The sequence below is a fragment of the Leptospirales bacterium genome (assembly GCA_019694655.1).
Taxonomy (GTDB): Bacteria; Spirochaetota; Leptospiria; order Leptospirales; family Leptonemataceae; genus SSF53.
This window is the reverse complement of the sequence record JAIBBN010000014.1, coordinates 1-57,671: the sequence shown is the minus strand read 5'-3', so window position 1 is coordinate 57,671 and position 57,671 is coordinate 1. Positions and strand designations below refer to the sequence as shown.

The 57,671-nt window shown below is 59.8% G+C and carries 50 protein-coding genes (1 of these 50 running past the window's edge); 22 read left to right on the top strand and 28 right to left on the bottom strand.

Annotated elements, in window-relative coordinates:
* On the bottom strand, positions 1–655 hold the beginning of the coding sequence (locus K1X75_15390; protein MBX7059446.1) for a long-chain fatty acid--CoA ligase. The gene continues 1,217 nt to the left of window position 1, outside the view; the window shows 655 of its 1,872 coding nt (coding positions 1–655); its start codon is at positions 653–655; the stop codon falls past the left edge of the window.
* Between the two features lie 115 nt (positions 656–770).
* On the opposite strand from K1X75_15390, the gene pyrF reads away from it, so the two are divergent.
* The 4 genes from pyrF (at position 771) to K1X75_15370 (ending at position 5,188) form a co-directional block, all read left to right on the top strand.
* Complete coding sequence (gene pyrF, locus K1X75_15385) at positions 771–1,598, top strand: orotidine-5'-phosphate decarboxylase (GenBank protein ID MBX7059445.1); 828 nt, start codon at positions 771–773, stop codon at positions 1,596–1,598.
* A gap of 125 nt (positions 1,599–1,723) precedes the next feature.
* The gene (locus K1X75_15380; GenBank protein ID MBX7059444.1) at positions 1,724–2,407 is read left to right on the top strand and encodes a succinate dehydrogenase cytochrome b subunit; all 684 of its coding nucleotides are present in this window, start codon (positions 1,724–1,726) and stop codon (positions 2,405–2,407) included.
* A 36-nt stretch (positions 2,408–2,443) separates the two neighbouring features.
* On the top strand, positions 2,444–4,360 hold the full coding sequence (locus K1X75_15375; GenBank protein ID MBX7059443.1) for a fumarate reductase/succinate dehydrogenase flavoprotein subunit: 1,917 nt from the start codon (positions 2,444–2,446) through the stop codon (positions 4,358–4,360).
* Positions 4,361–4,402: 42 nt separating this feature from the next.
* On the top strand, positions 4,403–5,188 hold the full coding sequence (locus K1X75_15370; protein ID MBX7059442.1) for a succinate dehydrogenase/fumarate reductase iron-sulfur subunit: 786 nt from the start codon (positions 4,403–4,405) through the stop codon (positions 5,186–5,188).
* Positions 5,189–5,257: 69 nt separating this feature from the next.
* Here the strand turns inward: K1X75_15370 and K1X75_15365 are convergent, their stop codons facing one another.
* From K1X75_15365 to K1X75_15350, 4 genes are all read right to left on the bottom strand, one after another.
* The gene (locus tag K1X75_15365) at positions 5,258–5,800 is read right to left on the bottom strand and encodes a GNAT family N-acetyltransferase (GenBank protein MBX7059441.1); all 543 of its coding nucleotides are present in this window, start codon (positions 5,798–5,800) and stop codon (positions 5,258–5,260) included.
* Between the two features lie 69 nt (positions 5,801–5,869).
* Positions 5,870–6,919, bottom strand: a complete 1,050-nt coding sequence (gene pyrC, locus K1X75_15360) for a dihydroorotase (GenBank protein MBX7059440.1) — start codon at positions 6,917–6,919, stop codon at positions 5,870–5,872.
* A 39-nt stretch (positions 6,920–6,958) separates the two neighbouring features.
* Positions 6,959–7,636, bottom strand: coding sequence for a hypothetical protein (locus tag K1X75_15355; GenBank protein MBX7059439.1), 678 nt, complete (start codon positions 7,634–7,636; stop codon positions 6,959–6,961).
* 13 nt (positions 7,637–7,649) lie between these two features.
* Positions 7,650–8,522 carry a class I SAM-dependent methyltransferase gene (locus K1X75_15350; GenBank protein ID MBX7059438.1) on the bottom strand — a complete coding sequence of 291 codons (873 nt, stop codon included), beginning with the start codon at positions 8,520–8,522 and terminating at the stop codon, positions 7,650–7,652.
* 51 nt (positions 8,523–8,573) lie between these two features.
* Here K1X75_15350 and K1X75_15345 point away from each other — a divergent pair, with 51 nt between their 5' ends.
* Together K1X75_15345 and K1X75_15340 are read left to right on the top strand one after the other, a co-directional pair.
* The gene (locus K1X75_15345; protein MBX7059437.1) at positions 8,574–9,395 is read left to right on the top strand and encodes an SDR family oxidoreductase; all 822 of its coding nucleotides are present in this window, start codon (positions 8,574–8,576) and stop codon (positions 9,393–9,395) included.
* 31 nt (positions 9,396–9,426) lie between these two features.
* Positions 9,427–10,689, top strand: a complete 1,263-nt coding sequence (locus tag K1X75_15340) for a 1-acyl-sn-glycerol-3-phosphate acyltransferase (protein ID MBX7059436.1) — start codon at positions 9,427–9,429, stop codon at positions 10,687–10,689.
* A gap of 90 nt (positions 10,690–10,779) precedes the next feature.
* Here K1X75_15340 and K1X75_15335 read toward each other — a convergent pair whose 3' ends face one another.
* The 3 genes from K1X75_15335 to K1X75_15325 all read right to left on the bottom strand — a co-directional run bounded on the left by K1X75_15335 (position 10,780) and on the right by K1X75_15325 (position 13,766).
* Positions 10,780–11,829 (bottom strand): flagellar filament outer layer protein FlaA, encoded by a 1,050-nt coding sequence (locus K1X75_15335; protein MBX7059435.1) that lies wholly within the window; start codon positions 11,827–11,829, stop codon positions 10,780–10,782.
* Positions 11,830–11,865: 36 nt separating this feature from the next.
* Positions 11,866–12,612, bottom strand: coding sequence for a flagellar filament outer layer protein FlaA (locus tag K1X75_15330; protein ID MBX7059434.1), 747 nt, complete (start codon positions 12,610–12,612; stop codon positions 11,866–11,868).
* 245 nt (positions 12,613–12,857) lie between these two features.
* Positions 12,858–13,766: an AAA family ATPase gene (locus K1X75_15325; GenBank protein MBX7059433.1), complete on the bottom strand. Its 909-nt coding sequence runs from the start codon at positions 13,764–13,766 to the stop codon at positions 12,858–12,860.
* Between the two features lie 120 nt (positions 13,767–13,886).
* On the opposite strand from K1X75_15325, the gene rfaD reads away from it, so the two are divergent.
* A complete protein-coding gene (gene rfaD / locus K1X75_15320; GenBank protein MBX7059432.1) occupies positions 13,887–14,879 on the top strand; it encodes an ADP-glyceromanno-heptose 6-epimerase in 993 nt (330 codons plus the stop codon).
* A 16-nt stretch (positions 14,880–14,895) separates the two neighbouring features.
* Here rfaD and K1X75_15315 read toward each other — a convergent pair whose 3' ends face one another.
* The 3 genes from K1X75_15315 to K1X75_15305 all read right to left on the bottom strand — a co-directional run bounded on the left by K1X75_15315 (position 14,896) and on the right by K1X75_15305 (position 18,603).
* Entirely contained in the window at positions 14,896–16,623 is a 1,728-nt protein-coding gene (locus K1X75_15315; GenBank protein ID MBX7059431.1) for a mechanosensitive ion channel family protein, read from the bottom strand.
* Positions 16,624–16,745: 122 nt separating this feature from the next.
* Positions 16,746–17,660, bottom strand: a complete 915-nt coding sequence (locus K1X75_15310) for an alpha/beta hydrolase (GenBank protein ID MBX7059430.1) — start codon at positions 17,658–17,660, stop codon at positions 16,746–16,748.
* A 7-nt stretch (positions 17,661–17,667) separates the two neighbouring features.
* Positions 17,668–18,603, bottom strand: a complete 936-nt coding sequence (locus tag K1X75_15305) for a histone deacetylase (protein MBX7059429.1) — start codon at positions 18,601–18,603, stop codon at positions 17,668–17,670.
* A 22-nt stretch (positions 18,604–18,625) separates the two neighbouring features.
* Between K1X75_15305 and K1X75_15300 the strand changes: the two genes are divergently transcribed.
* The 3 genes from K1X75_15300 (at position 18,626) to K1X75_15290 (ending at position 20,482) form a co-directional block, all read left to right on the top strand.
* Complete coding sequence (locus tag K1X75_15300; GenBank protein ID MBX7059428.1) at positions 18,626–19,792, top strand: 8-amino-7-oxononanoate synthase; 1,167 nt, start codon at positions 18,626–18,628, stop codon at positions 19,790–19,792.
* An 85-nt stretch (positions 19,793–19,877) separates the two neighbouring features.
* Positions 19,878–20,270: a nucleotidyltransferase domain-containing protein gene (locus K1X75_15295; protein MBX7059427.1), complete on the top strand. Its 393-nt coding sequence runs from the start codon at positions 19,878–19,880 to the stop codon at positions 20,268–20,270.
* Complete coding sequence (locus tag K1X75_15290) at positions 20,267–20,482, top strand: DUF86 domain-containing protein (protein MBX7059426.1); 216 nt, start codon at positions 20,267–20,269, stop codon at positions 20,480–20,482. Before K1X75_15295 ends, K1X75_15290 begins: the two co-directional genes overlap by 4 nt.
* Before the next feature lie 98 nt (positions 20,483–20,580).
* Here the strand turns inward: K1X75_15290 and K1X75_15285 are convergent, their stop codons facing one another.
* The 5 genes from K1X75_15285 to K1X75_15265 all read right to left on the bottom strand — a co-directional run bounded on the left by K1X75_15285 (position 20,581) and on the right by K1X75_15265 (position 25,815).
* Positions 20,581–21,381, bottom strand: coding sequence for an SDR family NAD(P)-dependent oxidoreductase (locus K1X75_15285; protein ID MBX7059425.1), 801 nt, complete (start codon positions 21,379–21,381; stop codon positions 20,581–20,583).
* On the bottom strand, positions 21,378–22,343 hold the full coding sequence (locus K1X75_15280; GenBank protein MBX7059424.1) for an SDR family oxidoreductase: 966 nt from the start codon (positions 22,341–22,343) through the stop codon (positions 21,378–21,380). Before K1X75_15280 ends, K1X75_15285 begins: the two co-directional genes overlap by 4 nt.
* Positions 22,340–23,263, bottom strand: coding sequence for a bile acid:sodium symporter family protein (locus K1X75_15275; GenBank protein MBX7059423.1), 924 nt, complete (start codon positions 23,261–23,263; stop codon positions 22,340–22,342). The genes K1X75_15280 and K1X75_15275 overlap by 4 nt, the downstream gene beginning before the upstream one ends.
* A complete protein-coding gene (locus tag K1X75_15270; GenBank protein MBX7059422.1) occupies positions 23,260–25,011 on the bottom strand; it encodes a thiamine pyrophosphate-binding protein in 1,752 nt (583 codons plus the stop codon). The genes K1X75_15275 and K1X75_15270 overlap by 4 nt, the downstream gene beginning before the upstream one ends.
* Before the next feature lie 69 nt (positions 25,012–25,080).
* Complete coding sequence (locus K1X75_15265; protein MBX7059421.1) at positions 25,081–25,815, bottom strand: sulfite exporter TauE/SafE family protein; 735 nt, start codon at positions 25,813–25,815, stop codon at positions 25,081–25,083.
* Positions 25,816–25,959: 144 nt separating this feature from the next.
* On the opposite strand from K1X75_15265, the gene K1X75_15260 reads away from it, so the two are divergent.
* The gene (locus K1X75_15260; protein MBX7059420.1) at positions 25,960–27,750 is read left to right on the top strand and encodes a sigma-54 dependent transcriptional regulator; all 1,791 of its coding nucleotides are present in this window, start codon (positions 25,960–25,962) and stop codon (positions 27,748–27,750) included.
* A gap of 19 nt (positions 27,751–27,769) precedes the next feature.
* Here K1X75_15260 and K1X75_15255 read toward each other — a convergent pair whose 3' ends face one another.
* Both K1X75_15255 and K1X75_15250 read right to left on the bottom strand, forming a co-directional pair.
* On the bottom strand, positions 27,770–28,420 hold the full coding sequence (locus K1X75_15255) for a carbonic anhydrase (protein MBX7059419.1): 651 nt from the start codon (positions 28,418–28,420) through the stop codon (positions 27,770–27,772).
* Positions 28,421–28,501: 81 nt separating this feature from the next.
* A complete protein-coding gene (locus tag K1X75_15250) occupies positions 28,502–29,197 on the bottom strand; it encodes a type 1 glutamine amidotransferase domain-containing protein (protein MBX7059418.1) in 696 nt (231 codons plus the stop codon).
* A gap of 78 nt (positions 29,198–29,275) precedes the next feature.
* On the opposite strand from K1X75_15250, the gene K1X75_15245 reads away from it, so the two are divergent.
* Entirely contained in the window at positions 29,276–29,698 is a 423-nt protein-coding gene (locus K1X75_15245; GenBank protein ID MBX7059417.1) for a MerR family DNA-binding protein, read from the top strand.
* 7 nt (positions 29,699–29,705) lie between these two features.
* On the opposite strand, the gene K1X75_15240 is transcribed toward K1X75_15245, so the two are convergent.
* A complete protein-coding gene (locus K1X75_15240) occupies positions 29,706–31,346 on the bottom strand; it encodes a tetratricopeptide repeat protein (protein MBX7059416.1) in 1,641 nt (546 codons plus the stop codon).
* A 19-nt stretch (positions 31,347–31,365) separates the two neighbouring features.
* Here K1X75_15240 and K1X75_15235 point away from each other — a divergent pair, with 19 nt between their 5' ends.
* The 6 genes from K1X75_15235 to K1X75_15210 are packed head-to-tail and all read left to right on the top strand — an operon-like array spanning position 31,366 to position 36,852.
* Complete coding sequence (locus tag K1X75_15235) at positions 31,366–32,082, top strand: ABC transporter ATP-binding protein (GenBank protein ID MBX7059415.1); 717 nt, start codon at positions 31,366–31,368, stop codon at positions 32,080–32,082.
* The gene (locus tag K1X75_15230; protein MBX7059414.1) at positions 32,079–32,852 is read left to right on the top strand and encodes an ABC transporter permease; all 774 of its coding nucleotides are present in this window, start codon (positions 32,079–32,081) and stop codon (positions 32,850–32,852) included. The genes K1X75_15235 and K1X75_15230 overlap by 4 nt, the downstream gene beginning before the upstream one ends.
* A 10-nt stretch (positions 32,853–32,862) precedes the next feature.
* On the top strand, positions 32,863–34,854 hold the full coding sequence (locus K1X75_15225; protein ID MBX7059413.1) for a GldG family protein: 1,992 nt from the start codon (positions 32,863–32,865) through the stop codon (positions 34,852–34,854).
* Positions 34,855–34,869: 15 nt separating this feature from the next.
* Positions 34,870–35,958 (top strand): DUF4340 domain-containing protein, encoded by a 1,089-nt coding sequence (locus K1X75_15220; GenBank protein ID MBX7059412.1) that lies wholly within the window; start codon positions 34,870–34,872, stop codon positions 35,956–35,958.
* Positions 35,958–36,557: a hypothetical protein gene (locus K1X75_15215; GenBank protein MBX7059411.1), complete on the top strand. Its 600-nt coding sequence runs from the start codon at positions 35,958–35,960 to the stop codon at positions 36,555–36,557. Before K1X75_15220 ends, K1X75_15215 begins: the two co-directional genes overlap by 1 nt.
* 52 nt (positions 36,558–36,609) lie before the next feature.
* Complete coding sequence (locus tag K1X75_15210; GenBank protein MBX7059410.1) at positions 36,610–36,852, top strand: Hpt domain-containing protein; 243 nt, start codon at positions 36,610–36,612, stop codon at positions 36,850–36,852.
* On the opposite strand, the gene K1X75_15205 is transcribed toward K1X75_15210, so the two are convergent.
* Entirely contained in the window at positions 36,836–38,581 is a 1,746-nt protein-coding gene (locus tag K1X75_15205) for a DUF2079 domain-containing protein (protein ID MBX7059409.1), read from the bottom strand. The two genes, K1X75_15210 and K1X75_15205, sit on opposite strands and share 17 nt — an antisense overlap.
* Before the next feature lie 148 nt (positions 38,582–38,729).
* On the opposite strand from K1X75_15205, the gene K1X75_15200 reads away from it, so the two are divergent.
* Entirely contained in the window at positions 38,730–39,323 is a 594-nt protein-coding gene (locus tag K1X75_15200; protein ID MBX7059408.1) for a lipoprotein LipL21, read from the top strand.
* 224 nt (positions 39,324–39,547) lie between these two features.
* Positions 39,548–40,180, top strand: a complete 633-nt coding sequence (locus tag K1X75_15195) for a hypothetical protein (protein ID MBX7059407.1) — start codon at positions 39,548–39,550, stop codon at positions 40,178–40,180.
* A gap of 433 nt (positions 40,181–40,613) precedes the next feature.
* Here K1X75_15195 and K1X75_15190 read toward each other — a convergent pair whose 3' ends face one another.
* From K1X75_15190 to K1X75_15155, 8 genes are all read right to left on the bottom strand, one after another.
* Positions 40,614–41,240 carry a hypothetical protein gene (locus K1X75_15190; GenBank protein ID MBX7059406.1) on the bottom strand — a complete coding sequence of 209 codons (627 nt, stop codon included), beginning with the start codon at positions 41,238–41,240 and terminating at the stop codon, positions 40,614–40,616.
* Positions 41,240–41,845: a lytic transglycosylase domain-containing protein gene (locus tag K1X75_15185; GenBank protein MBX7059405.1), complete on the bottom strand. Its 606-nt coding sequence runs from the start codon at positions 41,843–41,845 to the stop codon at positions 41,240–41,242. The genes K1X75_15190 and K1X75_15185 overlap by 1 nt, the downstream gene beginning before the upstream one ends.
* Before the next feature lie 168 nt (positions 41,846–42,013).
* Positions 42,014–42,199 carry a hypothetical protein gene (locus K1X75_15180; protein MBX7059404.1) on the bottom strand — a complete coding sequence of 62 codons (186 nt, stop codon included), beginning with the start codon at positions 42,197–42,199 and terminating at the stop codon, positions 42,014–42,016.
* A 2-nt stretch (positions 42,200–42,201) separates the two neighbouring features.
* The gene (locus K1X75_15175; protein ID MBX7059403.1) at positions 42,202–42,921 is read right to left on the bottom strand and encodes a hypothetical protein; all 720 of its coding nucleotides are present in this window, start codon (positions 42,919–42,921) and stop codon (positions 42,202–42,204) included.
* A 276-nt stretch (positions 42,922–43,197) separates the two neighbouring features.
* Complete coding sequence (locus K1X75_15170) at positions 43,198–43,797, bottom strand: hypothetical protein (protein MBX7059402.1); 600 nt, start codon at positions 43,795–43,797, stop codon at positions 43,198–43,200.
* 4 nt (positions 43,798–43,801) lie between these two features.
* Positions 43,802–44,308, bottom strand: a complete 507-nt coding sequence (locus K1X75_15165; protein MBX7059401.1) for a hypothetical protein — start codon at positions 44,306–44,308, stop codon at positions 43,802–43,804.
* A gap of 199 nt (positions 44,309–44,507) precedes the next feature.
* Complete coding sequence (locus K1X75_15160) at positions 44,508–44,855, bottom strand: nucleotidyltransferase domain-containing protein (GenBank protein MBX7059400.1); 348 nt, start codon at positions 44,853–44,855, stop codon at positions 44,508–44,510.
* The gene (locus K1X75_15155; protein ID MBX7059399.1) at positions 44,848–45,240 is read right to left on the bottom strand and encodes a HEPN domain-containing protein; all 393 of its coding nucleotides are present in this window, start codon (positions 45,238–45,240) and stop codon (positions 44,848–44,850) included. The genes K1X75_15160 and K1X75_15155 overlap by 8 nt, the downstream gene beginning before the upstream one ends.
* Positions 45,241–45,344: 104 nt before the next feature.
* Here K1X75_15155 and K1X75_15150 point away from each other — a divergent pair, with 104 nt between their 5' ends.
* On the top strand, positions 45,345–45,851 hold the full coding sequence (locus K1X75_15150; protein ID MBX7059398.1) for a hypothetical protein: 507 nt from the start codon (positions 45,345–45,347) through the stop codon (positions 45,849–45,851).
* Positions 45,848–57,671: hypothetical protein (locus K1X75_15145; GenBank protein ID MBX7059397.1), on the top strand; the 11,824-nt coding region annotated here is incomplete at its 3' end. The genes K1X75_15150 and K1X75_15145, both read left to right, overlap by 4 nt.

The window sequence follows — 57,671 nt, the reverse complement described above, 5'->3', positions numbered from 1 at the left end:
TGATGCGATCGTTCGGATTGATATTGATCGGAATGTTCTGAACCTGATACACCATGTTGGCGTGGGTCAGCATGACGCCCTTGGGCGTGCCGGTGGTGCCGGAGGTGTAGATCAGCGTGAACAAATCGTCAGGCTTGATTTGCGCCGTCCGCTCTTCAACGCGACGATCGCCGCTGGCGCGCATCTGCTCGCCCTTGGCAATCAAGTCGTACATATGGAGAACATCGCCCTCGGGACGCGTTTCCTTATCCATCATGATGACAACTTTGACGTTGGGAAGCTTGGCGCGATTGGCCTGCAGCTTATCCAGCATTGCCTTGTGTTCTACAAAGACAACTTTGGCATCGGAGTGCGCCAGGATGTATTGAATATCCTGGTCAGTAACATCCGTTCCACGAGGTACATCGGCAGCGCCTGTAAGCAGGATGCCGGCGTCGGCCACGATCCATTCCTCGCGATTGTCGGCCAGCAGGGCGACATGTTCGCGGGCTTGAACGCCAAGATCGATCAAGGCCGTGCCTAGCGCGCATCCGCGATCGTAGAGTTGCTTGAAGCTGATCGGGTGAAAGACCTTCTTCTTGTCTCGCGTCAAGAATGCGGGCTTATCGCCGTACTTTTCTGCTGACGTGCGGTACAGCTCCGCCAGGTTCTTAATGTTCTGAGCTATCACCTTTTCCCCTCCAGGTCAGTTCGACCGAGACAGAATGTCGGGTCGCAACGATATCTTGGGTGACGATTGTGTGGGGGAATGCAATGGAAGTTCGAATCCAATGTCAACCTTTTATGACCGCTTTGTTACGCGTCGTGATCAACTGCAGTCCACGTTGTGCGTGGGCCTGGACCCCGACCCTGAGAAATTTCCGGCCGGCTACGCCGCTGGCGGCGACATAATTAATGAGACGCTACTGTTTCTAGGCGATGTCGTGGAGGCCACCGCCCCTTTCACTGTAGCTTACAAGCCAAATCTGGCCTTCTTTGAACGCCTGGGATCCCAGGGCTTCCTGCTGTTTGAGACCTTGATTCGCGTGATCCGCAGCATTGCTCCGGGCGCGCTGATTATCGCCGACGCCAAACGCGGCGATGTCGGTTCGACGGCGGAACACTACGCGGCCGCGTATTTCGATTCTTTTGGCTGTGACGCCATGACCGTAAGCCCCTACATGGGAATGGACACGGTAACGCCCTTCCAGCGCTACGCGGACCGCGGTATCATCGTGCTCTGTCATACCTCCAATCCTGGAGCGCCCGAATTTCAAGCGCAGGGCGATCCGCCGCTGTACCTCCGCGTCGCAAAAGCCGTGGAACAGGCCAACCGTGAAAGCGGCAATCTGTGGCTGGTCGTGGGCGCTACTCGCTCCGCCGATTCGATTGCCAGCATTCGCGCCGCTGCGCCTTCCACGCCTTTCTTGATTCCCGGAGTCGGCGCCCAGGGCGGAGACCTTGCTGCGGCGATGAGCGCCGCCGGCCGGGATTGCCTGGTGAATGTCAGTCGGGCTATTCTCTATGCCGGCGAACACCGTGACGTAGTGCCGCGCGTGGCGGCTGCTGCTGCCCGCGACTATGCGACCGAGATGCGGCGCATACTGGAAGTAATCTGAACCTGGCTGTCCGGCAAACCGCCGGCGGCGCCGCCGGGCAGGCAAAATCTCCTTGTCCTGGAGTACGGTCTCTGAGTTGTTGAGGCCAGTTGGGCGTTTGCGCACAGCGTGGGAGCAGGCAGTAGATGATTCTGGCGAAGAAAATCTTTGGTTCGTCGATCGGCAAAAAAGCAGTCATGGCAATCACCGGCGGCGGCCTCGTGCTTTTCCTGACCGGCCACCTGGCCGGCAACCTGTTGGTCTTTGCCGGTCCGGATGCGATCAACGAGTACGGCCACAAGCTGCGCAGTCTACCGGCTCTGCTGTGGACGGTTCGGCTGGGGCTACTGGCTTTTTTTCTGTCACATGTAATGCTGGGCATCAGCCTGACCCTCGCCAATCGGCGTGCGCGCGGTTCAAGCTACGCCTACAACAATACAGTACAGGCGTCGATTGCGTCACGCACCATGATCTACAGCGGCCTGGTAATTCTCTTCTATGTGATCTACCATCTGCTGCATTTCACAATGGGCGTCGCTCACAGCGAGTACTCCGGCGCTCACGATCAGATGGGTCGCGCGGACATCTATCGCATGGTAGTGCTGAGCTTCCAGCAGTGGCCCATTGCCGCTTGCTATGTAGTCGCAATGTTCTTTCTGGCCTTGCATCTGAGCCACGGCATACCGAGCCTTTTCCAGTCTCTCGGCTGGAACAGTCCGCGCTTCGATCGCATCTACAAGCGCGTCGGGCTAATCCTTTCTATTGTTTATTTTGTCGGCTACACCTCGATTCCGGCCTCCGTTTGGCTGGGAATTGTGAAGCTGCCCTGATCGAAATCCGGCGAGTAGAGTTACAGGAGTTCCTGCATGGCCCTAGATTCCAAGATTCCCGGCGGTCCCGTTGAAAAGAAATGGGATACGCACAAATTTGAAATGAAGCTGGTGAATCCGGCAAACAAACGAAAGTTCGATGTGATTGTCGTCGGTACCGGTCTGGCCGGCGCCTCGGCAGCGGCAAGCATGGCCGAACTTGGCTACAATGTGAAGGCCTTCTGCTTTCAGGACAGTCCGCGCCGTGCACACAGTATCGCCGCTCAGGGCGGAATCAACGCCGCCAAAAATTACCAGAATGATGGAGACAGTATCTACCGATTGTTCTACGATACTGTGAAGGGCGGCGACTTTCGCGCCCGCGAGGCCAACGTTTACCGTCTGGCGCAGGTCAGCGTAAACATCATCGACCAGTGTGTGGCCCAGGGCGTCCCCTTTGCGCGCGATTACGGCGGGCTGCTTTCCAACCGCAGCTTTGGCGGCGCACAGGTTTCCAGAACTTTCTACGCCCGCGGCCAAACAGGTCAGCAGCTGCTGCTTGGCGCATACCAGGCCCTGGCCCGTCAGATCGGTCTGGGTCGTGTGCAGATGTATCCGCGCACCGAGATGCTGGAGCTGGTGATCAAGGATGGCAAGGCGCGCGGAATTGTAGTTCGCGATCTGGTCAGCGGAAAAATCAGTTCGCACAGCGCTCATGCTGTGGTGCTGGCCACCGGCGGCTACGGCAACGCCTACTTCCTGTCCACGAACGCCAAGGGCTGCAATGTTACTGCAAGCTACCGCGCTCATAAGAAGGGCGCCTACTTCGCCAATCCCTGTTACACCCAGATCCATCCGACCTGCATTCCGGTCAGCGGCGACTACCAGTCCAAACTTACGCTGATGTCCGAATCGCTGCGCAATGACGGTCGGGTGTGGGTGCCTAAGAATAAGGGCGACTCGCGTGCGCCGGGGCAAATTCCCGAGGGCGAGCGCGACTACTATCTGGAGCGCCGTTATCCAAGCTTTGGCAACCTGGTGCCACGCGACATTGCTTCGCGCGCCGCCAAGGCGGTTTGCGACGAGGGGCGCGGCGTGGGGCCCGGAGGCCTTGGCGTATATCTCGATTTTGGCGATGCCATCCGCCGACTGGGAAAACACGCTATTGAAGAGCGCTACGGCAACCTGTTCCAGATGTACGAGCGTATTACCGGCGAAGATCCCTACTCAACGCCCATGCGCATCTATCCGGCCGTGCACTACACCATGGGCGGCCTCTGGGTGGACTACAACCTGATGTCTAACCTGCCGGGGCTGTTTGTGATTGGCGAAGCGAACTTCAGCGACCATGGCGCCAATCGCCTGGGCGCCAGCGCGTTGATGCAGGGTCTGGCCGACGGCTACTTCATCCTGCCTTACACCATTGGCAACTATCTGGCGCAGATTGGCTGGAACGATGTGATCTCCGACTCCGATCCAGTATTCAAAGAAGCGGAACGAGAAACCAACGAGCGTCTGCACAAGCTGATGGGCATGCATGGCAAGCGCTCGGCCGACTCCTTTCATCGCGAACTGGGCTTGCTGATGTGGGAAAAATGCGGCATGGGCCGCACCGCCGGCGGTCTGTCCGACGGCATCAAGAAGATTCAGGCCTTGCGCGAAGAGTTCTGGCAGAACCTGCAGGTGCCTGGCAGCGGCGCCGAGCTGAACAAAGAACTCGAAAAGGCCGGCCGCGTGGCTGACTTCATGGAGTTCTGTGAGTTGATGTGTATCGACGCGCTGCATCGCGAAGAGTCCTGTGGCGGTCACTTTCGCGAAGAGTACCAGACGCCTGAAGGCGAGGCGCTGCGTAACGACGACAAATTCACCTACGTAGGGGCCTGGGAATACACTGGCATGAATCAGCAGCCGCGCTTGAACAAGGAGGCGCTCAGCTTTGAAAATGTTCATCTAACGCAGCGCAGCTACAAGTAGCGCCAAACAGATCAGATTTTAGAGCGCCGGGAAAGAATCACTATGAAAGTAACACTGAAAGTATGGCGACAGAAAGGACCGAACGAGAAGGGCAAGTTGGAAACGTATCCGATGGACAACGTCAGCGAAGACATGTCCTTTCTGGAAATGCTTGATGTACTGAACGAAGAGCTGATCGCCAAAGGCGGCGATCCAGTAGCCTTCGATCACGATTGCCGGGAGGGCATCTGCGGCATGTGCGGCATGATGATCAACGGCATGGCTCACGGACCGGAAAAGGGAACGACCACCTGCCAGCTGCACATGCGCAAATTCAAAGATGGCGACGAGATCACTATCGAGCCCTGGCGAGCGCGAGCCTTTCCTGTACTGCGCGACCTGGTTGTTGATCGCGGCGCATTCGATCGCGTCATTGAAAAGGGCGGCTTTATCTCGGTGAATACCGGCAATGCGCCAGATGCCAATGAGATACCGGTACCCAAGGATTCCGCCGACCTGGCGATGGACGCCGCCGCCTGCATCGGCTGCGGCGCCTGCGTGGCCTCCTGCAAAAATGCCTCGGCGATGCTGTTTGTATCGGCCAAGGTATCGCACCTGGCTATGTTGCCGCAGGGCCAGGCCGAGCGCTCGCGTCGCGTGCAGGCCATGGTAGCGCAAATGGATCTTGAGGGCTTTGGCAACTGCACCAATCAGTATGAGTGTGAAGCGGCCTGTCCCAAGGAGATCAGTGTTCGCTTTATTGCCAGGATGAACCGCGACTACCTGAAACGTTCGGTTGGCGATCCCAGCGAGTTGGCCGGCTCTGGCAGCAAGGGCGGCTTCGGCTGAGGCAGTCGATTGTAAGGCGCCGCCGGCGCCGCCGGCAGCGCCGGCAGTAATAAGCGCTTGGGGCGGGGATCAGGCAGCGCCCGGAGCGCTGAGGCGGTAGAGCACATGGCGCCGCAAGGGATGGCCCGGCGGCAACAGTGGATGATCAAAATCATCGCTGGCATTGTGACTCATCCCCAGGCGTTCCATTACCCGTCGCGAACGAAGATTGTCGATGCTGGTAAATGAAACGATTTCGTCGAGGTCCAGTTCATCGAAGGCAAAGTCCACGCAGCGCTCGGCGGCCTCAATGGCGTAGCCCTGTCCCCACGCCTCAAAGGCCAGACGCCAGCCGATCTCCACACAGGGCGTGAAGTGGGCGTTAAACGTCGCCTGATTGAGTCCGGTGAAGCCAACAAAGGCGCCACTGGCCTGTTCCTCCAGCGCCCAGAGCCCGTAACCGTGCAGGGCAAAGTGCGCATGGATGCGAGCGCTCAGTGCGTCGCTTTCCTGGCGGCTGAGTACTTCCGGGAAGTGCTCCATGACGCGAGGATCTGCATTCATTTGGGCAAAAGCCTCGCGGTCCGTGGCGCGCCAGGGCCGCAAGATCAGGCGCTCCGTACGAAAGAGCATGGCAGCCGGAGCATGGGCGGCATCGTCGCCGCCGAAAGCAAAAAATGGTCGGCGGCGCGGAGCGCGGCCTCAGTTCTGCAAGGTCCAGGCCACCGACTCGCCGGCGCGCAGCGGGACCAGCATCTCACTGCCCATTGGCAGACTGCTGGCGACGACTTGCTCTTGTTTTCGCAGCCGAATGCTTCCCTCATTCAGCGGCAGGCGATAGAAGCGGGCCCCATGTTCCGACAGGAAGGCCTCGAGAAGATCCAGTCGATCCGCCTGGTCAAAAACCTCGGCATAGAGTTCTACGGCAGTCGAAGCGGTGAAGATTCCGGCGCAGCCACAATCCTGTTCCTTGCGCTCTCGGGCATGCGGGGCGCTGTCCGTTCCGGCAAAAAAGCGCGGATGGCCAGATAGCGCCGCCTGAAGCAAGCGTTGGCGATGACTCTCGCGCTTGAGCACTGGCAGGCAGTAATGATTCGGGCGAAAACCGCCGGCAAAGAGGGCATTGCGATTCAACAGTAGATGATGGGCGGTAAGCGTTGCGGCAACGTTCGCGCCGGCCGTCATCACAAAATCAACGCCCTCCGTTGTGGTAACATGCTCCAGCACCACTCGCAATCCTGGAAATCGTTGCAGAGCCGGTCCAAGCTCGCGTTCCAGAAAAATGCGCTCGCGATCAAAGACATCAACCTGTGGATCGATCGATTCTCCGTGAACTAGCAGCGGCAGATTGATTTCTTCCATGACCGCCAGTAGAGCATCAATATTGGCAAGCGCTCGTACTCCCGATTCGCTGTTGGTGGTGGCGCCGGCCGGGTAGTACTTCGCGGCGAACACAATTCCGCTTTGCTTCGCTTCGCGGAGCATTGCGGGAGTAGTCGCTTCGGTCAAATAGAGGGTCATCAGCGCCTCAAAGGATGCACCTGGCGGAAGCGATTGATATATTCGCTGCCGATAGGACAGAGCATCGTTGAGGCTGCGCACCGGCGGCCGAAGATTGGGCATAACAATGGCGCGACGAAACTGTCGTGCACTGTAGCCTACCAGCGACGATAGCGCCGGTCCGTCGCGCAGATGCAGATGAAAATCATCCGGTTGACGAATCTGCAGAATTTGTCCAGGCGCCGCCGGCATGAGAACAGGGAACCGGGCATCCCGCCGGAGGCAAGTCGATTAGAGATTACTGAAACAGAGTTGTGGCGGCAGTCCCAGTTCCAGCGCACAGCTCAGGGCGGCAGCGCCAAACTGATTGGAACCGGCCCAGTAAAGGCAGGCGTTATCCAGGCGCAATCTGCTGTTGCGCATATGACTGAACAAGTCGCCGGCGAAGGCATCGACGCCTTGCGGCAGGCTGGAACTCTGATCCAGGCTGAGATGCAGCGTCAGCCCTTCGCTGCGCCATTGCTCATGTTCTTCGCTGTAGGGGAGGTGAGCAGCGGAGAAGGATGCCTGCCAGAAATGAACGACCGATCTTCGCCCGGCCGGGAGCTGTTTGAAAAGGGCGCGCAACGGCGCTGCGCCTGTGCCCATGGCCAGCATATGGATTTCCGCGCAGCTTTCAGGCGGCGCCGCGAATCCCTTGCCCTGTGCGATGCTGCAACTGAGTTCAAAGCCCCGGGCGGCGCTGCAAATTGCTGCGGCCAGACCGTTCTGGTCTTTGATCAACAATTCCAGCCAGGACTCGCCAGGCGCACTGGCGAGGGCAAAATAGCCTTCGCGCTCGCCGCTCTTCAATTGCAGGAATTGTCCAGCCTGTCTGTAGCTCTGCAAAATCTCGTCGGGCGCTTCCCACTTGAGGCGATACAGATCCCGACCGGAGGGATGCTTGCTGCTCAGCCGAATCGTGTACATGAGCCTGGCATTCTCAGCGCGCCGCCTGGCGTTTGCTCTTTGCTGTCTTGCCCTTGCTGCGCGGCGCTCGCCGCAGTGTGGCCGGCGCCGGATTCTGTGGGCTGCCGTAGAAGGGGGTTTCCAGAAAATTGTCATTGCCCGAAAGGCATTCCAGAAAGCTGCCCTGTTTATCGCTGCGTTGAAGCAAAAAGAAAGCTCCCCAGGCCATGTTGGGCAGCAGCCGCGCCAGCAGACGGGCCAGCGCCGGCGGCAGCGGATAGAAATTCGAACCACGGTATTTGCGCAGCTGAAAGAATCCGCCCCTCTCTGCAAAAGACTGAAAGTCGGGTCGAGTGAAGCCGCGGACATGTGCGCTGTAGGTTTGAATCGGCGTCGGCTGCTGCCCGAACAGCAGTAACAGACGATTGTGCAGGCTGGCCAGATTGGGAACGCCGACGATGAAGTGTCCGCCTGGCTTCAGGACTCGAGCCGCCTCGGCCATGATCCAGAAAACTTCCTTTGTATGCTCCAGGATCTGATTTGCGACCAGTAAGTCAAAGACGCCGTCGGCAGCCGGCAGGCGGTCATGCTCGATGTCCAGTGCGTGTGTGCGAATTCCCGCCTGACGGCACTCGGCGACATTGGGCGGATAGCTTTCGACGCCATGCAACTCGAGCGACGCTCCGGCGCCGGCGGCGTCGCGAACGTTCTTCAGGTCCAGTCCATGGCCACAACCCAGATCGAGCAGGCGAAAAGGATGCTGCGTCGCAGTCCGGGCCAGTGTGCCGCCCCAGTCGGCGATGATTTCACGGCCGTAGTTCAGGAATTCCGTTCCTGATTTGAGCCGGACAAAGAGCGCGCGCAACATCACATGCATGGCCGCTTGACCGCTGACTGCGGCAACCAAATTCTCGAAAATGAATCGACCGCGGCCTGGCGAAGCTCGAGATCTCTCCGCATGGAGCTGAAATCATCGGTGGTGCTGATTACGGGCGCCTCCAGCGGAATTGGCGAGGCCACGGCCCGTGAGCTGGCCTCAGCAGGCGCACGACTGACGCTTGTGGCGCGGCGCATGCCGGAACTGCGCCGCGTGGCCAGCGAAATTGCGCCGCCAGAAGAACCCCTGTTGGTCGATGCCGATATTACCAGCGCCCAGGACCGGCGACGCATCCGTGCCGCCGTCGAACAGCGCTTTGGCGCGCTGAACGTTTTGATCAACAACGCGGGTATCACTGCCCACGGCCGCTTTGATGAATCCGACCTGGCCATCATGCGCTCAGCCATGGAACTGAACTTCTTTGCCGCCGCCGAACTGACCCAGGAATTGCTGCCGCTGATCAAGCGCGCTGAGGGAGCGCGTCGCATCTTACTGGTTTCTACGCCATCCGGGCTATATGGCGTTCCGGGCAGGTTTGCCTACTCCGCCAGCAAAGCCGCGGGCCATGTCTGGATGGAGACGATGCGTAGCGAACTGCATGGCGATCGTATCCGCACGGTCATTTACTGTCCTGGTTATGTTCGCACCAATCTGCGCAGCTCGGGTCTGGCCGCCGACGGCAGCCGCCTGAGCGATGAACAGGCCAGCGGCGCCATCAGCCCACAACAGGCAGCGCGCCGCTTGCTGCGTGCGTTGCGCGGTCGCAGACGGATCGTTCTTGGGGACAAGCTGGGTCGGATCGTCTACTGGTTGCGGACACTGGCCCCTGGACTGCTGGAGTGGCTGATGCGGAAGCGGCTGAAAAAAGACTTTCAGAAAAGCGCGCCAGATCCAGGTTCCTGACTGCGACAGGGCCGCCTGATCGCTAACTGCCATGGCGGACGCCTTTATTCCACCTTCTTTGAGCCTGCCTGTCGCCTGGACGGTGGATTTTACCCTGCCGCTGCTGCTGAAGCAGGTGCATAACATCCAGCGCGTCCACATTCAAGATAGCGATCGTGCCATGCTACGTGCGCTAAAGAGTCAGCGCCTGATCTATGCCAGCAATCATCCTTCCACAGCCGAACCGCCTGTAGCCTACGCGGTAGCAAATCGCATGGGCGCGCGTTTTCACTATATGGCGGCGCGCGGCGTCTTCGATTGGGGCTATGGCTTTGTGGGCCGTTTCATCCAGAGTGTAGGCGCCTTTTCCGTTTTGCCGGGTATAGCCGATCGAGAATCGCTGCGCCAGTCGCGCGCTGTCCTTTCGGCGCCGCAGGGGAAACTTGCACTCTTTCCGGAGGGCGAACCCACCAGCGGCGAAAACGACAATTTGATGCCCTTCCAGTCGGGACTGGCGCAACTTGGATTCTGGTCCCTGGAAGATGCGCGCAAGAATGAGGCTGGCGCTGATATCAAAGTCCTGCCGGCCTTTGTGAAGTATGTCTATCATGGCACAGACCCCGCTCTCAAAGTCGAACTGCACACATCGCTGCGACGCCTCGAGCAGCGGCTAAAGATTGATCCCGGTAACCGCAATTTGCTGCGACGCTTTCTATTTCTGGGGCGTATGTTGCTGGAGCGCGCCGAACAGGAGTACCGCATTCCAGCGGCATCGAAAACGGACTTTGACTACCGCGTTGGTCGGCTGCGGCACGCGATACTGGATCAAGTGCAGGACCGCTTTCGTTTTCCTGGATATGAACCAGGGGCTGACGCTATTCACAAGCTGCGGTTTCTGATGGCCCAGCTGGAAGTGATTGAGGTCGGCCTGGCCGAAACGGCGCGTCTTCCACAATTGAAGCGCGAGGACCGCGCCTGGGCGCGTCGCGAATGCCTCAAGGCCTATGCCTTTATTGCGGCGCGCGCCGGCTATTTGATCGAGCGACCTACTCCGGAACGGTTCTTTGAATGGCTGACGCGGTTCGAGAACTTTGTCTTTCAGGAAAGCAAGTCGCGGCTGCGCTCGGCGCATGTATTTTTCGCGACGCCTATTTCACTTGGCGATGCTTACAACGAGTATGCAAAAAACAAGCGGCGTACCGTGGAGCGCGTCACGGTAGAGCTGCGCAGCGCCATTGACCATCTGATGCAACAGGCCCTGGCTTTGAGTCAACCGTTGGTCCGGCCCGGGGACTTGAGCGAGGAGCTCGGCTAAGCTTCGTCGACTGCGCGTCAGGACAGGCAGGCAAAAAAGAAAGGCTGGCGTTGCGGCCAGCCTTTCTTCGTCCGTAGCGCCGCCTCTGGCTTACGGTGTCGTTCCGCCGCCGCCGCCGGCTTGCGCCGGGCCCGGGGCCTTGGAACAATCCACAAGCTCAGGCCAGGCCTCTGGATTGCGCGCATTTTCGCGTATCAGGCGATAGAGGCGATTCTTGCGCTCGCAGTCCGGTCGATCGAAATCAAGGGTTGCGCCATCGAAATGGACCTCGAAAACATCGGTCAGGACGCGCAGTTCGTCAAAAAAGATGTACACCGGCTCCAGACTGGTGCGCGGCGTCGCCCGCAGTTTGAACTGCCGAAAGACGAGGGTCTTTACTGCCGGAAAGCTGTCCACGCCCTGGGGAACGCTGTTGGGAATCGAAACAGTCAGCGGACGCCAGCCAATGAAGTCGACGGATCCAAACTTCAGGATGTGCGTCTCGCCCTTCCAGTCATCGATCCAGGCTTCCAGTTCGTACTCGTTGCCGCGACCCATGACCCAGACTGATAAGGCCTTCACCTGGCCCGGCATATCCACGCCGATCACACAGTCGACGTAGACCGGTCGATTTGGATTGCTGTACTGCGATTGCGTCTGGTCTTGAAAGCAAGACGGAATCCGGTAGTTGCTATCGGCCAGCGCGGTTTCGTTCAGGTGGGGACGAGCGCGTTCTACCATGTAATGGTCAACGCGGGGCGGCCGCAGGCTCACTACGTTGTTGCCCGGAAATGTAAAGGCGAACTTCAAGCCAAATACGCGCGCTTGCGGATAGTTCTGGTTCTCGCGAATGTCGCGCGGCGTGCCGGCAATCAGCTTAACTTCGCGCTCCATCTTGAGGTTGGCCAGCGCCGCTTTATATGTTTCATTTGGCTGAGGACGCGGATCAACGTTAGTCACTGCTTCCCAACCGTAGCCGCCGTTGCTGTAGTCTTTGTCCCAGCTTTCAATGGTGATGGCGCGCAGTTCGTGCGAGCTTACGTCGCTGCCAATGGCGGTCTCCACCGCGGCAATCGGCGAATGCAACATAGCCAGACCGACGGCAAGGGCCGCGCTGAGCCCCAGCGGGGCGCATTTCTTTGACACATCTTTGAGATTCATAGCTTGTATCCTGTGTTCCTGAGCTGCTACGTCGGTTTACCAGTTGTCCAGAATTTCAGATCCTGGATAGCTTTGCTCGCTACGGTCCACCAGCGTCTTGAGTCCGTCTACGTAGAAGTAGAACGTCCCGCCAACTTCATGGTGGTCGCTGGTTACAAACAGGCTAACAAAGTGCAGGTTCTTATCCAGTAGCGAATAGCGAGTGCTTTGCGGCAGCCAGCCGGGCACGGTCACCGTCAGTCGGCGCCAGCCAAAAAAATCCAGTCGGCCAAAATCAAGGGTATGCAAATGGCCGCGATAGTCGCGCAGCTTGATCGATAGCGTGTGACGGAAATTGCGTCCCAGCACCCAGATGCTGAACTGGCGCGCCTTTCCACGGACAATGAACTCCTGAGGCGGAAAGACTTCTACGCGGTCAAAGCCGCGATCATTGAAGTAAGTCTTAACGCCCAGAATATGGTTGGGGCTGGCGGCGTTCTGGTAAATGGAGTATGCTTCCTCTGCCGGCGGGCGGGCGTTCTCGTCATCGGTGGCGCGAATTTCGCCGCGTTGCACGATTTTCAGCACGCGCGTATCGCCCAGTGGCGATGTGGCCTTGGCGCGCCAGTCTTCCGCTTCCTCGAAGTCTTCCACGGTATCAAGCGCAAGCCCCGTTGCAGTGTCGCCGACCGGAATGCTGGCCGGCGTTCCGGCCCCGCCGGGAGGATTTTGACCGGCAGGTTGGCCGGCGGGCTGGCCGGGCTGTTGCTGCGCAAGCAGCGGAACAGCAGCAATCAGCGCCATGATGACAATCCGTTTCATATTCATGGTTCTTGCTCCGAATAGCCGCATCAGGACTTCCATGCCTGAACTTCCGGTTCAGAGCATCCATGCTCCGCCGGTTGCGGTCAATAGTCTTTATCGGTCGGCGGAGGGCGGAACCTGGGATGGAGGGCCAAATTTTTGTGCGGCCGGCGGGACCCGTTTTGATCGGTCGGGCAGCCATTGCCTCCCTGCGGCAGGCGACGGCCGTCGGCGGCGGGCGTCGCTCATTGATCGCCAATTCGCTGCAGGGTTTCGCGTACCAGTTCGCTAAAGTCGCGGCGAATTGGCGCCAGCTGTTCCTGTTTGCTGGTATAGAGGTTGTCTCGCTTCCCCAGCAGGCCGGCAACGCCGATGCGATCCATGATCATGGCTTCAAAGAGCAGGTCCTCATATTGTTCGCGCAACTTGCGGCCCTGCTCTTCATGCTCCCGAACCAGATGCTGGCCCGCCTGCCGGACTCGATTGCGCACGATGCCAAGGTTGCGCGCCTGGCTCTGCACGCCGCGCTCGCGAACCTCAGCCTGCATGTTTTTGATATGCTGCAAGATAAAGGGGATGCCGTAACAGCTGATAAAATCGGGGATCGTGGGCACCAGAAAATAATCCGAGGCGATGATCGCATTGCCCGAAACCAGATAAATGTTGGGCGGACAGTCAAAGAGGATATAGTCGTAGCGCTTGCGCAGCGGCGCCAGCGCTTCGCGCAACAAGAGGTAGCGTTCCAGATAGAATTCTTCCATGCTGCCAATGCGACGAGGCTTCTTGCTCATCAGCCGCATCTCGTATTCCGGCAAATCCAGGTGCGAGGGCAGCAGGTCGAGACCTGGAGTATTGCCCGGCAAGTTGTCCCAGGCGCGATCCAGCGCGTTTTCGATGATCCACGAAGGATCCAGCTCCGGTTTCTCCGATTCGTAAAAGGAACGGACTACATTAATTACTGAACCCTTGCGTTCCAGCCAATCGGCCCAATAGTGCTCATCGACGGTGGAGAGCGAAAGGGAACATTGGGGATCGAGGTCGACCATCAACACCCGCTTTTCGTGCAGCGCGGCCAGTCCGGCGGCCAGCTGCAGGGTGATCGTCGTTTTTCCAACGCCCCCTTTGTAGTTGATGATCGAGATGATCTTTGCCATGTTCCGTCGAGAATTGAGTTTTCGGGCAGGGCGCCCCTTTAGAAATTCGACCATTCAGCCGCTTGATTTGAGGTCAGGGTTTGCGCCTTTCCGGCCTGGCGGCGACGGCGGGAGCATTTTGTGATCATTGTAACAGGAGCGGCAGGCTTGATCGGCAGCGCCGTAGCGCGCCAACTCAACGAGCGCGGCGAGCGCAATCTGCTGCTGGTCGATCACCTGGGCGTAGGCGACAAGTGGATGAACCTGCGCTCGCTTGCCTTCAGCGACTACCTTGAGAAGGATGAATTCCTCGCGATGGCCGAGCGCGCACTGGCGCATCCCGGGCAGGCCCCCGAATTCAACGGACTGAAGGCGATCGTACATCTGGGCGCCAACAGCGCGACCACGGAGAAGGATGCCAGTCATCTGATACAGAACAACTATCGCTACTCCATCCGCATGGCGGAGCTGGCGCGAATGTATGGAGTGCGCTTTGTCTACGCCTCCAGCGCCGCCACCTACGGCGAGGGCGAAAACGGCTTCGAGGATAACCTGGAAGAATTGCAGCGTTTGCGCCCGCTAAACGCTTACGGCTATTCCAAACAAATGTTCGATTTGTGGATGCGTCGCTTTCACTTTGAAACATCCGCTGCGGGCATTAAGTATTTCAATGTTTACGGCCCCAATGAGTACCACAAGGGAGAGATGATGTCGCTGGTGCTCAAGGCCTACCGGCAGATTGTGGGCGACGGCAAATTGCGCCTGTTCAAGAGCTACAAGCCGGAGTACAAAGACGGCGAGCAAATGCGCGATTTCCTCTACGTGAAGGATGCGGCGCGCATGACCGTGCACCTGCTGCTGGATAGCAAGGCCAGCGGCGTTTTCAATGCCGGCAGCGGTCTGGCCAACACCTGGCTGGATCTGGCGCGCGCCATCTTTGCGGCGCTGAAGTTGCCGCCGCAGATTGAATTTGTCGACATGCCGGATTATTTACGTCCCAAGTATCAATACTACACCTGTGCGCCGATCCATCGGCTGCGTCAGACGGGCTACAACGGTGCAGTTACGCCGCTGGCCGATGCCGTGCAGGATTATGTGGCTGGTTATCTGGCCCCTGGCGAGCTGCGCGCCTGATTGCACCTGGGCGTCCTCATTCGCGAAAGATTGGCGTGAAGAGTCCCTGACCCTGCGGCCGCGATCGCTTCCCCCCGGGTCCAAATTCCGCAGCCAGCGTCCGCAGATGTTCGGGCGTATGCGCTTTAGCTGGATTCTCCCTATCGCTCTGCTCCACATGAATGGTTTGTGTGGGGAAAGCAAAGGAGACGCCGATCCTGTGTGCCAGCCTCAGGACTTCAAGATAAACATTCTGTCGCTCATAGAGCTCACGCGACCAATCCGGCGACTTCAGAAAAAAGTAGAGCATCACAACCAGCGCGCTATCGCCCCACTCCGAAAACACGACCTGGTAGTAATCCTTGCGGGTATGCGCATTGGCCTTGATGATATTCTTGCAACCTTCCAGAAAGGCCTCCATCTGTTCCGCGCTGGTGTCGTATACCAGGCCAAGTTTGGCGACAGTGCGTCGATAATCGCGGCGACCCATGTTGTCAATCTTGGCGTTGGCAATCTCAGAATTGGGAACGGAAACCAGAGAATTATAAAAGGTTCGGATTCGTGTAGAACGAAAGCCAATCTCTTCAACGGTACCCTCTTGACCGCCCACTACAATCCAGTCGCCAAGTTGAAAGGGACGATCGACAAAGATTACCAGTGAACCGAAAAAGTTAGCCACTGTATCGCGCGCCGCCAGTGCAAATGCAAGCCCGCCTAGGCCCAGGCCCGCCAGCAGAGACATTACATTGATGCCCAGATTTTGTATGGCCGCCAGTCCGCCGACCAGCAGCACGAAGACTTTCAAGGAGCGCGCGACCAACGGCACAAGCTGATCATCGAGGGTTGACTCCGTTCCGGCGGCAACGCGTTTCAAGCTGGCAGCGACGACGTCCGTTGCACGATAGAACAGCCAGATCACGGAAATGGAGCCGACAATCTGCAACGCCGCCTTGAGAATCAGATGCGGCAGGCCGCTGAGGCCAAGTAATTGCAAGGCAAGCGCCCAAAGGCCAACGGCCGCCAGTAGCGATGCAGGATCTGCAGCGCGCTCGGCCAATTCGTGGTCCCACTGAAAACGACTGCGCGAGGCAAAAGCCTGGATAGAACGAAGCATAAGTCGCACCAGAAGACGAAGCAGCAGCCCGCCGGGAATGGCTGCCATAATCGCCGCCCACTGCCACCAGAAGACTCCAGCAAACTCGCTGCGCAACCAGGCGGGGGCGTAGCGCTGCAGCCACGGCCGGCGGTATCCGGCGCCGCCGCCGCTGCCGGGCAAATAGGGCAGATGCTCGGTGCGCGCAAAGAATTCGCCGGCGCGCCGCACGGTATCGACGCTGAAGAGATATTCGCCGGCCCGATCGCCGCTCTCCATCAGCACAATGCTGATCTCTGTATTTCGCAGACGCCAGCGCTTGAGGGGCGATCCATCAAGATTGCTGAGCGGAATGCGATCGTATTGAACGACGATAATTCGGTCGATGGTCTCCTTTAAGTCGATGGCCGCCTGTTCGGCTTGTTCGCTGTCGAGGCCGGCCTCGGCGATGGCCGGATCAAAACAGCGCACCGCAGCGTGAATCTGCCGAAGCTGCTGTCCATCGCCGCTGCTGCGGCCGCGCCGAAATGCGTCCATCGACTCCATGAAGGCGCGCATCGTGTCGCGCGGAGAATCGGTCTTCAATGGCGCCAGCGGATTTTCAGTCGCCTCCTGGGCGCGGCTTGCAGCAGGCGCGAAGATTATCAGCGCCGCCAGCGCTGCAGCAAGCATGCTACCCGGCCGGCGTGCGCTGTGCAGCGCTCCTGGGCCGCATGTGTACTGAGTCAGGATCGACCTTCGCTCCATGGCCCGACGACAGGCCTCGGAGCGATTCCTGTCAAGGAATTGAGCCTCTACAGCCGTAAGGCAGCCAGTACGCGCTCCGGATGTTCGAGATGTGCAGCATGACCGCTGCCAGCGATGTTTGTATAGCGCCATCCTCTGCGCCCAGAGCAAAGCTTTCGCAAGGCGCGAGCATTCCAGGCGGGCAGGACAGCCTCGCGTTCGCACCAGTAGATATGCTGCGGCGCCTGCAGCTGACCCAGTTGCGCAGGACGCAAGAAAGTTCGCTCTTCCTCCTCGATCGTGTTGCTCGCCAGATAGGCGTAGCCTGGTCGCGCCCAGTCCCACAGCAGTCCGTCGACAATCAGATCGGGCAGCTGCGGCGCAGATTCGATGTAAAAGGCGTCAATCAGCTGGCGAACTTCAGCGCGCGTCTGTGGATAGACCATGCGCCGCAATCGTTCGCGTTCTTCTGGCTGCAAGCGCAGCACGCCCGGGGCCAGCATATGCACTGCCTTCACAAACTCCTGACGCTTGCAACTTTGCAGATACAATTGTAGATGAGCCGCAACCAGGCCGCCCAGGCTGTGCGTCAGCAGCGTAAAGGCCGGCAGCTGCAGTCGATCGACAAGCAGGCCTGCGAGGGCCCGGGCCATCAGCGGAATGCGCCAGATGTCGCGCATCGCAGGCAGGAAGCTGCGCCCAAAGCCCGGAGTATCAGGAGCGATAATGTGGTATCGCCTGGCAAGCTCCGGCGCCAGACGGCGAAAGCTCAAGCAGGAATCGAGGAAACCATGCAACAGAACCAGCGCCGGTTTTTCCGGATCTCCGCCATGCATGGCATGAAAGCGCAAGCCTTCAAACTCGTGAAAATGGAATTGAAAGCCAGCGTCGCGCAACCGTGTCAGATGTCGATGGCGTCGCCAGGCCAGCAAGGCGCGTCCCGGCAGAGGACGCCAGAGCGAGGAAAACAATTTAGCATTCATAAACAATTTAGAGCAGCGCTGCGCAATGGGCTTCGGCGCTTTCGGCCAGGGCCGGCAGATCGTAGCCGCCTTCCAGGAAGGACAACATCCGTCCCCTTGCATGGCGTTCGGCTATCTCCCGCAGACGGTGCGTCATCCATTCGTAGGAAGAGCTCTTCAATTCCAGCGCTGCCAGCGGGTCGCGTTCATGTGCATCAAAGCCAGCGGAAATCAGGAGCGCTTCCGGGGCGAAGTTGTCCAAAGCCGGCAGTATCTGCTCGCCAAAGGCCTGGCGAAAGTCAGCATCGCCGCTGCCGCGGGCCATAGGCACATTCAAAGTGGCGCCGAGTCCGGGGCCGCGGCCGCAGTCCTCGGCCGCGCCGCTGCCAGGGTAGAAGGGATACTGGTGGGTGCTGATGAAGAGCACGGAAGGGTCCTCATAGAATTCAGCCTCTGTGCCATTGCCATGATGCACATCCCAGTCGATGATTGCTACGCGCTGCAGTCCCTTTTCGCGGAGGTAGCGCGCTGTAATGGCAATGTTGTTAAACAAACAGAAGCCCATGGAGCTTGAACGTAGCGAGTGGTGACCGGGCGGACGCAAGAGTAAGAAAGCGCGATCGATGGTTCCGGAGAGCATTGCATCGGCGGCCTGCAGGCCAGCGCCGGCCGCCAATTCTGCGGCGCGATAGGACTCGCCGCTAACGACAGTATCGGCGTCGAGTCGACCGCCGCCCTTAGTGCAGAATTGGCGCGCGGCATTGATGTAGTCTGGTTCATGACAGAGCGACAATTCTTCCACGGAGGCGCGACGCGGCGCAAGCATTGCCAGTTGTCCAAAGTAGCTCTGTTGCTGTAGCCGATCGTGGATTGCTGAGAGGCGGCGCGCAGTTTCCGGATGGCCTGGACCGGTATCATGCTGCAGAAAGAGTTCGTCGTAGAAAAATCCGATTTTACCTGCCATGGCTTAACCTGCCTCTGGATCTATGTCCGCATCACGCGCTTTGCTGGAGTGGCGACGGCAATTGCAGGCCGAGTTGCACAGCCTTGAGTCAAAATTGCTGCTGCGTCAATTGCACGTCCACCAGGGACGGCTCGATTTCTCATCGAACGACTATCTCTCGTTGAACAGCAGCGGAAAACTCCAGCAGTGGCTGCGTCAAACCGTTCTGGAAGATGAAAGCAACTTTGTCGGCAGCACCGGCTCGCGCTTGATTCGCGGCCACTACAGCGAATTTGAGGAACTGGAAGCGCAATTTGCGGCGTGGAGCGGGTCGGAAGCGGCGCTCTTTTTTCACACCGGCTACGGGGCCAACGTTGGCGCCATTTCCGCGCTGTGCGGGGCGCGCGACCAGTGCTTTGTCGATCGCCTCTGTCATGCCTCAATTCTGGATGGCGTACGCCTGGCCGGCGCCGAGCGCATCTATTTTGAACACAACGACCTCGATGATCTGCAGGCTAAGCTGGCGCGGCGTCGGAGTCGGGGGCGGGCCTGGATCATGACTGAATCGATTTTCAGCATGGACGGCGACCGTCCACAATTGCCTGCGCTCTGCAATCTTGCGGCAAAGTATGATGCGCTGCTCTTGCTGGATGAGGCCCACGCCGTCGGCTTGCGCGGCAAGAGCGGCGCCGGCCTGGCTTCCGAATGCGGTCTGATTTCGGAGCTTGCCGTCGTGGTTACGCCCTGCGGCAAGGCGCCGGGCTTGATGGGCGCCTTCGTTTCCGGACCCCTGGAGCTGAAGGCGTGGCTGACCAACAAAGCGCGCAGTTTTGTATTCAGTACCGCGCAGCCGCCGTTGCTGGCGCGGCTGATGGCAAAGGTCATCCGCTATCTGGAAAGTGAAGAATGCGATCTCCAACGTCGTCGCCTGCAAGGTCTTGCCGATCGACTGCGCGCTGGCGCGCGTCAGCGCGGCTACAATTGCGGAAAAAGTGATACACAAATTGTTCCGCTGATCATTGGCGACGAAGAGCGCAGCCTTGCGATTGCCCGGAGCCTGCAAGCAGCCGGCCTTGATGTGCGCGCCATTCGGCCGCCTACTGTGCCGCGCGGCAGCAGTCGCTTGCGCGTATGCGTACAGGCCGGCCATAGCGACGCGGACGTTAATGAGTTGCTGGCGGCGCTGCCCGAGCTGCCGCCGGGTCAGTAAAATTCTGCATGCTGCAAATCAGGACGGCAGTTTGCCTGGCATCGTTTTCTGTTGCGCTGTCTGACCTTACTGACAGCTTTTTCCCATGGACCGCTTGGCGCTGGTGGCCAAATTGGAGCAGCTCTTTGCGGCAAATGAGGAATTCGCCGCTGTCTATCTATTTGGCAGCGTCGCTCGCGGCGAAGATGGTCCGCAAAGCGACATCGACATTGCCGTACTCTATCCTCAGGCGACGCCACACACTCTTCTCGATGCGCCATTTGCGCTGGAGGCCAATCTCAACGACCAGCTTCATCGAAGAGTGCAGATCGTTGTGCTAAACACGGCGCCGGTCGATCTGGTGCAACGTGTTCTGCGCGACGGCATCCTGCTGGCGGAAAAGGACCCCTCGCGCCGCGTGCGCTTCATCGTCGATGCGCGTAACCGCTACTGGGATATGCGGCCCATACTGGATGAATACCGGGGCGCAAAGCGATGAACGATCTCGACCTGCTTCGGCAGCTCCTGGCCGGGGCTGGATGGCTTTCAACTGCTCTTGCTTCGCGCTTGCAGTCTGCTGTTGGCTTTCGCAATGTTCTAGTCCATGGCTATACCGAGGTAGATCTTGCCATACTCAAGGATGTGCTGGAAAATCGAAGCGGCGACATTGCACAGTTCTGTGTAGAGATTCGCCAGAAGCTGCTTGATTGATTGCACTCGGGACGTGCGCAATTGTCGAAGCCTCAGGCCGCCCGGCGCCGCACAAGCGCCGTAATCAGTACAGCAATTAGGTCGACTTCCCAGGAACGCTAATGTTGCGCCGTCAAATCGTCGGCCATTGCAGCGCGCATTTTGCGGTCGTAGTAGCCTGGCGCAACAAACTGCAGGAGAAAAGACAGGTAACTGACGGGCGTCAGAAATGCACGTCGCTTGCGCCTTTGCAGCGCCGCCAGAATTTTCTGTACTGCAAGCTCCGGCGTCAGCGGTCGCCCGCCGATTTTCTGGGCGCCAATGCCTGGGCGATTGCCGCCGCCCTGGCGCGCTCCCGTGTCGATAAACGAAGGGCAGGCTACCAGTACAAAAAGTTCCGGCTCTTCAACGCGCAGCGTTTCAAAAAAGGCCTGAAAGGCGTGCTTGCTGGCGGCATAGGCCGATCGCGTGGCCAGCGGCGCAAAGCCGGCGACGCTGGACAGGGCGACAACATCCGCCGGGCGTTGCAAATACGGCAGCAGCGCCTGCATTAAGTTGATCGCTCCAAAGTAATTCACTTTCATGACGCGACGATGATCCTCCGGCGTTGAGTCGCGAAAAAGTCCGCGATGGGTGATCCCTGCGTTCTGAATCACGCCGTCAGCCTTGCCAAAGCGTCGCGCCACGGCGGCAACGGCCTTGCGGCACTGCTGCTCGCGCCGGAGATCGACCGGCAGCGCCAGGAAGCTTTCCTGGCCGGCGTAGTCTTGCATTTCTTTTTGCAAGGCCTTGAGCGCCGGCCCAGGCAAGTCCAGGCCGGCCACACGCGCGCCGGCCGCAAGCAACTGTCTGCAAAACTGTCGACCCAGGCCGCCGGCGGCGCCGCTGACCACAAAGCGCTTCTGATGGTAGTAGCTCATTGCTTCGAATCCTGTAGCATTCCGCGGCTGGATAAATAGAACTGCAGCGCCTGCCGACTGCTCTTGGCCGGCGTGTAGCCAAAGACCTGCTTGAGTCGGCTGTTGTCCAGCACCGGCCGAAACTGGAGAAAGCGCAGCTGCTGCGGTCCGTAAGGCGACAATCGCAGCGGATATAGAATACTCAGGGCCAGCTTGAGCAGCGTCGGCGAGAGCGCGAGCGTTGGCTTGCCGCACATTCGGGCGATCTCCTCCAGTTCAAGTGCGCCATCGCCGGCGACATTGAATATGCCATCGATATCTTCCAGGGCCGCGCGCTGCAGGCAGGCGACAACGTCTTGATCCCAGACAAATACAAAGGGCGATGCCACGCCGCGCAGAATCAGGATGCGTTTGCGATCAAAGAGGGCGGTGATCTGGTTGCGCACCCGTTCGCCCAGTATCGTTCCGATGCGAAAGATAGTCTGCTTCAATTGCGGGTGCGCTTGACGGTAGCGCGCCAGCATCTCCTCTACCAGACGCTTGTGCCGGGAGTAAGCAAATTCATCATTGCCGCGCAGGGCGTCTTCCTCTCGCAGCCAGGACGGATTGTCGGCATGGTAACCGTAGGCCGCGCCGCTGGAAGATACGACGATGCGTTTCACGCCGGCGCTCAAGCAGGCCTTCAGTACGTTTTCCGATCCAAGCACATCCACGGAGTATTCAAATTCTGCAGTGCTGCGCGGCGCTGGCGTCACAATCGATGCCAGGTGAATCACACAATCGGGCTTATGCTTGCCAAACAGCGATGCTAGCTGCGGGGATCGGACGTCTACGTCCTCATAGACAACAGCGTCGCGCCGATCTTCGAGTCGCGGCGCTCGTACATCGCAGGCAATGAGGCGCGCCTGGCCGCTCTGTGCCAGCGCTGTGACAGTCTGTGCGCCAAGGTAGCCAGACGCGCCGGTCACCAAAATGGTTTTCATGTCGCGCCGCTTTGGGCTCGCGGCCCGGGCGCCCGTCGTCGCCACCAGAAAGCGACGCTCAGCCCGGAAAGAATATGCCAGATGCCCCACCAAGCGGCGATGATGGCCATCCCGCCCAGGCCATCGAAAAAGTTGAAGATCAAAATAAGTCCGAGCCCGGAGTTCTGGATGCCGACTTCAATGGCGACGGCGCGACGATCGCCTTCTGGCAGGCGGCTCAACAAAGCTGCTGCGTACCCGGAAAACAGGGCCGCGCCGTTTTGCAGCATCACGAAGAAAACTACGTAACCGACATAGTCCAGAAAGTAGCGAAAGTTTGCGGCCAAGGCGCCGATTACAAAAAGCCCGAAGATTGCAATGGACAGATAGCGCATCGGGGTCTTCAATCGGTGCGAAAAGGCCGGAAAGCGCTGAGACACAAACAACCCGATACTCATCGGCAATCCGAGAAGTAAGAATACGGCAAGCAACATCTCCCAGCGATCAAGTGTGAAGTCGCGCAGCAGCGCCTGCGTCGGCGCGTAGAGGCCGGCCCAGAGGCTGAAATTCAACGGCGTCATGAAAGTTGCGACAAAAGTGGAAACGGCTGTCATGCTGACCGATAGCGCTGTGTTTCCGCGCGCAAGGTGGGTGAGAAAGTTTGAGATGTTTCCGCCTGGACAAGACGCCACCAGAAACATGCCAAGGGCAATGCTGGGAGCGGGGCGAATCAGCCAGACCAGGCCAAAGGTGGCCGCCGGCAGCAACACAAATTGAGCGAAAAGGCCAATCAGGATTGGTTTGGGCGAACGCCAGGCGTTGCGAAAGTCCGCAAGTTTCATGTCCAGCGCCACGCCAAACATCACAAAGCCCAGAATGATATTCAGCGCAGTCAGCGAGGCCGGATTGAAGTTGAGGCGTACCTGATCGATGGGCATCATCCTTTTGGCTCCAGGTGCATTTCCTTGAAGTGAATCAGGCCGGGGGCCCACATATGCTTCACCGGGTCGACGTCGACATGGATCACGGCGCAGCGCCTGGCATCCATGCAGCGCCGCAGCGCGGGTTCCAGTTCATCGGGATGACTTACGCGTTCGCCGTGAGCGCCCATCGATTCTGCAAGTCGATCAAAAGCGATTTCGCCCAGGTCGGCATTGATGGTTTCTTCCGGGCTGAGCGACTTGAAAAGCAGCGTCTTCCATGGTTTCAACGTAAACTGTTGGTTCATCTTTACCATGCCCCACTGCTTATCACAGAGGACCACGAAAATCACGCGCAACTGGTTGCGCACCGCCGTTTCGATTTCCTGGGGGTGGAAGCCCATGGCCCCGTCGCCAATGATGCAGCAAACGTTTCGATCAGGGAAGGCCGAGGCGGCGCCCAGGGCCTGGGCTACGCCCGCGCCCAGCATGCCAAATTTGAAAGTCGATAGCAGCGAACCTGGCCGTCGCATTTCATGATAGAAGTTGGCCCACACCGCCGTGTTGCCGCCGTCGGCGACAAAGATTGTATCCTCGGGCAGCGTGGCGCCGCAAATGGCCGGCGCCTGCGCCGGATGCATAGGCGAGCGCTTGTCCAGAAGGGCGCGGTCCAGCTTCTGGCGGTAGCGCTGGCGAAAACGGGCATACTTGCGCAAACGGGCGCCGCCGTCGCTGCGCCGGCCGCCGGGTTCCAGGGCCATCAGTCGTTGCTTAAGCTGGCGCAGGAAGACGCCAATGTCGGCCTGGACGGCAATGTCAACTGGCTTGTTGGCGCCCAGGATGCTGGCGTCGATATCAACCTGGATCATTTTCTGTTCGCTGGCGCGTCGCCAGTAAGGCGCCTTGCCCCACCAGTCGGTTTCGCCCAGACGCGAACCAAGCGTCAGCACAAGGTCGGCATCGTTGCGAACGATATGGTTCAGCTTCACATGAATCATGGGCATAGCCAGCGGCGAGTCCTCGCGCAGCGCTCCGCGCGCCGCCCAGCTGGTGGTAACAGGCGCCTGCAGGCACTCGGCAATGGCCTCCAGTTCATCGCAGGCGCCGGCATGCAACACTCCGCTTCCAGCATGAATGATTGGCGCGCTCGAAGCAAGCAGCAGTCTCGCCGCTTCCTCGACCAGCTCTGGCGCCGGCGAAAGCGGCGCGATTGTGCGGTAACGGTGCGGCGCCAGCAAGGCGACCTGCGCCTTGACTTTCTTATTCATAATGTTCTCGGGAATGTCCAGGTGAACCACGCCTGGTCGTCCCTCGAAGCATTTGCGCAGGGCCATGCGCATCATCTCCGGGATACGCTCAAAGGAAGGGACCGCTGCGCTCCACTTTGCAAAGCGAGCGATCACAGCGCTTTGATCAAAGTACTGGTAACTTCCGCCGCGATCGGGATTGCTGATGCCGGTTCGTCTGCAACTGGTGATACAGAGAACACGGTTGCCCTCGGCCTCTTCGACAACCAGGCCTGGCAGTATATTGGCCACGCCCGGTCCATTGGAAGCCATGCACACGCCGAGTTTGCCAGTCAGTCGAGCATAGGCGCCGGCCATGTGCGCTGCGCTGGTTTCGTGTCGCGGACTGATCAAGGTAATATTGCTTTTGCGCAGGCTTGAATAAAAGCCAAAGTAGGTGCCGTCGATGATGCCAAAGACCCGATCAACCGCCTCCTGTTTAAGCATTCGCGCTGCAACTTCGCCGCCGCTGATTTCTTCCATATGCTGTTTCTCAACCTGCCTCAAAAAGTTTTTATATGAGCGTCCATGAAATTGTTGGCGGAGCTGACTTCAGCGAAAAAGCAAAGCGAGGCCGGAGAACACAAGCAGCAGCTGAACCGAGAGTCGAAAGAGATTCTCGGAGATGCGCAGGTGCAGCCACTCGCCAAGCAGTATGCCGGCAGGCAATGTGGGAAGCAGCCAGAGTATGCGCTGCGAAACCTGTAGATCGATACGGCCTTGAAAGCAGTACCAGCCCAAAAGCGCCGCGTTGAAGAGCAGCCAGAGCAGCATCAAGGTGGCGCGAAAGACGCTGCGATCGAGACGGCGCCCGGCCAGCGCTTGAACGAGCGGCGGTCCGCCGGAGGCGTAGACGCCGTGAACCAGCCCCGCAGTCAAAAGCCAGGCCCGAAAGGCAAAGGGGCCGGCGGGCGCCGGCGCTGCCGTGCGGCGTAAGAGCCAGATCTCGCGCGCGGCAAAGAACACAACAATCCCGCCAAAGATCTTGCGCAGCGGCTCGCCTTGCAGGTAGCCGGCCAGCAGCAAGCCGACCGCCACCATTGGACCCATCCAGGGCAGGATCTCGCCAAACAGCAGCCGCAAATCGATCTTCTGTCGGTGCCGCCAGCTTAAGTAAGCGCAGAGCGGAAGGTTGAGCGCAACCAGTACCGGCAACAGTTCCGGAATCGGAAAGAGCAGTGCGCCGAGGGTCAGAGCGATGACAACACTGCCAAATCCGGTGAGCGCCTGCAGAAAGAAGGCCAGTAAGACGATCGCAGCCAACCACAGCACAAAGGGCCTTTGCAATGCGCGTGCCACCACCCCGGATACACAGCGGTCGCTGGATTTGGCGGAATGGAGCAATTCTGAAGGCCTGCAGCAAGGGCCGATTAAAATTGAACGGCTACTTTTTGCGACTGACAGATTTTGATCAGCGTCTCTGGCTTAATCATGATCTGGCGAAGCGTCCTCCTTGTTCTTGGAATCACGCTTCTGGTGCTTGCTGGATGGATCGCTTCGGCCTTGCTGATCATGCCTCTTGCACTTGCGCCTTTGCCGGCGGCAGTACTTGCAGCCTGGCTATTGCTGCCCAGGCTGGAAGCCCTGCTGTTTCCGGGGCGTCGTTTGAGCGCCGAGTCCTTGCAGGCGCTCAACTCAGGAATGCAGACTTCCGGGCACGCTTTTGAAGACCCGGGACTTTTCCTGGAGCACTGTCTTAGCCTGCTGCATGAGCTCTTTGGCTTTGAGAAGGGCTTCCTGCTGATCACCGGCGGCTATACGCGCAGTATCCTGCGCAGCCGCGGTCCTTTGCCAGGCTGGCTGGTCAGCGATGGGCGCTTGAGCGCGGAGGCCCGACTGCTGACCGGACGGCTACGATTGCCGGCCGAGCTGGAACCGCAGTTTCGCCAGATCTTTCTGCTGGGCAGCGCAACACAGCAAGGCCAGACTTCCGGCGAGCGTTATCCGCGCTTCCTGCGCAGTCTGCGCGCTCTACTCAACCGACTGTACGGCGAGGACTTTCGACTCTTTTTTCCGGTACTTTTTCAGCGCGAGATTTTTGGCTATCTGGTTCTGGGTCGCAAACGCAACCATCTACCCTATTTCCCGGCAGAACTTCGCCTGCTGGAAAACAGTCGCATTCCCTTTGCTCTGGCCATTCGCAATGCAGGCATTCGACAGGAAAACCAACGACTGCGCGCTCATCTTCGACCGCCGGATGGCGCGGAAGCGCCGACCGATGCGGGCGCCGGCAATGAGCTGCAGATAGGCGACCATCGCCTGGTCTACTCCGACGCGCGCATGTCCGAAGCCGTTGAGAGGGCGCACCGTGTCGCTGCTCTGGATATGCCGGTTTTGATTACTGGCGAAACCGGCGTTGGCAAGGAACTGCTGGCCGCATTGTTGCACAGCAAGGGCGTCGGCCCCGGCGCTCCCTTTGTCGCTGTAAACTGTGCATCGATTCCCACAACCTTGTGGGAAAGCGAGCTGTTTGGCAGCGTTCGCGGCGCTTTCACCGATGCGCGCAACGATCGCGCTGGCTATGTGGAACAGGCCGGCCAGGGCGCGCTCTTCTTCGATGAAATTGGCGAGATGCCGCTGGAAATTCAGCCGAAGATATTGCGCCTGGTTCAGGAGCGCAGCTACCAGGCGGTCGGCGATCGCCGGCTGCGGCGCGCCGCCTGTCGTTTGATATTTGCCACACATCGCAATCTTCCCGAGATGATCGCCGCCGGCCGGTTTCGCGAGGACCTCTACTATCGAATCAATGTCTACGAGCTCAGATTGCCGCCGTTGCGCGAGCGCGCTGGCGATATCCCTCAGCTGGCGCAGAGTCTGGTTGAACGCTACGCTTCGCGCTGGGGAATGAAGGCGCCGCGTCTGGGCGAACAAACCCTGGCCTTGTTATGCCGCTGGCGCTGGCCGGGCAACGTGCGTGAACTGGAAAATTGCATCATCCGTCTGGTCGCCGATAGTCGCGGCGCCGCGGAGATCACTCCTCATTACCTGCCAGCGGCAATGCAAAGCGAGGCTGTCGTTGAAGCGCCGCATGCACTGAACCTGGCTGCCGGCGTGCAGCTCGACTTCGAGGCGCTGACAGCGGGCTATGCCCGCGACTTGATTGAGAAGGCGCTCAGCGCCAGCGAAAACAATCGTAGCCGTGCGGCGGAACTGCTTGGAATCTCCCGCGGGCGCCTGAATTACCAGATTCGCCAGCTGGGACTGCAGGCCGCCGGCGAATAGTCTGCCTGTGGGACGCGCGTTACAGCTCGTCGTCGCGACCAGGGGCCAGGCGAAAAACAGGCGCCAGATCTTCCGGCGACTCGAGCGTAGATTGCAGATCAATGATGCGCCCGTCTTCCAGGCCATAGACCCAGCCATGGACGGCAAGCGCCCGCTTGCGCCAGGCATGCTGGACGGCGGCGGTCTTGGCAACATTGCGAGCCTGCTCGATTACGTTGAGTTCCACCATGCGCCGCGAACGCTGAACCGGATCGGAGATTGCTTCCAGTTCCGCGCGATGCAAATTGTAAACTTCTTTGATATTGCGCAGCCAGGTATTCACCAGTCCCAGGTCTTGCTGGCCCATGGCAAAGTCGACGCCGCCGCAGCCATAGTGTCCGCAGACGATGATGTGCTGCACCTCGAGCACCTCGATGGCAAATTGCAACACGGAGAGCAAATTCACATCGGTGTGCACCACCATGTTGGCGACATTGCGATGAACGAAGATCTCGCCCGGCGTAGTGCCGGTGATCTCATTGGGCGGAACGCGCGAGTCGGAGCAGCCAATCCACAGAAAGTCCGGGCGTTGCACGCGGCTCAAGCGTGCAAAAAACTCGGGATCGTCCTGGAGTTTGCGCTCCGACCACTCGCGATTATTCAACAGCAGGCGTTCGTAGCTTTCGGCCATTGGCGTCTGGAACGACGCGCCAGGGACCAAAAGCAGTCAACCGCAAAGCGGCGCCTGGCGCGCCGCCGCAGACAGCTGCGCTCAGGCCTGCAATGCCTTCAGTACCATGCGCGCTACGGCCTTTGAACTGAAGGGATTCTGTCCGGTGATCAGCCGGCCATCGGCGACGGCAAAAGGCAGAAACGCGGGGCGTTTAACAAAGCGGGCGCCCTTTTTCTTCAACGCATCCTCCAGCAGAAAAGGCACGGTGGTGCGCAGTCCGCTGAGCAGCTCTTCGCTGTTGGTATAGCCGGCCACCTTCTTGCCCTCAATCAGATGCTGCCCGCTGGCAAGTTTGATATTCAGCAGACCACAGGCGCCATGGCAGACCGACGAAACGATTCCGCCGCGCTCATAGATCTCAGCGCCCAGACGGGCAAGGGCGGCATCATCTGGAAAATCATACATCACGCCGTGGCCGCCGGCAAAGTAGACGATGTCGTAGTCAGCGGCCTTGACCTCTGAGATCTTCCGCGTATTGCTGATCTTGTTCTGGTAGCCAGGATCCTTGAGCAATTTACGATTCAGGAAGCGATCTAGAACGCTGGCGCTTTTGCGATCGAGGGGCGGCTCGCCGCCGGATGGGCTGGCAATGTCGCAGTCAATTCCGGCGTGGGTCAGGGCCTCGTAGAAGTGGGCCACCTCGCTCAGCCAGTAGCCGGTTTTCTTTCCGTTGCTGTCAAAGTGGTCGTAGCTGGTGGCGACGATCAGGGCGCGATGCTTTTTTTCCGCTTGCATGAGCGGCAGTATAAACCTTAGAGTATACTCTCATGTCAAGTCGCCAGGCTCATTTTTTTGAGCGGCAAGGATGAGATCATGCTGATATCGGACCTCTCCCGCAGAACGCGCATATCGCGGCATACAATTCGCTACTATGAGAAGCTGGGCTTGTTGCAATCCGGCGGTCGGCGCGAGAACAGCTACAAGGAATACGGCGAAGACGCGGACTACCGCCTGCGCTTCATCCACCAGGTAAAACGTCTGGGATTCAGTCTGGCCGAGATCAAGGATTTTCTGGCCTTGCTTTCGCACTCCACTCAAAAGGCTTCGCAGCGAATCATGCCGGCCTTGCAACAGAAGAAAAGCGAAATCGATTCCAGGATCAGAGAACTGCAGACCTTGAAGCGAGAACTGGAACGATTGATCCGCCATTGCGGCAACAATCCAAAGAAGGGCGCCGAGCAGATCAAGGAGCTGGTCGAGTCCATGGAAGAACGTGCGCCATCGCTGCGCAGTTGATTCTCAATCAGTGCGGCGAGGGAGAGGACGTCGTGGACGACGTCGGCAATGGTTCGGCCCCTGGCGGAGCGGTTTCTGGCGGCGGCGCGCCGCGCTGGCGAAGAAAGGCGGCAAAATTTGCATCCTCTGCAGCAAGCGTCTGGAAGATGGGATCGCCGTCAGCGCGCGTCCACATAGCAGCATCAGCATCGCCGGCCCGCTTCAGATGCAGCCGGACGCGCTCCATGTTGCGCTGGCGAGCGCCGGCCTCCGCAATGTAGTAGTCAGCCTGCGGCGATTGCTCCACGCGTGCAAGTTGGTTGATGCTGCGGTCCAGTTGATTGCTACGCAGAAGCGTCAGGCCATAGTAAAAGTTGTAGTCGCGCAGACTGACGGCGCTGGCTGTATTGAGACCGGCCAAGTTGATTCGATCGAAGGCGCGCAGTGCAAGCGACCAATCCTGGCGCATTGCCGCCTTGCGGCCAACGTAGAGCAGCGCACGGGCGTAGCGCGGCGCCGCCGGCGAGGGCGCATTGTCGCCATCGAGTGCATTCAGCAATCGCTGTCCCAACTCCAGAGCGTCGCTGGCATCCTGACGACTGCGCAGGTCGGTCTGCACCAGTAGCGCATCAAACAGTGCGCCATCGGCGTTCAGCGCCTGCCGACTGCGACGGTCGGCGCTGTTCTGATCGCCGCGCGCCCATTCGCATACTGCCAGCGCCGCATTGGCCGAGGGAGTGGCGCGCTTCTGCAGCGCCTCGCGCAGCAGCCGCTCCGCCGCTGGAAAATCCTCGCGATCCAGATGGATGCGCGCTTCCGCCAGATTGACAAAGTAGACAAAGGCCTCGGTAGGACGGCTGTTCAGCCGCCGGGCGTTTTCCAAATCCTGCAAGGCCTGGTCGCCGCGACGCAGATTCAAGCTACAGATGCCAGCTTTGTAATACACCTCCCAGTCTTCGTTACGCGATTGTAACAGGCGGCGCAGTTCGCTATCAGCGCTGGCAAAGTCGCGCTTCTCCATCAATTGCAATGATAGTTCCCAGCGCGCCGACTCCGAGTCCGGGTCCTGCCGCAGCGCCTGCCGGTAGGCCTGGATGGATTGTTCTATGCGATTGGCGCGAGCGTGCTCGCGAGCCTCGCGCAATAATTCGGCATGAGCCGCCGCCCGCGGGTCGCGATTCTGCGCCGCCATCTCGCGCAGCTTGCGCACCTCGCCGATGTCCTGAAAGGCCAGGAAGCGTTCGCTGTAAACCAGCAGGTTTTCCCAGTCGCGACGGACCTTATAATAGAGAACGATTTTCCAGAAGGCGTTGCGGCGCAGGTCGTTGTCCATACGCAAATCTATGGCGCGTCGATAATAGGCGACCGCTTCGGCGCGTCGGTTGCGTTGCTCCTGAATGTAGCCCATGTAGTAGAGCGGATTGCCGTCGCCGGGGTTCGCATTCAACGCGCGCTGGAAGGACTGGAACGCCTCGTCAAAATTGCGATGCGCCAGCTGTTGCTTGCCCTGCAGGTAAGCGGAACTCTGGCCGTACAGCGCAGCGGCGGCAAAACTCAGCGCTGCAGCGGCAAGCAGCGCGGCCAATCCGGGACGCATCTTCTGCGGATTTCTCTGTGCCGGCCGTGCGGCGTAAAAAGTATTGACGTCGAGCTGCTGCAAACGGCTCACAAATGGGTTCATTGCCAACATGATCAAAATACAGGGTCTGACAAAATTCTACGGTCAAAGCCCGGCGCTGCAGGACGTCAGCCTGACGATCAACCGGGGCGAGGTGGTCGGCCTTCTGGGCCTCAATGGCGCCGGCAAGACGACCGCGATTCGCGTGCTGACTGGCTACTTGATGCCAAGCTCCGGAGAATGCTCCATCGACGGCATCGATGTTTTTTCGCGGCCGCTCGAAGTAAAGGGCAAAATCGGCTACTTGCCGGAGATGCCGCCGCTCTACCCGGAGCTTACCGTAGAAGACTATTTGCACTTTGTGGCCCGGCTGCGCGGCGTTGCCGAGTCCGATTTTGACGCCGAATTTACGCGCGTCATTGAGCAGACCCAGCTTGGTCCGGCGCGCCGCGCTTTGATCCGCACCCTGTCGCTTGGCTACCGCAAACGCGTCGGGCTGGCCCAGGCGCTGATTGGCGAGCCGCCGGTGTTGATTCTGGATGAGCCCATATCCGGACTGGACCCGGTGCAAATCGTTGAGGTTCGCAAATTGATTCGCACCCTGGCCGGAAAGCACACAGTGCTGCTTTCCAGTCACATTCTGGCGGAGGTCAGTCGCACCTGCGACCGCGTAGTGATCATACATCGCGGTCGCCTGGCTGGCGAACTCAGCGGCGATGCCATCCACGCTCATCTGGAGGAGAAGTTCATGCAATTGACCCGCGAGGGCGCGGAGGCGATGCGATGAGGCAAGTACTGCAGATGGCAGGACAATTGGGTCAGCTGCGATTGCTGCGCGTGTCGGCGCATGTCTTTCGCAAGGAGTGGGCTTCCTTTCTGGGTTCCAATCTGCCGGTGGTGGCTCTGGCGGTCACTATGGTGGCCTGCGGGCTGCTGAACGCCATTGTTCAGGGGCAAAGCGGGGCCACCTATGAGCAAGTCGCCCGCGGACTATTCTATGTGTACTACGTAGGAATTATGATTGCGGCCCTGACCCTATCCATGGCCGCTTTTGTGAATGAGCGTCGCCAGGGGACGCTGGAGCTCCTCTATACCCTGCCGGTGTCCGATCTGGAGTTGACGCTGGGCAAATACGCCATGGGCGTCATTTCGATCTTGGTATTGGCCTTCCTTGTAGTGGCCATCAATATCTTCGGCGTGGCCGAGGCGCCGCTGGCGATCGCCTTTACCGGCTTTGTTGGTCTGCTGCTTGGCGGGCTTTTTTACTATAGCGTGGGGATGTTTGCCTCGAGCATATCCGACAACCAACTGGTTTCGATTGCCGCTGGCTTTGGCCTGGCCATTCTGTTTGAAGTGGTTTCCTTTGCTGCCGGACTGTTGCCGGAGCCAGCGCGCAGTATCCTGACCTACCCGCACGGCCTGAATCAATTCTTTGCCTTCACCCGCGGCGTGATCCCGCTGAAGGGAGTCGTCTTCTTTGGAAGTATGACGGTTCTCTTTCTCTTTTTGACTGTGAAGGTGCTTGAATCGCGGCGCTGGCGCGCCGGCGGCAACTGAGACATATCCTATGATGGCATTGACAAAATTCTTTCAACGCTCTGGCGGCTGGATCTATCTTAGCGGTTCGCTGGGCCTCTACCTTGCGACGCTCTTCCTGGATTCGATCTGGGGTATGATTGCGCTTGGACTGGGCGCGGCTGTCGCCTTACTCGATCCTTTGGTTGGCTTACTGGCGCGTAGCCGCCAGCTCTTGCCGCGACTGGAAGGCGCAACACTGGCAAGCTGGGGCCTGGCCGCATTTGCAGCGCTTGCCTATTTTACGCGCTTCTTTTTGGAAGCGCCTGCTGGCGCCCAGGCCGACGATAGCGCACTGCTACCGCGGCTGCGACTGTTGCTGCTTGCGCTCTTCTTGCTTTCCTACGCTGCTTCGGCGGTCTATCGCATCATGGCCGGCCTCAGCGAAAGCGTGGAGGCCCGCGCCAGTCTCTCGGTGCGCGAGCATCGCGCACAATACCTGCGGCGCGCCGCCTATTCGATCTTTGCTGTCCTCCCTGCGGTAGTTCTGGTCAACTACGGCGTCACCCTGCGCAACCCGACCCTTGATCTGACGCCTGGCTACTACTCCTACAGCGAAAACGGCCGCTCGATCATTCGATCGGTGCAGCGCGATGTCGATGTCTACGTCTTTCTGCCGGAGAAACAGTGGAGCCAGCGTCGCAGCGATGCGCCCATCAGCGAGGTTTCCAAGTACGAGGATGATATTCGCCTGATGCTGGACCAGTTGCCGATCATCAATTCGCGAATCCGTCTGCACTTTTTGAACGCTGATCTGGAGGCCTTCAATACCGCGGAGTTTGGCAATGTTGCCAACGGAACGATTATTTTTCGAACGCTCAAACCGGATGTCGGCAATGTGGTTTCCGATCGTCCCTACGTGGAGCGGCGGATCTACGTAAATACCGAAAGCGATTTGAAGAAACTGGAGCGCGAATCGGTGCGCGCCCTGGTCTACGTTGCGGCGCCGGCGCGCAACGCTTACTTTACATCTATCAATGGCGAACGCTACGCGATCCCGGCCAGCGAGGGCAATCCGGCGGCCATCGAACTGCTCAAAGAGCAATTGCGTTATTTCAACGTCAGCGTACGTACCCTCGATTCCAGCAATGGCTGGCCCGGAAAAATCCCGGATGACGCCGATGTACTTTTCATTGTTGGCCCCACTACTCCTTTTTCGCAGCCGGCGCGCGAATCCGTGCTGCAATTTCTGAAATCGGGAGGCAAGGTCTTTGCATGCATTGATCCGCGCGGTGCGGAGGATCTGTCCTGGCTGTTGAAAGAAGTTCCCGGCGACTATGCGCTGCAGCGCGCCCGGCTTACCAATACTACGCTCAGCGGCGTCCTGCTGACCGACAGCTACGGCACGCACCGCATTACGGACGCCTACAGCTCTGGCGCCCGGCGGTATTTGTTGGTCGGCCCTGATTTTGGCGCGCTCAAGCAAGCGCCTGGCGCATCGCCTGTCGCTGTACCGCCTGCTGATCAACAGTCGCCCGCAGCAGGCGCGCCGCCCGCTGATGATCGCAATGAGCGCGTAGTTCGTACATCCGTTGCTTCGCTGCGCGAACTGGCGCCAACGGCCATTCTGTTCAGCAGTTACAATACTTTCGACGACCGCAACCAGAACGCCCGACGCGAAGACAGCGAGCCGCAGGAACGCTACACCCTTGGCGCGGCCTTTGAAAAACCGGATCTGGCCGGCGGACCGAAGCTGGCCATTTTCTCCGGGACGGACTGGCTGGCCGACCGTCACGCGCGCATGGGCGTGGAGAACGTGAACCTGGCGCTGGCGGCGCAAACCCTGCTCTGGATGGTAGAGAATCCGCTGGCTGCTGGCATCACACCAGGCGAACGTGAAAGCCGCAGCGTGCTGGTCAGCGATGAGCTGAAGCTGCGCTTGATCGTACTCTGTGTATTTGTCTTTCCGCTGGCGATGACCGGCGCTCTGGCACTGGCGGTGACGCTCTACCGGCGCAAGCGACGCTTCATCGAGCCGTCCTGAGAGGAGGCGAGGATCGTGCCGCGCATCAACCCTTATCTCGTCGCCGGAGTGGCGGCCGTCATTCTGATTGCTGTTCTGATTCTCTATGGCCCCGGTCAGCAATCGAATACAGTAGAAAGCTATCTGTGGACCAGGCGCTGGGCGGCGGTAGAATACGCGCCGCAGGGCGGCGTCGTGCGTTATCGCTTTATTCGAGAAAGCGGATTGTTTGGAGATCGCTACTATTTTCAGGCGGGGGACGGCCGCCGTTTTCCTGGCAACTACAACGTACGCAATGTGTTCAGCGACTGGCAGAAGCCGAAATTGCGCGCCGCCTATGATCAGAATCCAGATCGACTCAAGCAGTTGCAGCTCGATCAGCCTGGCGTTGAGCTGCGTTTCTTTGAGTCAATCGGCGGAACGCCAGTCAGTCTGCGGCTGGGCAAGAAAACCGAATCCGGCAATACCTTTGTGCTGAGCAGCGCCGATCCCGGCGAGATCCTGGCCGTGCAGACCTTCTTGATCGAAAAGTTCAACAGCGATCCTTTCCAGTACCGTGAGCGCCGCTTTCTGGATACCGCCGGCGACGACTTTATCAGCCAACTGGAATTGGTCATTCAAGAGCCAGGGCGCAGCGACAGTCTGCGCCTGCGGCAGGGGAAGCGCTCCGCGCCGCCGGCTGAGGGCATGACTGCGCCGGTTATGCAATCCTACTGGCTGCGTCAGGGATTGACCAGCAGCATTGAGATCGAGGCCAGCAGCGGGTCGCAGGTGGAGAGCGCCATCCGGCAGTTGCAAATTGCAAAGTTCAATGATGAGCCTGACGCTCCTCGCCTTGCAGATCTAAGCGGCGAGTGGCGACGCGCCGGCGTCGACTTGATCCAGCTACAGGCAAAGACGCGCGACGGGCTTGAGCTGCAAGTCAGTGTGCGACGGCCGCAGTTTGCCGGTCCCGATGCCGAGTACCTTCTGGTGCAGAGCTCTTTGCTGGAAGACCCGCACTGGATTGGCGCCGCTGTTGTGCGTAATTTGATCCAGACTGCCCGTCAGGCGCTGCAGGCCCCGGCCGCGCCGCCGCCCGCCGTGGCGCCGTCGCAGCCGACGCCGGCCGGCGGTTTCCATTGATGCTGTGTTCCTGGCTGCGGCGCCTGAAGCGATCGTCAGGCGGCCGGCGCTACTTGCGCACGGGGCTGGCGCTGGTTGCGGCCTTTGGCGCCGCCGGCTGCCTGAGCCTGGGCGGACGCGATCTCAGTCAGCTCTCGCTGGCGCAGCGCAGCGCTTTTCTGGTCAACTTTTCCAATGCAACCTTCGAACCTGATGTCAATGTTGAACTGACCGAAATGGTCCGGCAAGAGGGCGAACGTCGCGGTCGCTTGCTGCTTGGCGATGATCGCAGTCTGGCGCAGACGGTGATCTACGGCGAAGTGACGCTCTACCGCAAAGAAGGCCGACTGTTTGATAACTATCGCAATGCTACGCGCTACGAATTGATCGTGGCCTGCCGCATTCGTTTGCGCGATGGAAGCGGCGGCGATGGCGTCTTCTATTCCGGGGAACTTGCGGCGCGAACCGAATTTGCAGAGAGCGAAGGCGCGGTCGAGACGGAGCGGCGAGCGCGCGGGCGCTTGCTGCGACAGCTGGCAGCGCAGATCCATCAGGCGATTGAAATTGCAGTTGCCGATCGCGCTTCGGCCCCGGCCAGTGCACCGGATGGCCAGCGCTGATCCAATTCCGGTGGAGATCGACCAGGACCTTGCCGATCTGATCCCAGGTTACATGCGCAATACGCGCAGCGCGATCGAACAGATTCTGGAACGCTGCGCGGCGCAGGCTTTCGAGGATGTCCAGCGCCTGGGGCACAACCTCAAAGGCTCCGGCGGCGGCTACGGCTTTCCAGAAATTACCAGCTTCGGTCAAAAAATAGAAGCCGCGGCAAAGGCGCGCGATCAGGCAGCGTTAAAGCAGCACGCAGCTGCGCTTGGCCAGTACCTCGATCGCGTTGTCATTCGATTCGTCTGAGCGAATCGCGGCGGCCATAGAGTCGCAGAGTTCCTCGCTCTTGCAGCAGTTGCAGCCGACCCTGTGCAAAGCGCTGCCAGAAGCGCAGAATTTCGGCTGAATAGTAGGGCGCCATAGGGCGCGTCGCATCCAGTAACAAGAAATAACGCCGGCATTCGCGCGCGTAGCGTTCGGAAACAGCCTGCCCTTCCAGCTGTGGAAGCTGCGCAAAGGCCGGGTTTTCCCGCGGAATGACCAGCGGGTAAACGCGCGCTGCCAGCGGCGCATGGGCGCTGAAGGGGAACTGTGTCTGCAGACAGTCGCCGGACTGAAGCGGGCGCAACATCGCTTCCACCGCCTGGTAGTTGGCGGCAACCGGCGGCGGCGGCAGCGGCGTATAGCGGTCGGCGGCGGCGGCCAGCAGGCAAAATCCCAGATTGGCCAGGCCGCCGGCATAGAGCAGCGGCCGCCGGAAAATGACTTCATGTTCGCGCAGTCGCGCCAGTCCGCTTAAAGCTGCGAAGGCCAGGAAGGGCAGAACGTCGTAGGAGTAATGGCCAAAAAAACGATGATGCCAGGGCTGATGCGAAGCTGCATGCAGCAAGAGCAGCGGAACGACAATCGTCAGCGCGGCGCGAAGCGAAAAGAACGGGGCAAACCCAAGGGCAAAGAAGGCCAGCGCCGCCGCGCTGTAGTCGCTCTCGCCAGGCCAGAGTCGGGCATCCCAGTAGCCGCTCCAATCAAGGGTATGCGGACCCTGCAGCATGGGCATGATCGCCAGGCGCGCCAGAAGATGCCAACCGAGGCTGAGCAAAAGAGTCGCCGCCGCTATGGAATTGCTGGCGCCAGCGTCGCGGCGCAGAAAAAGGAATACGGCCCACAGCGACAGGTAGACGCCCATGTCTTCTTTCAGAGCAAGCAAGAGCAGCAGCGTGGAAAAATAGAGAATGGCGGCGCGTCTTGCGGAACGTATGCCAGCTGCGCCCCTGGCAAGGGCGCGGCATCGCGCTTGCAAGCTCAGAAAGAGCGCCGCTGAAAGCGGAAAGCTCAACAGCTCAAAGTGAAAACTGAGCGCCTGGCGTTGCAGCATCCAGCAAGCGCTGAGGCTCAGCGCAAAGAGATTGGCATTGCGGCTGGTTGCCAGCCAGTGCAGGGCAAGGCGGCGCCACAACAAGAGACCGGCGCCCAGAACAAAGAGCAGGGCCAATGCATAAGCAAGATGCGTGGCCTGCCACAGCCGCAGCCACTCCGGAGCGCTTGCGTCCAGCATTCTGGCGGCAAGATAGCAGGGAGTCAAGAGCAGCAAGCCCGGTGAAAAATGGTGCGCCAGATAAGAAGAGCTGTTTCCCGTCGCCAGAAAGGAGGTTGGAAGCAGACCCTGCAAAGCTGCGCTGCGATTGAGCGCTTCGGAAATACTGGTAAAGTCGTAGTCGCCGACGAAATGCGCTGCGTAGGCGCGCCAGCTGAACCAGGCGATGTAAAGGACCAGCGGCGCGATGACTGCCGAGGATTCCAGCGCGCAGCGCCATCGTCCTTCAGTCGCTGCTGAAACTGGATCGGTAGTTCTACCAGAAATAAAGGATGCAGCAGCAAGGGCCAGCAGCAGCAGTCCCAGCGCCAGGCGACCGGCTCTGGCGGCGTCCTCTGCGACCGCCGGCAAAAGCAGCAGGCAGGCTGTGGCCGCAGCCGCCAGCCAGTAGGAGAGCTCTTCCAGGCGACCGCCCTGGCGTCCAATTCCGTACGAACTCACATCCTCGCTCGACAGTCTATATCAGTAAATTGGATTGACGAAATCCGGGTAAAGCCACAATTCCCGGACGGTTCGCCTGGGCGTTCGCCGTCTCGAGAATCCTGGCCGAAGCGCCCGGTAAGAATTGTCCTGGTGAAGGAGTCAACATATGAAGCGAATTCTGGTCGCAACTGCGACATTGCTTGCTGCAGCACTGGTCGCCTGCGGCGGCGGCGACAGTCGCCGCGACGCTACCACGGTAGGCGCTGAGGGCTGGGTCTTTGAAGGCTGGGCCTGTAAGCCGGACAGCGCACGCGCCCTGCGCGGCGAAAGCCCGGCGGAGTACTGCGCCGACTCGGATAGCAAAGACTATCTGTATCTGAAATTTTCAGCGCGCGCTTCGGAGCGGGCGATCCGCGCCGGCAGCATTGCGATGAAGCAAACCACCTGCCGTCGCGCAGCGCGCGACCTGGTTGCTGGCGACGGTCTGTCCAAGATCATTGGCGACTATATCGAGCAGGCCTCTGGCGTGGTCGATGGTCAGTCCACGGGCCATGCCATCATCGCCCAGAGCCAGGGACGCATCAGCGGCATTGGCCTCTACGACTGCTGCTCGCTGAACGCACAGACCGGACGCTGCGCTCGCGAAGGCGAACCGGAAACCTGGGAAGACTGCCAGTGTGTGGGCTACTTCAAGTATCCGGGCGGAGAGCGCGCTTTTGAAGCGCAGGTGAAAGAAGTCGTTCAACAAAACGGCGGCTGATACTACGCGACAATTGCCAGCAACAGCTGGAGTCGTAAAAAAGCCCGGTCGTAACGACCGGGCTTTTTTTGTGTGGTTCCTCTTTTTGTCTTACTATAATTGACATATTTGAATATCATGTACCTGTCGCCTGCATGTCAGTTCGGATAATCCTTGGCGCACCATTGTTGGTGGGCGCCGGCTGTATTTGCTGCATGCCAGCATACATTCCGGTGCGGGTACCCATGTCCGAAAAAGTCCGCCGGGTAGTCGTTCTCAGGCCTATTGAGAACGCGGGTCGCGAAGGGCAGGTGCGTCTCGTGGCGGTGCCTGAACTTCAACCGATTATCCATTCGATTCCGGACGGCATGCAAGCGTCTCTCGCTGAACGCGGATTGACCGCCGTCATAATCGATCGTCGGCTGAGTTACCCTGTATTCGTCACGCATCAGCGCGGCGAATCCGATGGTGCGACAAGAGATTCGGGCGCTCGATTGGACAGCCTGCCCTGGAACTACAGTCGCCAGGCTATTCGTGAGGCGGCAAGCGTAAATGACGCACAGCTTGTCGTGGCAGTCTTCTTCGCAATTCATGACTTTGAGCACGGCCTGCTCGGCAACACGTCGGGGTTCTGCAGCGGCGTCAGCTACAGGGGTGCACTCGTAGATTTTTTCGTTTTTGGCAGCGAGGGAGAACTCCTCCTCACTGGTTTGGATGCGATCCACGTAGGTTTTCGTGGCGTAATCCCATTTCACGATGTGGAGGTTCTACCTGGCAGTAGATGCCGGGCCCGCCCAAGGACCGCTGCAGCAATTGGCCGCGACTTTGAAATGGTTGCCCTGCAATGCGCCCGTGCGGTTCCAGGGAGTGCAGAATGAATCGCTTTCTCCTCTTGGCAATTATCCTATGCTGTTGCAATGCGTGCCTCACTTTGTTGAGGGGCGGCCGGCCGGACGATTCTCTCTGGTTACGTTCCGAAGTCGGACCGGTAACTGCGCAAGTTCTGGGAAGCGGCGAATTGATCGAGACCTGTCAGATCCCTTGTGAATTGCAGCTGAGAACAGCCGAAGGATATGTTCTTTATCTCAGCTCACCAGATGCGGAGCCTACTTCAGTACTACTTTGGACGGAAAATTCCTCGTTGTTCGCCTCATCTTTGCTTTTGAACCTCCCGACTCTCTTTCTGGGAACTATCTTGGATTCCCTTGTTGGTGCGACTTACACCTTAAAACACGATCACATAGTCGTTCGTAAGTACAATGGCCGCCTGGAGGCATACGTGGACGCAGACCCTTCTCACTGAGTCTACCCTCACCACACGCCGCCATTTCGCCGGACCCATTCGCGGTAGTAGTCCATGCGCAAGAGGCCGCGTTGCACGTAGTCGTCGCGCGCGGTTTCGCCCTCGGGGCTGCCGGTGTTGTGCATCCGAAAGCAGCGCGCCCAGGCCTGTTTGTGGGCCAGTTTGCCATAGTGCGTTTGCATGAAGGCCACGGCCCATAGCAGCTGGTCCTGACCGCGCAGGTCCGCGACAGTGCAGCCCATGCTCAGGCAGTGGTAGCCCATGATCTGCACCAGGCCATAGCTGGTGGCCAGTTCTTTGAGTTCGCTGTCGCTGAACGCTTCGATGCGCCGACGGGAAAGGCCGCCCCAGGCGACATTCTTTTCTTTCAAGTCGACAAGATGACGATACACGCCTGCCTCGTAGCGTTCGCTATCGGCATTGCCCGGCGGATGCGATTCCAGGCTGATGATTGCCGCCAGATAGGCGTCCTCGATGTCCGTGCCATACACCGCATCGCTGATCTGCTGGTGGTAGTCATGGTAGATGCTGAGCATAATTGCATCTTCCTGATTCTTAGGACAGGCTGCGAGCGCCAGCGACAGCAGCAACGCGGCCAGAGCCAGAACGCGCCGGCGCGCGATTCCATCGTGCATCAGCGCTCCTGATTGCGCAGCATGCGGCGGATGCTCTGCACGTAGTTCTGCGTTTCCTGGTAGGGCGGAGTGCCGCCGTAGCGACGTACTGCGCCCGGTCCAGCGTTGTAGGCGGCCAGGGCCTGGTCTACGCTCTGAAATTGTGAGGCCATATCGCGCAGGTAGCGGATGCCGCCCTGCAGATTCTCTTCCGGGTCGTAAGGATCGACGCCAAGCTGTCGTGCGGTATCTGGCATCAACTGCATCAATCCGACTGCACCGGCGCGGGAGACGGCGCGGGGATTGCCGCCGCTTTCCTGACGCACCACGGCGCGCACCAGATCGGAGTTCACGCCAAGCTGCGACGACTGCCGCTCGATCATTTGCTCCAGTTGTTGTGAAAAGCTGCCGCCGGACACCGGGCCAAAATCGCCGCGGGCATCGCGCCGCCCTTGCGGGGCGCCCGGAGCGATGCCGCCCGCCGGTTGTGAGCGCTCTGGCTGAACAGGACTTTCCTCGGCAGCTGCCTGGGGCAGGAAGCGCTGCAGGGCCGCCGGCCCCTGCGCCCGCTGCATTATGTCGCTAATCCGATGCATGATCTGCTCGATACCGGCCGGTCGTTCCATTTGGAACAAGTATCGGCCAGATTGGCCCGGGCTTTGCCAAAAAAAAATTCAGAAGCGTGCAAATAGACTGAGCCTGAAAATGGGCCCGTTCTGCGGTCTCAAGTAGATGGCCAGAGCCTGTAGCGGCGTGAACGCCCGCAAAATAAATCTGCGGCGAAGAGGTAGGCCTCAGTGGCTCTTCTTTTCCAAATCGGACTCTTTGGCATTGCGTTTAAACAACGGCTGGTAACGCTCCAACTGTACCCGTTCCAGGCCTTCCGTAAAACTGCGTAATCCGCCCTGCGCGCTGAAGCTTTGAAACTCTTGCTCTTCTTCTTGAGCGGCCTTTTTGGCTTTTTTAGCTTTCGTTTCCATGACTACCTTCCAGGGCCCTGGGGTATCCTGGCACGTAAGGCCTCAATTTCCAGTCGCATACGCTCAATTTGCTGCTGCACGGATCGAGCGTCAACTACTTGAATCTTTGCCGGAGTCTGCGTGTAGTCAGTCTGATCTTTATCTTTGCTCCGTCCGAATAGCACAGCGCCTGAGACGAGCAATGGGACAAATGCCAGAATAAAAAGACGGAAAAGCCACTGTAGAAGCCGGTACCGCTCTTCAATGCGCAACCCATTGGAACTGGACTGCAGGGCTAAGATTGCGATTTTCTTTCTATAAAAGTTCGCCCTGTACTTCACTCGCCCGGCGTCAATAAGGTCGAGTTCTCTAAGCTCTCGGTAATCTGCGCGCGGCCGGAGATCGAAAACAATCATGACCATCGTCACAATCAAAACCACAGTTGCCGCGCTAAAGAAGGATGCCGCAATTCCGTTCGCTATGTCGAGCTCAATTTCCCTTTGAATCAAGAGGCCGATGAATGCAGCTGCGGAGGTCAGAACAAAAGTCGTCAATCCCTGCAGTGTTGCAAGGCGAGCGTCGTACCAGCCCTTGCGCTGATAGAAGTGCGAGCGGTAATCTTTGAAGAAAGCATATATGTCTTTCAGAACATCGATATCGGCAATATCTTTTAGAATGCTGTGAAGACTTTTTTCCGTCTCCTCCTCGTAATTGAGAATGTCAATAGTTGGGCGATTGGCCATGGCGCGTGGCGCCCTAATAAGCTTCGCTAACCGACTCTTCTGCAGCCGGCGCTGTAACTGGACAACTTCCGCCTTCCTGGACACAGTCATGCTACTTCCCGGCGAAGACCGAATTCTTCAGGCGTCAAAGAGGCCAGCGCCAAATGCATCCTCGTTCGAATGAGGGATACTTCAATGAGTCAAGCAGTATTCCTTTCGTGGCGTTCAGCGACGCACACGCGGCGGTAAACGTCTTCACCTTTTGTGCGAGGTATTGAAGGACTATAGTGGTCGCGATCATTTGGCTCCTCGGCGATCTCGAATTGCATGAACAGTCTGCGACGCCAGTCGTGCTACCCTGGCGCCGTCCAGAGTTAATCCGAGAGTCGTGTTCGTCTCGGCGTATAGGCGCGGAACAGTGTCCAGACGAACAGGCACTTTTTTGTCGTATTCGACAAGGATTCCGGCATCTATGATCTCTCCGGCCAGGTGCAATCCGGCAAGCAGGGAAAACCCTGAGAGCACGCTGATCCCATATTGGACTGCCGTTATGCGAGCCCTCCGATCATTGCTCAAGAAGAGCGGTACGTTCAATTTCTGCGCCTGACTGATGGCGCCCGCTTCTCCGGGGTCTATGACAAGCTCCAGGTCCGCCACAACCGCAGAATCGTAACTTGTGCAAATCGAGATTCTAGTGCCGTTCGGAGTCAGCGAATCCAGAAGTCTTGCACGAACAGGACTCCGATGCCTCTGACGTTCATATTCCGCTTTTACCTGGACCGGCACATGGATGTGCTGCAATAGCGCGCGAGACAGCGCCAGGAGGTCGTGGCCGGTAGCTTCTTGGATGTCCGCAAAGGCCGCCAGAACGTCATTGTCGATAACGGCCGCAGGCATCGGATCAGCGGCGCCTTTTGCTCGTTCGTTTCTTTGTCGTTGATCGTTTCTTCGGTCGATCTCCTGGCTCGGAAGAAAGGGCGCTAATTGCGAGAATCCCAAGCCCTGCGAGCAAAAAGGCTTTGAGAGCTTTGTTCTCTGATTTCAGCCGTTCCCGCTCTTTCGTATCCCGGTCTCTGGTTCCGATGGTCTTCAGCATCTGGCTTATGAGTTCATCGACCTGCATTGTATTGGCGTCGAAAAAGAATTCGCTGAAGTGCGCCACCGCCGGCCCCTCAAGATTCCGGACTCGATCATATACAACGATGATCCGTGACCTGTCATGCTTTGTCTGAAATGCATAATCAAGTTCCTGATGAACAGACTCTGCCAGGGAACCCATTGAAAAGCAGACCACCCATTCAGCCATTTGAATTCGGTTCCTGGTCTCATTTGCCAGCTGCGGCCCGAAGGTTCGATCCGGCAAATACACGCGAAATCCTTGCGCGACGCCGACCGTGAATAGACGCATTGCGAGACTCTGTTCCAGCTCCGAACTGGGATTGTAAGTTATGTATATGGAAAGCATATGTTAAAGCTCTTCGGATATCTCGTCTGCAGGAGCAGACAATCCCAGCGCCGTCAACGCAAGCGGTTTTAAAAATCACTCCCATCGGGCTCAGCGCCACGCCCCGGAAGCGTCTGGCGCATTCCTTTCCCCTTTGCCCCGCCTACAGCAGCCGCAGGGCCTCGCCTTCGAAATCGCGCCAGAAAGGGCGGCCACAATGATGCAAGGCTTCAAATTCCGTCGGAGTATAAACCAGAATATCCAGGCGCGGATAAAGATCGAAGAGGTCCTCGAATCGAAAACAGCGCCGAACAAAAGCTTCGTCCGTCTCTGTTACCAGCGCCAGGTCCAGGTCGCTCTCTGGCCGAAAATCGCCGCGCGCCGCAGAGCCAAAAAGCCATGCTGACTGGACCCGGCCTTTCAAGCGTTCCGTCAGTTCTTCTTTGATTGCGGCCAGCGATTGTGCAGTCAGCGGACGAGCGATAGGCGATTCTTTGCTGAGCTCAGCCATGCTCGATTTCGCTTCGCGCCCGTCGAAGGATGCTCTCTGCAAAAACCAGGGCTTCGGCCGCCATATCGCGATCAAAATGGGCGCGCGGATCGCCATGATCCGGGAGCGCGTCTGGATAACGCGGTGCAATATAGTAGAGATCGAGCCGGCGACCAGCGGCCAGCAGTTCGCCATTCAATTCCAGTTTTTCGGCCAGCGATACGATCGAATGCCCTCTGACAATGGCAAAGTCGCGCCGATGGGCTACAGCCTTCAGCGCCTTTTCGCCGACCTGTTGAGCGATGAAACAAACCTGCGGATAATGGCCCTGCTGAAAACTATCGCGGCCCCACTGCAGATCAGCGTCGGCCAGTTTCAGCCAGGTGAGGGCCACGTCGCGGCTCATGGTCACTGCTTCAATCCCCGGGCGGCGACCGTCAATCCCGAACGCAGTCGTCGACCTTTCGCCAAATTTTCACATCCCGCCCGCGCCAAACATCCTGCACACTGGTGCAAACATCTGCGCACATTCTCTGGCGATCCGCAAGCGCGGCCTGGATGGCTTTCGCGGCGGCAATTGTCCTCACGCTGCCGCTGCGCACGCTACTGGCTTCGGCGCCCGCGCCGACGGAAGCTCTGGTCGCTGCGTCAGTCGAAGAAATAGCGCTGGCCGATTGGGACGCAGCTCAAAGGCAGCAGGATGATTTTCTGCAGCGAGAGCTGCAGGAGGAAGAGCGCATCCTGAATCTTTCGCTGCGCGCCCGACCGTGCGCTGAGCTTGCGCCGACCGGCGCTGCCGGCGGCGGATCGCAGTGGCTGGGCAGTGTGCGCGGCCACTGCGCCACGTTGTGTTCCCTCTTGCTGCTGCCAGCGACCTTTGTAGCTCTCTTGCGGCCAGACCGTCGCCTTGCTTCCGCCATCCGGCTGCTTGCGCCGCCGCGCGCCGCCACACTTGCGCACTACTATGCCATCCGCAACGGCTACGCCCGAAGGGCAGGCCCTGGAGAAACTTTATGATTCATAAGTATTCCACGCGCCTGCGCAACCCCTTTCGCCGGCGCATTTTCCGCTCTCCTGTCGCCCTGCTTCTGCTGCCCGCCCTGCTCTATGCCGCCATTGCGCCGCTGGCGCGGCTCAACGCTGAACCCTTTCGCGCCTTTGAAGAACGCGATCGTCAACGGGTGCGCGACTATGCCAATCGAGCCAATCGCCTGAGCGATGTGGCCAGCTGGACCAACTACGTAAGTCTGGGCGTGGCCACCGAACGCGCGGCCTGGGAGGACGACGCCCTGGACGTTCTGGATCAGCAGTTGCGCGACATCGAGGCGCAGCCCATCGCTCAGTCGGACATCGAATCGCAGCGCCAGGCAGCGCAGGCTGCCTACCAGACGGCGCGCAGCGAGTGGGAATCGGCCGCCGAGGAAGCCCTGCTGGAAGAGCGCGGCGCCTTTCGCGCTGCGCAGGCTCTCTTGCAGCCGACGCTTGTAACTTCCAGCGAACTGGAAGCGATCGTTGACGCTGCACACGCCGCTGTAGCTGCGGAGTTCGAACTTGATTTGGATCTCTGGGACCAGAGCGCCGCGCAGGGGCTTGGTTCGTTGCACGATCAGTTGAATAGCGAACTTGGCAGCCAGCTGGCCGCCGCCCGCAGCTCAGCCGGCGCCATGTCGCCGGAAGAGCAGGCCGCATTCGATGCCGAGCTTACGCGGCGCGAGGCCGATATCCGCCGTGATTTCCAGATCCAGGAGAGTTTCTACATCAAGCGCGGTCGCAACCAGTACATTGCACTGAAACGCGAAGACGATTTCAGCGCCCGCCTCGCCGCCGATCAGCAAAGCGCTGACGCCATTGGCGACGCGCTGCTGGATGAAACGACGAGCGCCGTGGAAGAAGAGGCCGATGCTCTGCTGGCCGCCGCCGACGCTCAGCTCAGCGAGGCGCAGACGGCGCTGTCCGGCGCACAGCTGGAAGAAGACTGGAATGCGCGCGTGGAGGAGATGATCGCCTCCGGTCTGCGGCGCTGGGAGCAGGCCGAAGAAAAACTCTACCAGGAGCGACTGGCCTGGACGCAGGCCACGCGCGCCAGTCGTGAAACGGCCGAGGCGCTGTGGGACGAGAACCACAAGAAATTGAAAGCGGCGCGCGATGCGTGGGCGCAATCGGTCAAGGACAAGGTCGCCGAAGGGCGCAGCAAGTGGGAGGAAAAGTTCCAGGAGTTTCGCGAGAGTCGCCTGCGGGCCGAGGCCGACCTGGAACGTCTGGTGGCCGAAGAACGCGCCCGCCAGGATCAGGCATTGGGCGGGGTGGGCGAAATGGTGCGCGGCGGCGGCGCGGCGCTGTTGCAGGCCAAAGAGGCGCGCCGCTACTATCAGGATCGACTGGGCGCCCTTGGCTACAATCAAAACAGCCCGCGCATCACGGCGCCGGCCAATGACACGCAGCGTCTGGCGCAATTCTATCAGGATGAGATTGCCAGGCTTGGCGAGTCGATCACGCGCTTTGAAGCAATCCTGAACAATTCGGAGGACAGTCTGGCCGCGTTGCTCTACGGCCAGCAGCAGGGCGAGGCCGGACATCTGGTCGACCGTCGACAGTTTGCCGGACAATTGCTGGAGGACGTGCGTCAGCTGGACGGCGACGATTTTCAGAATGAGCTGCTGGGACTGATCGAAGATCAGCCGGAGGGCGCCTTTCTCTACCAGCGCGATCTGAACAATTTAATTGAACGCAATCAAGTATTTGTGAGCCGACTGGGCGCCGTGGAAGCAAACATCCGCGGCTGGCTGACGGGCGCCAGTTCCATCGCTGATCTGGAGACGCGCATCCAGCGTCTGGACGTGGACTACGCCGAACAGCGCCGCGAAATGCTGGAGATTGTGCATCGCCAGCGCGAGGCGGCGGACGATGCCGCCCGTCTGGCGGCAATCAAAAGCGAACTGCAGGCCTGGCTGGAGCAAAGTCTGGACCCCAATGCGCGCCTGCAGCGCATTACCCTGCGCTACTTTGAGGACGGGCTGGAGGGTTACTACCTCAGCGGCGAGGACAACGATCCTTATCTTCTGACACAGGCGGAATACGAGTGGGAACTGCTGCGTCGCGAGCGCAACTATGTGGCCGGGCGACTGGAGCGAGCGCAGGCCGTCAAACGCTACGCCGAGCTGGCAGCGAAGCACGACGCAGGATTGGAAGCGGCTTCGATCACAAAGCAAAAGGCAGAGCTGGCCCGTTCGCTGGCCGATGTGCGCGAACTGCGCTACCTGATTCTGACCGGCGATCTGGTCATTGCGCCTGAGGCGCGCAGCGACGCCGATGTGCGTCAGAGCGAAAAGAATCGCATTCTGAGTGAACGCGGCATACAGACGGCGACGGTTGAAGCGGCAATGGACGGTCTGCAAAGCGAGCGTTCGCTTTACGAAGCAATTGCTGGCGCGGCGGCGCCCGATGCCGCCGGGATCGCCGCCTTATTGCAGCAGGCCGGCGCCGCGCTATCCGGGGCGCCATCGTCCGCCGAACGTCTGGGCGCCTTTGTCGGCCGTCTGCAGGCCTACCAGAGCGCCATCGAACAGGGCGCGGACGCTGCAGCGCTGCAGAACAAGTGGGCCGCACTGCAGGGGGCCGCGGGATTCATGATCGAAGAGCTGCGCACCCTGCAGCAAGAGTACGATGGCGAGGGCCTCTTACAAGAAGTAGCGTTGCTGGACGCACAGATGCAGCAGGCGACGCTCATCGAGCAGAGCGGCGCGGTGCGCGACGCGGCGTTGATCCTGGAGCAGCACGAGGCCAACTCGCGTCCGCTCTATACGGCGCTGGAAGAGGCGCGCGCCGCCTACAAGCAGGCCTATGTTGATTTTCAAATTCTGAGCCTCGGCGCGGCGGAGCGCGCCGAAATCCTGAGAAGCGAAGTAACCCAGAGTGCACAGCAGCTTGCCGCCACGCTGAATCGACTGCAAAGTCTGGAAGGTCTGGGCGCCGGGCAGAGCGCCAGCATAAGCGGCAAAGCGGGATATGATCTGCTGGTGGCAGTTTCGCAGGCGCGGCAGGGCGCGGAACTCAGCGCCCAATCGGGCGAGGCATTGCAGGCGGTTGAGGGACTGCAGGCCGCCGGCCGGCGCAGCGACCGAATGGAAGAGCTGCTTGCGGCCAGCGGCGGCGATGCTCTGGCTCTGGCCGAGGCCTTGCTGGCCAATGAAGATCAGCTAATCGATTTTGACAACGCCGAGGGCGCGCTGCGCAGCAGTACGCTGAGCGGACAGGCTTATGGCGATTTGTTCAGCGCCAATCAATCGCGACAGCTTTTACAACAGCAACTTGGCGAGGCAGAGGCCGAGGTCGATCAAGATGCCAGTCGCATTGCCGAATTGAAGGCAGCGCTGCTCTTGAGCGAGCGTCGCATGGTATCGGCCAGCGAGGCCTTTGTTCTGACCCTGCGCCGCGAGGTTGAGGCGCGCCAACTTGGGCTGCAGCGATTTATCGATCAGGACGGCAGTCAGGAGCAGAGTCTGACCAGCGAGCTGGAAGAGCAGCAGCGACAGTTTCAGGACTTGAACAACGCTGCGGCGCGCGAGGCCGGCGATGTTGTGTCGCAATTTCTGGCGGCGCATCAAGGTCAGAGCTATGCCGAGCTGGTTGCTGCGGCGGAGCAGGAGCTTGCAGCAATCGAGCGGCCGCTGCGCTTGAGCGAGGCCGATTTGCTGGCGGTTCCGGCCTGGAATCGCGCCGAGGCGCTGTTGCGCTGGCTGGCCGGGGCGCGCGCGGCCATCGACTACGCCAATCATACGGCCGAGGCCGAAGATTTTGACCGCCGTACGCCGGCCGAAAAATGGCAGTCCCTGCTGGAGAGCGTCAACGAGAGTGCGCTGCAGTCCGAGGCTGCGGCCCTTTTTCTCGAGGCCCTGCCGGCCGAGGCCGATGACGCCCGCGTCGACGATTTTCGCGAGCAGCGCGGCGCACTTCTTATACAAGTACAGAGTATTCTGTCGGGCGCGGACGGCGCTCTGCTGGGCGGCTACGCAGCGCTGGGCGTTGAGGAGCGCGACATCCTGGATCTGTACGGGGCCATCGATCGCGCCACGCCGCAGCGTCTGCGCCGTTCGCTGCAGGCGATGGCCGACAACCTGCGTCGCGATCTGGATTCGTTGAGCTGGAATTTTCGCGCGGCGCTTGGCGCCGAGCTGGGTCGGACGGCGCGCGCCGCATTGCTGAGCGCCGAAAGCGATAGCCAGCGTCTGGGACAGATGCGTTCGGCGATGGAGGCCGAGCTTGCGCAGCTGCGATATGAGCGCGACCGGGCGGCGGCGGCGCGGGCGACCGAAAGCGATCCCGATCAGCAGCAGGTTCTGGATGCGCAGCTTGCGGCGCTCAACGATCGGGCCAGTTTTCTGGAGGGCAGGTTGAGCGATACGGCGCTGGAATTTCGCAGCCAGCGCGCACAGATGCTGCGCCAATCGATGCTGTTGCAGCTGGCCAGCGGCGGCGCAGAGCTTTTGCCAGGCGTGGCCTTGACAGCGCCCGCTTTGAGCGGAGCGGGCCTTGCCGTGCAGATGAAGCGCTATGCGCTTTCGCTAATGCGCGGCGCGGAGCGTGGGCCGGAGCGCGAAGAGCCGGCGGCGATGGAAACGGCGCTGGCGCTGGGCGGCTATCTGCAGCTGGACGAAAACGGCGCCATCCGTCGCGGGGCGGACGGTCAGCCCTTGCTTTCCGAGCGATTGCAGTTGCTGGGCTTTAGCGCTGCGCCGGCGACGATGAGCGAACTTCTGTCGCGCATCCAGAGCGGGCCGGAGCTCGAGGCGCTGGCCGCGCGCATGTTGCAGGCACTGGATGACGGCCAGCTGTCGCAGGCGGTTCCGCCGGAGATTCTGCAGTCGGTGCGTTTGCTGGAAAATCAGGTCAGCGCGCTGGCGGCGGCGCGCGCTCTGGTCAATGCCCGCGGCATGACGCAGGCCGAGATTCGCGCCGAGGCGCAGCTGCGTCTGGACCGCATTGAGGCGATCCGCGCCAATCTGGGACGGATCGATCGACTGGAGAGCGATCTGCGCTCGGCGGTGGAGCAGGCGCGTTCTGAGGGACGCGATCCGGGTGCGGCGGCGCTGGCCATCCTGGAAAGCCAGCAACACCAGGCGGTCTTTCATCTCTTTGCCGGCTACGATCCGGAAAATCTCAGTCGTCCAGCGGTCGATGAGGCCATTCAGGCGCGCGTTGAAGAATTGTTGCGTCTGGCGGAGCGGCTGCGCGCCGCCCAGGCCGATCAGATGGCGCTGAGCCTGGCCGACGGTTACGCCGCGACGCTTGGCGATTCGCTGCTGGATATCGATCTGGATCCAGGTCCTGAGCAAGGCGACGAATACACGCCCATCGATCGCACGCTGGCGCAAACGCCGGAGCAATTTCTGGAACAGGTCGAGGAGTTTCGGGCGGACGATGTGCTGACGGCGCTGGGAGCGCTGGCCGCGGATAGCTTCCGCGCCGGCGTCTGGCAATACTTAAACAACACAAACAATATCCCGACGCTCTATCGCAGCGCCATCCTCTCCGCGCTGCATCGCAATCATCTGGATGGCGCGGACCTGAAGAACGCTGCTCTGGCGGCGGTGGAGCAGGCCGAACAGGGCTTCTTCGATCGTCTGCATGTGCTGGTCGATAGCGAAGCGGCGAACTTTGTTTTTGGCGGCGATCGAGCGCTGGAGGAGAGCGTCGCTGATTTTGTACTGAACTGGTCGACCACTCATGGCCTGAACCTTTCGGCCGAGGAGCTGGAAGCCTACCGTCTGCGCAAAGAATTCCAGGAGCTGAGCGAGGCTCTGGCGCTATCGGCCGCCGGCATTGGCTACCGCGCTGCAAATTTTCGCCCTGAGCTGCGCGACTTTGTGCTGCTGGATTCCTACGACCGTGCGCGGCGCAGTATGGAAGAATACCGGGCGGCCAGCGCCTCGCCGGATGCGGCGGAGCGCGAGGCGGCCAGTCTGGATCTGTCCGGCGTATTGCCGGACGTAGCCGAACATTTTCTGGTTGGAGACTTTGAGCAGTGGCTGAGCGCCCATCCGCTGGCGGCGGCCATTGACGGGGACCATCAGGGCTACAGCGTAAGCGATCACATTGCCGCCTATCTGGAGGAACGGCATTCCAGCCTGGCGCTTTTGCCGCGCGGCGGCGCAGCGCTTTTTGAGCGGCTGACGCAACAGGAGTACCAGCGGCTGCGCGCCGCCGGCGCCGTCGAAGCAATTTCGGAGCGCGACTTTGCCGGGGATCTGGAACATTTTGCGCTGGCTTCAAAGGCTGTGTACTATATGCAGCAGGCTGGCATCGTACTGAGCGGCGCGACGCTGGCCGAGCAGCGCAGCAATTTCGAGGCAGCCTTTGCCGCGATGCTGGACGATGCGGCCTTTGCCCAGGACGGCAAAACATTGCGTGCGCGCCTATTGACCGAGGGTCGCGTTGCACTGTTTCAGGAAACGGCCTTCTCTTTGCTGCGCGGCGCAACGCAGGCCGAGGACTATCTGCCTGATGCCCTGGCCCGGCTGCGCCTGGATGGCGCGCTGGATGCGCCGCTGAAAGCGCCGATTGAATTTTTGCCGGAGGAGCTGCGCGCTATTGCCGGCTATGAGACGGCGGACGCTCGCGCCGCACTGCCCGGGGAGAGCTACCGGCGTGCGCTGGCCATTCTGGAGAGTCGTGCGGCCAGCGGCGGGGCCGGAGCATACTCGGCATACTTAGAAGATAGAGACATACAGAGTATTCTGGAGGACGCGCGCTACGCAGGGACGCCGCTGGAGGCGGAGCTGGCCCTGGATTTGCGTCACAGTCTGGAGCGCAACTGGCTGCAGGGGAGCGAGGATCCGCTGGGCGCCCTGCGTTCGGAACTGGCGCTGCGCGCCCTGTATTCGACGGAAACGCAGCGCGAGGCGCTGCTGGATTTTCAGGCGCAGCAGGGTCCGCGACTGGAGCGTGTGGAGAGCGCCTTCTTTGCCGAATTGCAGCGGGCCCCGGACGCTTTGCAGCAGGCGGCAAAGGAGCAGCGCGGCGCCTTTCTGCGAGCGTTGAGTTTGCAGGCCGGCGGCCAGAGTTCGGCGCTGCGCGATGGGCTGAATGCAGCAGACCGGGCGGCCTTTGATGCAATGGCCGATCGGCTGCTGGGCGCCAGCGGGCGCCTGTCAAGCGAGGATCGAAGCGCGCTTTCGGCAAAGATCGATTCATATGCAAAGTTATTTGATCTGGCCAGCGCGCAGGAGCTGGCCAGCAATCCGGCTTTTGGTTCGCTGGATCGCTATGCGCAGAGCGTCGTGGTGCGTTCTGGCAACGCGGCGCTGGAGTCGGCGGCAAAGCAGGAGCGCAACGCGCTGACGCAGGCGCTGGCGGAGTTGATCTGGCAGAGCGAGGATCCCGGCTATGTCCTTTCGGCGCAAAGCGCAGCGCTGTTTGGTCGCAACCAGGGGCTTGAGGCGATGCTGCGCAACGCACAGGGCGAGATGGACCGCGGTCTGCGGCAGTTTTTTGTCAGCGAGCGCCTGATGGCGCAGCGATTCTTCTACAATTATGTAGAAAGCGAGGCCGAGCGCAACCGGCTGCGCAGCGTACTGCAATCGCGCGATTTTTATGAGGAAGCCGGCGATGTAAGCGGGGCGGAGCGCTGGCGTCAGTCGCTGCTTGCGGCGCAGGAAACGGAAAGCGTCAGCTTTGCATTGCTGGCAAGCATTGACGATCATGGTCGCGCCATGCAGCGTCTGGCGCGGGAGATGTCGCGCGAGGCGATTGTGGCCCGCGAGCTGAAGCGCTACGGCGAGCTGCGCGGCGACGATGCGCTGCAGAGTCAGTTTGCCAGTTATCGCACCTTTCTGGGCGGCGAAGAGGAGTACCTGCTGACGCAGTGGGAGAACTATGTGCGCGAGAACGGCGGTCAGCCCAATCGCAATGATCGCTTTGGCAGCTTCAGCGGCGGCGCCGGTCAGCCTTTGATGGACTTTGCCGAATTCTTTGGCGGCCAGATATTGCTCAGCGAATCGCAGGGCGTGGATGTGGATGCGCTGTTTACGACGCCGGACTGGGAGTCGACGCTGCAGCTGGACGATGTGAGTCAGGGCCAGGAGGCGACGCTGCCGGGAGCGCAGGCCGGCGATCCCGATCGTATTGTTAAGATTAATATAGTAAAGACGGTCAGCGATGCTGCGGCCCGCGTCGGGCTATCCGATGAGCAGTTGATGCAGCGTTTGCAGCTGGAGCATCTGGCCAATCATTATCTGGAAGCGGCCTCGCAGCTGCAGCAGGCCTTGCTCTCGCTGGACGATGCAGCGGCGCTGGCCAATGCCCGTCGCGACAGCGGGGCGCAGGCGCAGGTAGCGGCGGCGCTGCAGCCGGCGGGGGCGATGCCCGATCTGGGCGATGAAGCGGCGCTTGCGCAGCTCGCTGATGCTCTGACCGCATTGCGGCAGGAGGGTCAGACGCTGCAGTCGGACAATGGCCAGATCCAGCTGCAAGAGAAGCAGCAGGCATTGCAATCGGCCTATGAGGGGCGGCAGGCGGCGGCGGATCAATTTGCGCGCGCGGCGCGTCGCGATCTGCTGGCGGTAAAGAATCTGGGTCAGTATGTGGCCACGGTCTTTCAGGGGATTGCCGATCAACTCAATCAGGCGCAACAGAATGTGGCCGATGCCGAGGAGCAGGGTCGGGTCTTGCGTCAGAATCATGAGCAACTGGCCAGCGCCTATCGGTCCAGCATGAATGAGGGCGCGCAGTTGTATCGTCGTTATGAGGCGGCAGCGCGGGAGTATGAGCAGCGGCAGGCAGTGGCGGACTATGCCGAGAGTCCTTATCTGGCGATCAGCGGTCAGCGCGAGGACAGCGAGAGTCTGGAGGACTGGGCAAAGAGTGCGGCGACGGAGTATGAGCGAGCGTACGGCGCCTATCAGACGGCGCAGGAGCGTCTGCGCGAGGCCGGCTATGCCGTGGCGGAGCAGGACAATCTGGACGAGTTGTATGCGATTGTGGAGGCAATGGACAATGGCCAGAGCTTTGCGCCGCTGGCAGCCAGCGATCGCGAACGGCTGAGCGAGCTCTTACAGAAGAAGTATGATATTCATGACCAAGGTCTGAGCCAGGCGGAGAGCGACGAACTGGCAGCGCTGCGACAGCGTGCGCAGGCGGAGAAGTTTGGCGATCTGATTGCGGCGCGGCGCGAACACATCCGGCACACGCAGCGGATGGTGCGCATTGAGAAGGCGCGCAGCCTGGTGCAGGCGGAGATTGCGCGACGGCAAGCGGAGGTTGCGGAGAAGGAGCGTCAGTACAAAGAATCGCTGGCGCAGAATTTCGGGGCCTACAATCCGCCGGCAAATTCGACGGTGACGCAGGAGCAATTTGAAGAGTCAAGGTATAATGTATACAAGCGCTTAGCGATGCTGCAGGAGCAGAGCGGGGCCAGCAATCTGTGGACGGAGTATCTGGGCTGGTACTGGGGCTCGCCGGCGTGGGCCGAGGCGGCGGTGCAGGGCGCCGGCACGGCGCTTTACAACGGGCAGCCTTTGCGTGTGACGCCCAGGCAGGTGCAGCAGGCGGCGTGGGGATTGACGGCGGCGGCGGTGATTCCAGAGGGCGAGCGCGGCGAGGTGGGGACCTGGCTGGCCGGCGGCGGAATGACGGCGTCGTATGGCGCCTTTCGCAATAACTATACGGGATTTATGACGGCAGTGGGAGTCGCCGATTTGATGCAGCTGCAGGCGACGATAACGCGTTTAGGACTCGCTGGTCCAATTCTGGGCATGCTCAATGGATCGGCCGCGGCCTTTTTGCAGGCCCAGATCTACCTTGCTTCAATATTCCTGGTGGCACTGGCGGCGGGGCCGCTGGTGACCGCGACTGCGCTGGCGGCGGCGGCCATCGGCCTGCAGGCGCAGATCGCGGCGGCACAACTGACAGCGGCCTATACGGAGATGTTTGCGCTACTTTCGATGATTGTAACGGTGCAATCGGCGGAGGCGACGGAAGCTACAGAGGTGCGTAAGAAGGAACAGGCCTATGAGGAAGCCCGCGCCGGTCTGGATTACTTTACAAAGGCGCCTTCCAGCGACGAGTTAAAGAATCGTCTGCAGGCCTGGGGGACGACGCAGCGCGATGAGAATGGGAATGCTCTGTATGAACTTACGGATGCCGATCTGAGCTATCTGTTTGCCGAAGACGCTGCTGGCAATCCAGTGTATGACGACGAACTGGTAGAGAGCGAACGCGGCGATGCGTTGAACGCGACGACATTGCAGGATGATTCCAGGTTTAGAGATTCGCAGGGTCGAAGATATGACCCGGCGACGCTGCAGGATGATCCGCCCGCCGGCTATTCCGAAGGCAGCTGGGGAGGTTATACGCGGGTGCGTGTGATGGGCGCCAACGGCCAGTATTCGCTGCGCTATGCACAGCTGATTGCCAGCGACGCTGTGGACACGAAGACATTGAACATGGGCCGCATTCTGGACGCACTGAGTGTGCACGGTACTGTAATGCGCAACGATGCGCTGCAGCGGTATGAGGCGGAAGGAGCGAGCGTAGCCGGCGGCAATGCCGGGTTCTTGCTGGCAGAGCGCAGTTCGACGTATAGAGACCTGTTTGAGTATGCGGGAGAGCAGGGTCGCGAGTTTGAGGGCTACGGCCTGACGGCAGACGATTATACTCGCAATGCGCGGGATATAGTATCCTCTTCGCTCTTTCAGAATGTGCAGGTGCAGCGGCAGGAGTGGGCGTTGCGCGAAGCGGATTTGCAGCAGCGATTCAATGAATGGTCGGCCAAGTTTAAGAGCGTTCTGGAGAACGGCAGTAAGAGCTGGGCCAGAGCCGAGGACAGGTACTTACAGGCGTGGCGGACCTGGCGACACGACCAGGATGTTCTGGAGGCCGAAGGTCAGGCGAAATGGGAAGAACAGATTCGCGATCACATGACGGCGCGTACGGAATGGGAAACGAACATGCGCAACAATGCTGCGCAACTCACAGTGGAAGAACAACTGGGCGCTGCGATTGATGCACTGAACACCCAGATCGCACAATCTGAACAGAATCTGCAGACACAACTGAGCCCAATCGATCGCACGGCCTTTATTCAAGGAGCGATTGCGGATCTCGAGGCGCAGCAGCCCACGCTATCTGAAAAGTTTGCAAATATCAACGATGGCATCTCGGCCTTTCATGCAAAGCTGGCCATTGGCGAGATCCAGCAGCAGGAATTCTCCGGCATTTCTGCAAACTTTGACCAATTTGCCAGCGAACTGGCCACACACCAGCGCAACATGACGACGCTGGCCAACGCCAGGATGCTGGAGCAGTTTCTGAAACTGGAGGACGAGCTCAAAGAACAGGTGCGACGACAGGATCGAGCGATCCAGAGCAGCACCGCAAATGCAGCGCTTGGATTGGGCCTTGGCAGAGTGGGCAATGACTTCATCGGCAAGCCGGCAGGATCGCCCCACCCGATGGTAGTCAACGGCTATGTATCGTATGACGTGGATTTGAAATTCGAGCAGTTCAAGAAAGATCTTTCGAATGAAGAGTTCAATTTCGCGAATTTGCAGAGCATACTGGATTCTCTTTCCACGAAGTCAGAAGTGGAGATCGAGAGCTTCTTTCACGTTGCCAACCTGAAGCTGACACGGGTCTTCGAGAAGGTAATGGGCGTTGGCACGGGACAGCAACGCGAGACGGCTCGCGATGCTAACACCATTGGCGATTTTGGAGTATGGGCTGGAGCGGCGCCGGGGCAGACGCAGACGACTCAGGACAATCAGCAGATACTTGCCAGGCTTGATCCGGAGACTGCATCGCGTCTGGCCCTGGGATCGGGCAATGTCGGCTTCCTGGGTCTCT

Excerpts from the sequence above, each read along its gene's own strand:
- pyrF (MBX7059445.1), top strand. The coding sequence starts at position 771 with ATGTCAACCTTTTATGACCGCTTTGTTACGCGTCGTGATCAACTGCAG.
- K1X75_15380 (MBX7059444.1), top strand. The coding sequence starts at position 1,724 with ATGATTCTGGCGAAGAAAATCTTTGGTTCGTCGATCGGCAAAAAAGCA.
- K1X75_15375 (MBX7059443.1), top strand. The coding sequence starts at position 2,444 with ATGGCCCTAGATTCCAAGATTCCCGGCGGTCCCGTTGAAAAGAAATGG.
- K1X75_15370 (MBX7059442.1), top strand. The coding sequence starts at position 4,403 with ATGAAAGTAACACTGAAAGTATGGCGACAGAAAGGACCGAACGAGAAG.
- K1X75_15365 (MBX7059441.1), bottom strand. The coding sequence starts at position 5,800 with ATGCTCTTTCGTACGGAGCGCCTGATCTTGCGGCCCTGGCGCGCCACG.
- pyrC (MBX7059440.1), bottom strand. The coding sequence starts at position 6,919 with ATGCCGGCGGCGCCTGGACAAATTCTGCAGATTCGTCAACCGGATGAT.
- K1X75_15355 (MBX7059439.1), bottom strand. The coding sequence starts at position 7,636 with ATGTACACGATTCGGCTGAGCAGCAAGCATCCCTCCGGTCGGGATCTG.
- K1X75_15345 (MBX7059437.1), top strand. The coding sequence starts at position 8,574 with ATGGAGCTGAAATCATCGGTGGTGCTGATTACGGGCGCCTCCAGCGGA.
- K1X75_15340 (MBX7059436.1), top strand. The coding sequence starts at position 9,427 with ATGGCGGACGCCTTTATTCCACCTTCTTTGAGCCTGCCTGTCGCCTGG.
- K1X75_15335 (MBX7059435.1), bottom strand. The coding sequence starts at position 11,829 with ATGAATCTCAAAGATGTGTCAAAGAAATGCGCCCCGCTGGGGCTCAGC.
- K1X75_15330 (MBX7059434.1), bottom strand. The coding sequence starts at position 12,612 with ATGGCGCTGATTGCTGCTGTTCCGCTGCTTGCGCAGCAACAGCCCGGC.
- K1X75_15325 (MBX7059433.1), bottom strand. The coding sequence starts at position 13,766 with ATGGCAAAGATCATCTCGATCATCAACTACAAAGGGGGCGTTGGAAAA.
- K1X75_15315 (MBX7059431.1), bottom strand. The coding sequence starts at position 16,623 with ATGCTTGCTGCAGCGCTGGCGGCGCTGATAATCTTCGCGCCTGCTGCA.
- K1X75_15310 (MBX7059430.1), bottom strand. The coding sequence starts at position 17,660 with ATGAATGCTAAATTGTTTTCCTCGCTCTGGCGTCCTCTGCCGGGACGC.
- K1X75_15305 (MBX7059429.1), bottom strand. The coding sequence starts at position 18,603 with ATGGCAGGTAAAATCGGATTTTTCTACGACGAACTCTTTCTGCAGCAT.
- K1X75_15300 (MBX7059428.1), top strand. The coding sequence starts at position 18,626 with ATGTCCGCATCACGCGCTTTGCTGGAGTGGCGACGGCAATTGCAGGCC.
- K1X75_15295 (MBX7059427.1), top strand. The coding sequence starts at position 19,878 with ATGGACCGCTTGGCGCTGGTGGCCAAATTGGAGCAGCTCTTTGCGGCA.
- K1X75_15290 (MBX7059426.1), top strand. The coding sequence starts at position 20,267 with ATGAACGATCTCGACCTGCTTCGGCAGCTCCTGGCCGGGGCTGGATGG.
- K1X75_15285 (MBX7059425.1), bottom strand. The coding sequence starts at position 21,381 with ATGAGCTACTACCATCAGAAGCGCTTTGTGGTCAGCGGCGCCGCCGGC.
- K1X75_15280 (MBX7059424.1), bottom strand. The coding sequence starts at position 22,343 with ATGAAAACCATTTTGGTGACCGGCGCGTCTGGCTACCTTGGCGCACAG.
- K1X75_15275 (MBX7059423.1), bottom strand. The coding sequence starts at position 23,263 with ATGATGCCCATCGATCAGGTACGCCTCAACTTCAATCCGGCCTCGCTG.
- K1X75_15270 (MBX7059422.1), bottom strand. The coding sequence starts at position 25,011 with ATGGAAGAAATCAGCGGCGGCGAAGTTGCAGCGCGAATGCTTAAACAG.
- K1X75_15260 (MBX7059420.1), top strand. The coding sequence starts at position 25,960 with ATGATCTGGCGAAGCGTCCTCCTTGTTCTTGGAATCACGCTTCTGGTG.
- K1X75_15255 (MBX7059419.1), bottom strand. The coding sequence starts at position 28,420 with ATGGCCGAAAGCTACGAACGCCTGCTGTTGAATAATCGCGAGTGGTCG.
- K1X75_15250 (MBX7059418.1), bottom strand. The coding sequence starts at position 29,197 with ATGCAAGCGGAAAAAAAGCATCGCGCCCTGATCGTCGCCACCAGCTAC.
- K1X75_15245 (MBX7059417.1), top strand. The coding sequence starts at position 29,276 with ATGCTGATATCGGACCTCTCCCGCAGAACGCGCATATCGCGGCATACA.
- K1X75_15235 (MBX7059415.1), top strand. The coding sequence starts at position 31,366 with ATGATCAAAATACAGGGTCTGACAAAATTCTACGGTCAAAGCCCGGCG.
- K1X75_15230 (MBX7059414.1), top strand. The coding sequence starts at position 32,079 with ATGAGGCAAGTACTGCAGATGGCAGGACAATTGGGTCAGCTGCGATTG.
- K1X75_15225 (MBX7059413.1), top strand. The coding sequence starts at position 32,863 with ATGATGGCATTGACAAAATTCTTTCAACGCTCTGGCGGCTGGATCTAT.
- K1X75_15215 (MBX7059411.1), top strand. The coding sequence starts at position 35,958 with ATGCTGTGTTCCTGGCTGCGGCGCCTGAAGCGATCGTCAGGCGGCCGG.
- K1X75_15210 (MBX7059410.1), top strand. The coding sequence starts at position 36,610 with ATGCGCAATACGCGCAGCGCGATCGAACAGATTCTGGAACGCTGCGCG.
- K1X75_15200 (MBX7059408.1), top strand. The coding sequence starts at position 38,730 with ATGAAGCGAATTCTGGTCGCAACTGCGACATTGCTTGCTGCAGCACTG.
- K1X75_15195 (MBX7059407.1), top strand. The coding sequence starts at position 39,548 with ATGTCCGAAAAAGTCCGCCGGGTAGTCGTTCTCAGGCCTATTGAGAAC.
- K1X75_15190 (MBX7059406.1), bottom strand. The coding sequence starts at position 41,240 with ATGCACGATGGAATCGCGCGCCGGCGCGTTCTGGCTCTGGCCGCGTTG.
- K1X75_15185 (MBX7059405.1), bottom strand. The coding sequence starts at position 41,845 with ATGGAACGACCGGCCGGTATCGAGCAGATCATGCATCGGATTAGCGAC.
- K1X75_15180 (MBX7059404.1), bottom strand. The coding sequence starts at position 42,199 with ATGGAAACGAAAGCTAAAAAAGCCAAAAAGGCCGCTCAAGAAGAAGAG.
- K1X75_15175 (MBX7059403.1), bottom strand. The coding sequence starts at position 42,921 with ATGGCCAATCGCCCAACTATTGACATTCTCAATTACGAGGAGGAGACG.
- K1X75_15170 (MBX7059402.1), bottom strand. The coding sequence starts at position 43,797 with ATGCCTGCGGCCGTTATCGACAATGACGTTCTGGCGGCCTTTGCGGAC.
- K1X75_15165 (MBX7059401.1), bottom strand. The coding sequence starts at position 44,308 with ATGCGTCTATTCACGGTCGGCGTCGCGCAAGGATTTCGCGTGTATTTG.
- K1X75_15160 (MBX7059400.1), bottom strand. The coding sequence starts at position 44,855 with ATGGCTGAGCTCAGCAAAGAATCGCCTATCGCTCGTCCGCTGACTGCA.
- K1X75_15155 (MBX7059399.1), bottom strand. The coding sequence starts at position 45,240 with ATGAGCCGCGACGTGGCCCTCACCTGGCTGAAACTGGCCGACGCTGAT.